Origin of the sequence: Arthrobacter sp. 2RAF6 (assembly GCF_052115205.1) — a bacterium.
Classification (GTDB): domain Bacteria; phylum Actinomycetota; class Actinomycetes; order Actinomycetales; family Micrococcaceae; genus Arthrobacter.
Genome location: NZ_JBFRGF010000031.1, coordinates 1 through 57671, shown reverse-complemented (window position 1 = coordinate 57671; position 57671 = coordinate 1). Strand labels below are relative to the sequence as shown.

Below are 57671 nucleotides of genomic sequence, written 5' to 3'. Positions count from 1 at the left end.
GATGCTGCTCCGTGGCCGCAACACGGTCGGGTACACGCCCTACCCCGAGGAAGTCACCGAGGCGTTCGTCAACGAGGCCGCGGCAACGGGCATCGACATCTTCCGCATCTTCGACGCCCTCAACGACGTCAACCAGATGGCTCCGGCCATCCGCGCTGTGCGGGCCACAGGCACCGCGGTAGCGGAGGTGGCACTCTGCTACACCGGCGACCTCCTCGACCCGAACGAGAACCTGTACACCCTCGACTACTACCTGGACCTCGCCCAGAAGATCGTCGACGCCGGTGCGCACATCCTCGCCATCAAGGACATGGCCGGCCTGCTTCGCCCGGCAGCCGCAGCCAAGCTTGTCAGCGCCTTGCGTGAACGCTTCGACCTTCCGGTCCACCTGCATACGCACGACACCGCAGGCGGCCAGCTGGCCACCCTGCTGGCAGCCGTGGAAGCCGGCGTAGACGCCGTCGACGTCGCGTCAGCGTCCCTGGCCGGTACGACGAGCCAGCCGTCGGCGTCGGCCCTTGTGGCCGCCTTGGCCCATACCCCGCGCGACACCGGGCTCAGCCTGGCCAGCGTCAGCTCCCTGGAGCCCTACTGGGAAGCGGTCCGCCGTGTCTACGCGCCGTTCGAGTCCGGGCTTCCCGGTCCCACCGGCCGGGTCTACCAGCACGAAATCCCGGGCGGCCAGCTGTCCAACCTGCGCCAGCAGGCCATCGCGCTGGGTCTTGGCGAGCGTTTCGAGGCCATTGAGGACATGTACACCGCCGCGGACCGTATCCTGGGCCGCTTGGTCAAGGTGACGCCATCGTCCAAGGTGGTCGGGGATCTCGCGCTGCACCTCGTGGGAATCCATGCGGATCCTGCGGACTTCAACGAGAACCCGCAGAACTACGACATCCCGGACTCCGTCATCGGCTTCCTGTCGGGTGAATTGGGAGATCCTCCCGGAGGATGGCCGGAGCCGTTCCGCACCAAGGCGCTCCAGGGCCGCAGCATCAAGGTCCGCGACGTCGAACTGAGCGCCGAAGACAGCGCAGCGCTCAAGGGCGATTCCAAGTCCCGCCAGAGGACACTGAACCGGTTGCTGTTCGAGGGCCCGACCAAGGACTACCTCAAGAGCGTGGACACCTACGGCAATCTGTCGGTGCTTGATACCCGCGACTACCTGTACGGACTCCAGCTCGGCGCGGAGCACGTCATGGAGCTCGAAAAGGGCGTGCGCCTGATCGCCTCCCTTGAAGCGGTCTCGGAGCCCGATGAAAAGGGCATGCGCACCGTCATGTGCAAGCTCAACGGCCAGGCCCGCCCCGTGGTGGTCCGCGACAAGTCGGTGGTCAGCAACGTGAAGGCCGCGGAGAAGGCGGATGCGGCCCAGCCCGGCCAGGTCGCAGCGCCGTTCGCCGGAGCCGTGACCCTGACCGTCAAAGCAGGCGACGCCGTCAAGGCCGGCGACACTGTCGCCACCATTGAGGCGATGAAGATGGAAGCATCCATCACGACGCCGGTGGCCGGCACGGTCTCGCGCCTCGCCATCAACAACGTGGAGCAGGTCCAAGGCGGCGATCTGTTGATCGTGGTCGAATAGCGGCTCGCTCCTCCGCGGGCGCACCAAAGAAGGAAGGTCCCGGGCTGTATGAACTGGTCAGTACAGCCCGGGACCTTCCTTCTTTGGTTTCCTAATGCGTCGGGGTGCGGCGGTTCAGGACGCCTTGGGCGCCGAATACATTTCCTCGATCACTGCATCGAAGTCCTTCATGACCTGGGCGCGCTTGACCTTCAAGGACGGCGTCAGGTGGCCGGATGCCTCGGTGAAGTCGGACGGCACAATCCGGAACGACTTGATCGCTTCCGCATGGGAGACGGACTGGTTGGCGTGGCTGATCAGGTCCTGGACGGCTGCCCGGACGAGGGCGTTGTCCGCGGCATCCGTCGTCGTAGTCGACGCGGGAAGGCCGTGGCGCTCCAACCAGCCCGGGAGGGCTTCCTCGTCGAGGGTGACCAGCGCGCCGATGAAGGGCCGGTTGTCGCCGATGACAAGGACCTGGGACACCAGGGCGTCTGCACGGATCTGGTCCTCCAGCAGGGCAGGCACGACGTTCTTGCCGCTGGCTGTGACGATGATTTCCTTCTTGCGGCCGGTGATCTTGAGGAAACCCTGTTCGTCCAGTTCGCCGATGTCACCTGTGCGGAACCACCCGTCCACGAAGGTTTCCGCGGCGAGGTCATCCCGTTTGAAGTAGCCCCTCATGACGCAGACGCCCTTGGCGAGGATCTCGCCGTCGTCGGCGATCTTGACCGCGTTGCCGGGGAGCGGGGCCCCCACCGTGCCGATCTTGATGAGGGACGGGGTGTTGACTGAAATGGGTGCCGTAGTCTCCGTGAGGCCGTAACCTTCCAGGATCTGCAAGCCGATGCCGTGGAAGAAATGGCCCAGCCGTTCGCCGAGCGGGCCGCCGCCGGAAACGGCGTGGCTGACGTGGCCACCCATGGCAGCACGAAGCTTCCCGTACACCAAATGGTCGAATACGGCGTGCTTGAGCCTCAGCACCAATCCGACGGATCCCGACTGCTGCGCCCTCGAGTAGGCGATTGCCGTGTCCACGGCCTTGTGGAAGATGGCACCCTTGCCACCGTCCTCCGCCTTCGTGAGGGCCGAGTTGAAGACCTTCTCGAAGACACGTGGAACAGCCAGGATGAAGGACGGCTGGAAGCTCTGCAGGTCTGCCAGCAGGTTCTTGATATCCGGCGTGTGTGCAACTTGGGCGCCGGCGGCGACGGCCAGGACTGAGATGAAACGGGCAAAGACGTGGGCGAGCGGGAGGAACATGATGGTCTTGGCGTTCTCGTTGACGACATCGCCGAGGGAGGCCAAAGCGTTCTCCGAGAGTTCCACGAAGTTGCCGTGCGTGAGTTCGCAACCCTTGGGGCGACCCGTGGTGCCGGAGGTGTAGATGATCGTGGCGACATCGGCCAGTTCCGCGTTGCTGCGGCGCGTCTCGAGTTCCTCGTCGCTGACACCGCTGCCGGCGCTGCGAAGCGCGTCAAGGCCGCCGCCTTCCAGCTGCCAGACATGGGCGACTGAGCCGAGGCCTTCGGCGGTCACCGCTTGGCGGATGACGTCCTCGTGGTGCGAAGACTCGGCGAATGCCGCGACTGCGCCGGAGTCGCCGAGGTTCCAGGCCACTTGGGACGGCGATGACGTTTCGTAGATCGGCACGGAAATGCCGCCTGCAAACCAGACGGCGAAGTCCACGAGGGACCATTCGTAGCGGGTCCTGGACATGATGCCCACGCGGTCGCCCACACCGACGCCGTTGGCGATCAGGCCTTTGGCCAGGGCCGATACGTCCTTGAGGAAGTCCTTTGCCCGGATGTCCTGCCATTGGCCGGCGCTGTTGAGCTTGGCAAACAGTGCCGGGTTGGATGGCTTGGCGGCCTGACGAACCACGAGGTCCGTGATGTTGGTTTCGGGGGCAACATTCACCAGGGGCGGAACACTGAATTCACGCACGATAGCTCCTTCGATATCAACAGACCATTGCGGGGCTGCTCTAACTCTATACGGCCAAGTAATGGGTGTGGCGCAATTCACCTTACTCAAGTTACTGATGAGTAACTTTACGTGAAGCGTGGGATTCCGCCAATGCAGCGGTGCAGGCGCTCCGTGCGCAGAGCCTGCATGTCAGTACATATGCGGCACTCGGAATAGGATGGCGACATGCCACTGAATTCATCCAACGACCAGAACCCGGCAAGAGTTCGGAAGATTTCCTGGTCCGGTTCGGCGTCAACCGGCCGGCGCCCCGGTTCTACGCACGGCGGCCTGCGCTGGGAGTCGGTGCCATGGGCCGCGCGTCGTTCCCATCTCGGCCGCAGGGGGCTGGCGATCGGGATCGACATCGGCGGCACGAAGGTGGCAGCGGGAGTTGTGGATCCCTCGGGCCGTGTTGTCGAGGAAGCGCGGCGCTCCACTCCGGGCAATGACGCCCGGGCAGTGGAGCGGGTGATCGTCGAGCTTGTCCAGGAATTGGGCAGAAGCCACCGGATTGCCTCTGTGGGGATCGGCGCGGCCGGTTGGATGGATCTCGACGGCGGCACGGTGCTGTTCAGCCCGCATCTCGCCTGGCGTAACGAGCCGCTCCGCGAAAACCTGCAGAGCCTGCTGAGGCGCCCGGTACTGGTCACCAACGACGCCGACGCTGCTGCCTGGGCTGAATGGCGCTTCGGCGCAGGGCAAGGGGAGAGCCGCCTCGTCTGCATCACGCTCGGCACCGGCATCGGTGGTGCCATGGTCATGGACGGACGAGTGGAGCGTGGGCGTTTCGGCGTAGCGGGGGAGTTCGGCCACCAGATCGTGGTGCCCGGCGGGCATCGCTGCGAATGCGGCAACCGCGGCTGCTGGGAGCAATATGCTTCCGGCAACGCGCTCGGCAGGGAAGCCCGGGAGCTGGCCTTGCGGAATTCACCGGTTGCCTACGAACTGCTCAAGGCGGCCGGCGGCTCGGCCGAGAACATCACGGGCGTTACCGTGACGGAGCGGGCAAAGGCCGGAGATTCCGCTTCGAGGGAGCTCTTGGAAGAAGTGGGGCACTGGCTCGGGCTTGGCCTGGCGAACCTGGCGGCTGCGCTCGATCCAGGGACGTTCGTTATCGGCGGTGGGCTGTGCGACGCCGGTGAGCTTCTTGTGGGCCCTGCGCGGACAGCATTCACTCGGAACCTCACCGGCCGCGGTTTCCGTCCCGCGGCCGCCATCAAGCTTGCGGCACTGGGACCGCGGGCGGGGATGATCGGCGCTGCCGATCTGTCCCGGGTCAGCGGCAGGGCGCGCGGCTAGTACGAGCTCCGCCGCGAGGGGATGCGCAGTGCGGCAGTCCGCCTAGACGCGGGCGCCGTCGTCGTTCTCGTCTTTTTCCTGGGGCAGCTTCATGATGAGGTAAACCACTGAGGCCAGAAAAGCCACCAGGATGCCCATCACTGCCAGGAGCGGCGCCGAGCGCCAGAACATCGCGGTGAACAACAGGGCAAGCGGGCCGCCCACGGCTCCGAGCCAGGCGAGCATGGTCAGTGGTTCGGTGCCGGCCAGGCTCGGCGGGTCCTCCGGCACGAACCCGTTTTCGTCCTCGACGTCGTAGTCACGCGGACCGGTGGTCCCGCTGTCCTCCCCACTGCTTGCAGGTTCTTCAGCGGCGCCTCTTTTTGACATTCCAGACAATCCAAGAGGGTCGAAGTCTTGGAAGGAACGGGATGATGAGCGGCCTGGAACGTCGTCCGGACCTGGCCCCGGCTCTGTTCCGGAATCCTTGGCGGGCTCCTCCGTCGTCGGCGCCTCGTCGAGGGCCGAGGAAGGCATCGACTCAAGCCGGGCCACCAAATCGAGCCAGACGGCGTCGTCGTCTTTGTTGGCGCTCTGGTCGGGGGAGTCAGGCCCTGGCCTATTCATGGGGTGAATCTCGAAGCTCGGCGGTGGACTGGCTGGCAGCGGCGGAACTGTGTGTCAGTCCTGCCATCGTTTTCCTGATGAACTCGGCCGAGCCCCGGAAAATCTCCATGGCATCGTTGTCCAGCGTGGCCACGTGGTAGCTGTTCTCCAAGGTGCTGAACTCCATCGAAGCCGTGACCCGCTCCTTCAACTGCCTGATGCTTCGATCCGAAACCACGTGGTCCACGGAGGAACGGAAGACGCGCACCGGTGCGGAAATCCGGGGGAGCAGGGTGACGGTGTCCCTGTACATCTTTTTCAACTCATGCGCGGCGGCGACCGGTGTCCTGGGATACGCTCCTTCGTCCATGCCGGGTTTGAGGATGTCGTTTGCAATCGCCGGGGTGGATTTCATGACGTGCTTGAGGAGGCCGACCACGGCGGCGCGGGGATCATCGATCACCAGTCCCGGATTGACGACGACGGTACCGGCCACGGGCCGGGTCGCCGCGATCCGGAGAGCCAATGTCCCTCCCATCGACAAGCCGGCGGCGAAGACGAAGTCGCACTCGGCCTGGAGCTTGAGATATGCCGCATCCACCGCATGGTGCCACTCCTGCCAGTGCCGCGTGGCCATGTCCTGCCACGTGGTCCCATGGCCGGGAAGCAGAGGGAGGCGGACGGCGTAGCCTTCGGCGGCCAGGTACTCGGCCCAGGGGCGCATGCTGTGCGGGCTGCCCGTGAAGCCGTGGCTCATCACGACGCCGATGCTGGGTCCACTGCCGGTGAAGTCGCTGGCGTACGGCGAGGGATCGGGGAGAGTGTTCATGATGACTCCGAGGCTACTCTGTTGGCGGCACTGCTTTCCGTGATGAGTCCATCGTGTCACTGTTCGGGACATTTCTCACTGGAGTATGGTGGCTTCTGAATGCGGGCCGGGACCGTCCGGACGCCTTGCAGACGCCGCCCCGGAGAGGAACCAAAGTGTTCTATTGGGTCATGAAGCGGATCTTTTTGGGTCCGCTTCTCAAATTGCTGTTCCGCCCCTGGGTCAAGGGCCTCGACAATGTTCCCCACGATGGCGCCGCGATTCTCGCTTCCAATCATTTGTCCTTTTCAGACTCGATCTTCATGCCGGTGATGGTGCCCCGGCGCGTCAGTTTCCTGGCCAAGTCCGAGTACTTCACGGGTACCGGGCTCAAAGGCAGGCTTACGGCCATGTTCTTCCGGCTTACCAACCAATTGCCGATGGACCGTTCGGGCGGGGCTGCGTCCGAGTTGTCCTTGCAGGCCGGCAGGGACGTCCTGGGCGCCGGCGGCCTGCTGGGGATCTACCCGGAAGGCACCCGCAGTCCCGATGCCAAGCTGTACCGGGGCAAAGTGGGGGTCGCCAAACTTGCGCTCCAAACCCGGGTGCCCGTTATTCCCGTAGCGATGATCGGCACGGAAAAGGTCCAGCCCATCGGCAAGCGTTTGCCCACCATCCGCCGGATCGGGATCATTTTCGGGCAACCGTTGGACTTCAGCCGGTACTACGGCCAAGAAGAAGACCACTCCGTTCAACGCGCCGTGACCGACGAAATCATGTACGAACTCATGCGGCTCTCGGGGCAGGAATACGTGGATGAATACGCCGCCGTCGTCAAGCAGCGACTGGCCGGACAGCTTCCGGAGCCCGCGGGCGGAAGCGAAGTGAACGCAGCCGACGCCGGTGAGGAGGGCAGGCGCCCGCCCGGCAACGGTTCAGAGCCGGACGGCCACGGTGCGGTGGCCGGGAAAGTGTGACGGCCGGCGGATAACGGTTACGGAAGCCGTGCCCCGAACAGCGGGCAAGGCAACTAGTCTTGGAGAGTGACTGAGCTATCCGCGAACCCCGCACCGTCCATGACCGGCCCCTTGACCAGTTCCCTGGGCAGCCCCCTGACCAGCACCGCGCAAAGTGGCGCGGCAAACTATCCCGGCTTGGACGATTGGCGCCAGCTGCCTATCTCGCAGCAACCCACCTGGACCGATAGGGGTGTCTTCGCCACCTCCGTCAAAGAACTCTCCGTGCTTCCGCCGCTGGTCTTCGCGGGCGAGGTCGACATATTGCGCGAGCGTTTGGCGGCCGCAGCCCAGGGCAAGGCATTCCTGCTTCAAGGTGGCGACTGCGCCGAGACCTTCGAGGACGCCACAGCTGACAAGATCAGTGCCCGGGTCCGCACCATCCTGCAGATGGCCGTTGTCCTCACCTACGGTGCGGCCATGCCCGTCATCAAGATGGGCCGCATGGCCGGCCAGTTCGCCAAGCCCCGGTCGTCGAACGAGGAAACCCGCGACGGCGTGACCTTGCCTGCGTACCGCGGCGACATAGTCAACGGCTACGATTTCACCCCGGAGTCCCGCGCCCACGACGCCAGCCGCATGCTGAAGGCCTACCACACCTCGGCTTCCACCCTGAACCTCATCCGCGCCTTCACGCAGGGCGGCTTTGCCGATCTCCGCCTGGTGCACCTCTGGAACAAGGGCTTCACCGAAAACCCCGCCCATGCCCGCTACGAGTCCTTGGCGAGGGACATCGACCGTGCCATCAAGTTCATGGCGTCCTGCGGTGCCGATTTCGAAGCCCTCAAGCGCGTGGAGTTCTTCGCGAGCCATGAGGCACTCCTCCTGGACTACGAGCGTGCCCTGACGCGCATCGACTCCCGCACGGGACTTCCCTACGACACCTCCGGGCACTTCCTCTGGATCGGTGAGCGCACGCGTGAACTCGACCATGCGCATGTGGACTTCCTGTCCCGCGTGCGCAACCCGATCGGCGTCAAGCTCGGTCCCGGGACCTCCGGAGACGACGCGTTGCGGCTCATTGACAAGCTGGACCCGAACCGCGAGCCCGGCCGCCTCACGTTCATCACCCGGATGGGTTCCAAGAACATCCGCGAGAAGCTGCCCGCCGTCGTCGAAAAGGTAACAGCCTCCGGCGCGCAGGTCCTTTGGGTCACGGACCCCATGCACGGGAACACGGTCACGTCGCCCAACGGGTACAAGACCCGCAACTTCGACGACGTCGTGGACGAAGTCCGCGGGTTCTTCGAAGTCCACCACGCCCTGGGCACGGTACCCGGTGGCCTGCACATGGAAATGACCGGCGACGACGTCGCGGAATGCCTTGGCGGCGCCGATCCCATTGACCAGGATGCCTTCCTGGACCGCTACGAGTCAGTGTGCGATCCCCGCCTGAACCACATGCAGTCCCTCGAGATGGCATTCCTCGTGGCTGGAGCCCTCACCAAGCGCTAGTCCGGCGAGTAGGCCATCCTGCGAGCAGGCCTGAATACGGGAAAGGCGATCCGGAACTCCGGATCGCCTTTCCCGTATGGGTAGGTCCTACACCACGGTCAAGGTGACGACCGAGCCCTCCGGCGCATCGCTGTCCACGGGGTTCTGGTCACGGACAGTGCCGAAGAAGCCCCCCAGGATGTTGTTGATCTTGACGTCGAATCCGAGCTGCTCCAAAGCTTTGCGGGCAGCGTCCGCCTGCTTGCCGATGAAGTTGGGGACGTGCACCATTTTCGGCCCCTTGGACAGGGTCAGCGTGACGGAGTCGCCGCGGATCAAGGTGCCGTTGGCAGGGGCCTGGCTGACCACGGCTCCCGCGGGGACCTTTTTGTCGTTGACGGGTTCCGGCGCAATTTTCGCGGCGAATCCGGCGTCGCTGATCGCTTTGACGGCTGCTTGCTGCGTCATGCCGCGGACATCTGGAACGGGAAGGGGCTGCGGTCCCTTGGAAACCACCAATGCCACCGGGGTGCCGTGGCGGACCGCGGTGTCCTGGGCCGGGGACTGGGAGATGACCGTGCCGGAAGGCACTTTGTCGTCAAACTGCTCGGTCACTTTGCCGAGGGTCATTCCCGCCACGCCAAGGGCATTCTTTGCCTGGTCGAGTGTCAAGCCCGACATCGCGGTAAGCGGAAACAACTGCGGACCCTTCGAGACGAAGAGCGACACGGCTTGGAACTTCCGGACCACCTGGCCGGACGCGGGTTCCGTTCCAACCGCCAACCCTGCTGTGACTTCGTCGTCGAACACGTCTTTTGGCTCGGATTGGAAGCCGGCGGTCCTCAGGAGCTGCTGTGCCTCCGCAACCGTCTTGTTCCTGGTGTCCGGTATGGTTCCGGGCGAGCCGGGCCCCATGCCGAAGAACCAGCCTGCCGCAGTGGCCAGGATCGCCAGGACAATCACGACGATCGTCCAGATCACTGCACGGCGGCGCGGGTTGCCTTCCCGCAAAGAGCGCGACGGCGTGGCCGCGGCCCGGGCGCGGTCCTTCTCTTCCTGGCGCTCCATCCGCTTGATGTCGCGTTTGCTCGGCGGCGCTTCGGCCGGGGCCTGGGGTTCCTGGTCCTGTGGGACGTCGAATGCCGCGGCGCCGGGGGAGAACCCCGACGGCGGAAGCACCGTGGTTGGATTGCGCTGGCTTGAGATAATCTCTGTCGGGCGGCCGATCCGTTCCAGCGGCTCCGTACGTTCGGAACGGAAAGGAGCGACTATCGCTGTTGCCCCGGCGGCTTCCTGTTGTCCTTCGGGCGTTGCTGCCCTGGCGGCCGGCGGGTTGATGTCCAGTTGCGCGTCGGTCAAGGTTGTGCGGATATGCCGCAGTTCGGACAAGAGCGCGGATCCGTCCACAGGACGCTCTTCAGGTTCCTTCGCCGTGCACCACTGGACGAGTTCGTCCACGTCCGCGGCAAGGCCGGGCACCGCGAGCGACGGCGGAGCGACGGCCGCGTTGACGTGCTGGTAGGCAACCTGGATGGGAACCTCGCCCGCATAGGGTTGCCCGCCGGTAAGCATTTCGTAAAGCATGATGCCGGTGGAGTAAATGTCGCTGCGGGCGTCCGCGGGTTTGCCGAGGACCAGTTCGGGAGCCAGATATGCGACAGTGCCGATCAGGGCGCCGGTGCTGGTTGTCGCAGTGACCGCCCGGGCCAGGCCGAAGTCGCCCACCTTGATGCGGCCGTCGTCGGCGATCAGGACGTTCTCGGGTTTCACGTCCCGGTGGATCAGGCCCGCCGCGTGGGCGGCCGCGAGGCCTTCGATGACGGGATCGATCAGCGCGAAGGCCAGCCGGGGCGGAAGCGCTGCCTTCTCGTTGAGGACGTCACGCAGCGTGTGGCCTTTGATGTACTCCATGACGATGTACGCAATGTGGCCGTCCTGTCCCTGGTCGAGGACACCTACGACGTGCGGGTGGGAAAGGCTCGCCGCGGCCCGGGCCTCGCGCTGGAGGCGGTCCAGGAAATTTTGGTCATTGGCCAGGTGCGGATGCAGCACTTTGAGCGCCACGTCGCGGTCGAGACGCTCGTCGGTGGCGAGATAGACGGTTGACATTCCGCCGTTCGCAAGGCGCGATCGCACCAGGTAGCGCCCGTCCACGAGGGATCCGAGGAGTTGGTCCGAAACTTGTTCCTGCACCCTACGATCCTAGTTGAGCAAAAACACGGGCCCGAATCGACATGCGATCCGGGCCCGTGTTGTGCGACGTGATTTAGCTGAAGTTCTTCTTGAGGGCCAGGATCGAGGCGACGTAGGCCTTGGTGTCGTCGTACATGCCGTGTTTGCTGACCGAGTACTGGCCCTGGTAGTAGCCAGCGATGGCCGTGTTCAGATCCTTGCTGGTGTTGACGAGGGCCCGGATGATGGCGACGCCGGCGGTCACGTTGTCATACGGGTCCAGGATGTTGAGCTTGCGTCCCACCAGTTGGGAAGCCCATTCACCGGAGGAGGGAATCACCTGCATCGTGCCGATGGCGTTGGCGGGAGAGACCGCACGCTGGTTGAAGCCGGATTCCTGGAAGGCGAAAGCCATGGCCAAGGACGGGTCCACCCCCATCCGACGCGCGGTATCGGCTACGATCCCCTTCATCTGGGCGGGGCTGGGAACCGGGGACGCATTGAGCAGGGCCTTGTTCGCGTTGGCTGAACTGACCACCGCCTCCGGGTAGGTGTAGCCCAGGAACGTGCTCGGAACCAAGGGGGTGCTGACCGGAGCCGGAGCCGAGGCCGCCGGAGCGCCCGGGATGGCGAGCTTTTGCCCCGGATAAATGATGGTGCTCATGGACAGCTTGTTGGCCGAGAGCAGCGATGACAAGGACACTGCAAGGCGGGACGCGATGCCGCCCAGGGTGTCACCCGACTTGATGGTGTACGAGCCGGTGTTGGCAAGTGCCGGTGTTGCCGGCGCCGCCGGCGCGGAAGCAGGGACCAGTGCAGCGGGAGCCGGTGCCGCCGGGGCCGGTGCGTTCGTTCCCGGGCCGACCTTGATCTTCTGGCCGGGGTAGATGATGGACCGGCCGTTGAGGCCGTTCCAATTGAAGACGTCGGACAGCGCCACGCCGTGGCGGGCGGCAATGCCGCTCAGGGTATCGCCGGACACGACTGTGTAGCTGGCAGCCGACGACGGGCTGGGTGCCGGGCTCGGCGCGGGTGCCGGGGCACTTGGCGCCGTTGCGGAACCTGACAACTTGATCTGCTGTCCCGGGTAGATGATGGTGTTGCCCGAGAGCCCGTTGAGCTGCAGGACGGTATTGGTGTCCAGCCCGTAGCGGGCCGCGATGCCGCTGATGGTATCGCCCCGGACGATGGTGTACATGGCCGGAGCCGCCGGTGCCATGGGCTGCATGGCGGCCGGGATAGTCGAGGCAACCGCGGAGGCGGGAATGAGGTTTGCGGACATGGCGGCGGCCTGGGCCTGGATGGCTGCAGTCAGCGATGCGGGGATCTTCTGGGTTTGTACTGCCGGAAGCGCTGTCGCCGCTTGGGCGAGCGCCAATGAAGAGAGCATGACGGCGGGCAGGGCCGCTGTGGTGGCCGCAATTATGGGCATGCTCGTTGTCTTCTTGGGCGAGCGGGGCGTCGTCATGGGAGCAATCCTCATCTCAGCAGCGGATGTTGGGAATGCCGCTGTTGCCAGTGTTACTAAAGTTAGTAGTGATGCAAATGTGATCAATGTGAATCTCTCACATTTTTCGATTCCGCACAAGAAATCCCGGCGCATTCGATTCTTGGGCAATTCGGGGCACAAATTCCGCCCGCACCGTCCGTCCGGCTAGGCGCAAAGCGCGCGGGCGTGGCAATCTTGATCCGTGAGTAATGTAGAAAGCCTCGTTTCCGATTGGCTGCCGCTGCCCGATGTGGCAGAGCTGCTGAACGTTTCAATCACCAAGGTCCACGGTCTTCTGGATGAGCGTGCAGTGGTGGCTGTGAGAGTGGGCGAACGCAATATCCGTTCGATTCCTGCCCTCTTTATCCAGGACGGTCATGTGGTGGACAGCCTGAAGGGCACCATCGCAGTGCTTGGCGATGCCGGGTACACGGATGAGGAGCTCATCGCGTGGCTTTTCACTCCGGATGAGTCGCTGCGGTGGCGATCAGCTTGCTKATCGCCACCACTGTATTTAAGGCAGGTATTCAGATTGCCCTCAACGAGGATTGATGCAGGAGTTCACGCGGCCCGGCTGACGGCGGCTTCGGCCAACTGCCTGAGCGCGGTAAGCGGGAGTTCAGCCAGGGGGAGGCGTTCCAAGGCCTCGAAAGCCTCGTTGCTGAGTTCCTCGATCATCGATTCCGTGGCTTCGAGCGCACCGCAATCCACGATGATCCGGCGGATCTCGGCAACCTCGGCCTCGCCAAGGTCCTGCCTCCCGAGCATGGTATCGATGTAGCTCGAATCAGTAGTCCCCGCCCGGTTGATGGCGAAGCCCACCAGCACGGTCCGTTTGCCTTCGCGGAGGTCATCTCCCGCAGGCTTGCCTGTCGTCCCCGGGTCTCCGAACACTCCCAGGACGTCGTCGCGCAACTGGAATGCTTCGCCAAGGGGCAACGCGAAGGCGGAATAGCCTTGCAGGAGTTCTTCGCTGGCACCGGCCAAGGCGCCCCCCAGGGCCAAGGGGTGTTCCGTTGAGTACTTCGCCGACTTGAAACGGATGATGGACTGGGCGCGGTGGACGGCACCCGCGCGGTCCCGCACCGGGCCCGCAACTTCCTCCAGGATGTCCAGGTATTGGCCAGCCATGACCTCGGCCCGCATCAGGTTGAAGATCCGCCGCGCAGTCGTGCCGGAAGCAGCCCTGCCACCAATCTCTGTGAACGCCTCCTCGCTGAAGGACAAGCACAGGTCTCCGGTGAGAATCGCGGCCGCATGCCCGAAGCGTTCGCTGTCGAGAGCCCAGCCTTCGCCCTCATGGAGCTGGCTGAACCGCTTGTGGACGCTTGGGCCGCCGCGCCGTGTATCAGAGCGGTCGATGATGTCATCGTGAATCAGGGCTGCAGCCTGGAAGAGTTCCAAAGCGCAGCCCGCAGTGATGATGTCGGGGTGTGCGGACTCGCCTCCGGCACCTCGCCACCCCCAATAGCACATCAGGGCCCGGAGCCGTTTGCCACCTGTCACGAGGCTTGTGATTGAGCCCATGAGCGGAGCGACATCGGGGGAGATGGTGGCCATGGTTTCTTGTTGTACCCCGAGGAAACCGTTAAGTTTGGCGGCGACCTCGGCCACAAAACGGCTCTGTTCCGAACCCAGGCTCTCCGCGGTCACTTGATTGACCCGGCGGCCACGTTGGCACCAATGGTGAACGTGGATTTGCCCGCGGTTTCCACCACCGAGATATTCACGGTTTCATTGTCGCCACGGAGGAAATCCTTTGATTTGATACTTCCGACGGTGCTGCCGGGAACTTCCTTAAAGCCCTGGGCCGTGAGCGCGGAGGTATAAAAGGCCACTACTGAGTCCGATGGGGACGCAATGGTACCGACCAAGGCCACCGACGCCGGGGAAGAGTTCTTGTCGAAACTGCTGGATTCCACAGCTGCCTTGGGCATCAATGGAATCAGTTGCTGCGGGAATCCCGGGACCAAGGCGCCGACCGCCGCCGAAGCTCCCGCGGCCACCGTGGAAGTAGTGGCCGGCGACGGACTTACCGAGGCAGTGGCCGCCCCGGACGAAGTTGGCGCAGTCCCTTGGGATGCCGTGCTTGCCGGCGACGACCCGCAAGCCGAGATAGTCAACGCGACGCCTGTGGCCAACAAGGCCAGGCTGACGGGTTGAGGCTTTCCAAAGAGCTTCACAGGGATTTCCTCCTGGGGACGACGCCGGATGCTGCCTCCAGTTTAGGGCGCCGGACGCAGCCACCAGTAACCAGTACCGCGGCATAGGATTTCATTGTGAGACCACAAGCAGAGAACAACGGGCGGGGCCCCGGACAAGAATTCGCCCCGGATCCCGCCGCTCTGCGGGAACTGAGGCGCACCAGCATCCTCCACGTGGACATGGATGCCTTCTTTGTCTCGGTGGAATTGCGGACCCGGCCGGAACTCAAGGGAAAACCCGTCATTGTGGGTTTCCCGGTGGATCGCTCGGTTGTATTGTCCGCCTCCTACGAAGCGCGCGCGTTGGGCGTGAAGTCTGCCATGCCCATGGCAAACGCCATGCGGATGTGCCCCAACGCGGTCATCATCGAGCCCCGCCACAGCCTCTACTACGAGGTGTCCGCGCAGTTGATGGGCATATTCGAATCGATAACGGACCTCGTGGAGCCCTTGAGCGTCGACGAGGCTTTCCTGGATGTCGGTGGCGCAATCAGGAGGCTTGGTCCGCCTCTCCAGATCGGTCATTTGATCCGGCGCCGTGTTGCGTCCGAGCTGGGAATCACTGCGTCTGTGGGAATAGCCGCCAACAAGTTCGTTGCCAAAATTGCTTCTACGCGCTGCAAACCCGACGGACTGCTCCTCATTGAGGAAGGGCAGACCGTAGCCTATTTGCACAGCCTGCCCGTGAACGCCCTGTGGGGAGTCGGGGCCAAGACCGCCGATGTCCTCGGCAGGCTGGGGATCCGTACCGTGGCTGATGTTGCGGCCACGCCGCTTTCTTCCTTGAAAAAGGTCCTTGGAGCTTCGGGCGAGCACGTCCACCGACTGTCGATGGGCTTGGATCCGCGGCCGGTCACGCCTACGCGCCTCGAAAAGAGCATTGGTTCCGAGGAAACGTTCGCCGTTGACACCCCGGATGACGCGCTCCTGCACCGCGAGTTGCTAAGGCTCTCCCACCGAACCGCTTCACGGCTGCGGACCGCCGGGATGCTGGCCCGGACCATCGCGCTGAAGCTGCGCTATGCGGATTTTTCGACGATCAGCCGCAGCAAGACAATGCATACGCCGGTGGACAGCGCCCAGATGATCTATCAGGTGGCGAGCCAGTTGCTGGCGGCCTTGGGGGAGCGCCCCATGAGCGTGCGCCTTGTGGGGGTCCGGGCGGAGCAGCTCGAACCGGCGGAACACACCTCGCTGCAGTTAAGCTTCGATCGCCGGGACGACAACTGGCGGGCGGCTGAACAGGCGCTTGATCGTGTCACCGAGCGATTCGGCAGCAAGACTGTCCTTCCGGCGACGCTTTTGGAGCCGCATGCGGAGCCGGACGGGCCGGGCTTTCCCTAGGCTTCGAAGAGCACTCGCATGCCCTCCGGCGTGTCTTTCAGAACAGCGGCCAACAAACTATCCTAGAGGTACACAGATTTAGACCGTCTGGATAAATTGCTATGTTGCGTCTGTTCCGTGAGACCGTGTTCACAAGACCCGGTCTTCGGGAACCCTTTTTTGGGTTCGTCCGTTCAAGGGAACAGAGGCAATGGCCGCGGCGTATCCAGACGCTGGCCGACTAAAGGAGGTCGCGATGCCCCTATCGGAGCACGAACAGAAGCTCCTCGAGCAGCTCGAGAAGCAACTGCATGAGGACGATCCGAAGTTTGCCAATTCAATGGGCTCTGACCCCATTCGCTCATGGTCGACCAGGCACATCGTTATTGGCGTTCTAGGCACTATCGCCGGGATTCTCTTGTTGTTGGTAGGTGTGTCCCTGCAGAACATCTTCCTTGGAGTGCTGGGCTTCATCGTGATGGGCGCCGGCGTTTACTTTGCCACCCTGAGAAGGGCAGCCGGCGGGAAGTCGAAGAGTGCCAAGCCGGGCAAGGCAAGGAACTCATTCATGAGCAACCTTGAGGAACGCTGGGACGAGCGCCGCCGCGGCGAGGAGAGCTGAGCGCTCCATCCAGGGGCTTGTCCTCCCGGCGGATGCGAGTCCTCCACATTGCACCACCAGGCTCCGGCCTGATTGCGAAAAGACCCGAGTATCGGGTCTTTTCGCATTTAACGCCACGTTCGCCGCACCTCGCGAGCCTGTAGTCGCGACTGGCGAAGCCGCCGTCGTGCGCCTCCCTGGAGCGCCGCTGCAAAGTTTCCTCCACTCCCAACCACTCCTGAGAGCCCCATGTTTTCGGGCTCCCGCATTCGAAAATGGGGCAGAAACACGCCGGATTGCGTTGACTGTGGGGGCTTGTGGAGTAAAGTGGGGCAAGTAAGAGGGTAGTGGCGGCGTGGGGCAGGTACGGGCACCTTTACGGATGGGGGCGGTGGGCCAGTGTTTCTTGGCACGCATTCTCCGCGTCTGGACGAAAAGGGCCGGATCATCCTCCCCGCCAAGTTCCGCGAGGAACTTGCTGACGGCTTGGTGCTCACAAGGGGCCAGGAACGTTGCATCTACGTCTTCAGCCAGCGGGAATTCGAACGTATTCACGAATCCATGCGGGAGGCCCCCATCTCCTCCAAGCAGTCACGTGACTACATCAGGGTTTTCCTGTCCGGAGCCTCTGACGAGGTACCTGACAAGCAGGGGCGCGTGACGATTCCGCCGGCGCTCCGGAGCTACGCAGGTCTCGAGCGGGAATTGGCGGTCATCGGCGCCGGAACCCGCGCAGAGATCTGGGATGCCCAGGCTTGGGACGAGTACCTGGCCGAGAAGGAAGCCGCCTTCTCGGAGACCGACGACGACAACCTTCCCGGGTTCATTTAGAAACCGGGACAGGAAGCAGCAATGCTTCTTGGACGGGATCTCCAGCCGCCCATCACATTGTTTTCCTGGCTCACCTTCCCCGGAGCCAGGCAGACGCTGCGATAGGCGCGGATGGGGATCCGGCTCAAGAAGCAGCCACCCCAACAAGAACCTGACAGACGAACAATTCAGCTCTGAGGAGGCCGCATGGAGGAGCACGACGCGCCAAAACCAACCTCGGAGCGACATGTACCGGTCTTGAAGGACCGGTGCATCAATTTGTTGGCACCAGGTTTTGAGGCCGCACGCAGCCGTGGCGAAACGCCCGTCGTCATCGACGCCACGTTGGGAATGGGTGGCCATTCCGAAGCGATGCTGCAACGGTTCCCCGATCTGCACCTTGTTGGCATAGACCGGGACGAAGAGGCCCTGGCCCTCGCGGGAGAGCGCCTGCAACCGTTCGTGGCCCGCACCGACCTGGTACATGCCGTCTATGACGAAATCGAAGATGTCCTTGCGGACCTTGGCATCCCGGAGGTGCACGGCATCCTCATGGATCTGGGCGTGTCTTCCCTCCAACTGGACGAGCGGGAGCGCGGCTTTGCCTACTCCTACGACGCGCCGCTGGACATGCGGATGGACACCAGCCGCGGCCAGACTGCCGCCGACGTAGTCAACAACTATTCCGAAGAAGACCTCGTGCGGATTATCCGCAAGTGGGGCGAAGAGAAGTTTGCCGGCAGGATCGCAAACCGCATCGTCACGGCGAGGGCCACCAAGCCATTCGCCACCACCGGGGAACTCGTTGAGCAGATCCGCGGCGTTGTTCCCGCGGCGGCTGCAAAGTCCGGCGGGCATCCGGCAAAGCGGACTTTCCAGGCCCTGCGGATTGAAGTCAACGAGGAACTCGATGTCCTGGAGAGGGCAGTGCCTGCCGCTCTCTCAGCCTCGGCAATGGGCGGACGAGTAGTGGTGATGTCGTACCACTCACTCGAAGACAAGATCGTCAAGTCGGTCTTCCAGTCCCGGTCCAAGTCCTCGGCCCCGCTCGGCTTCCCAGTGGAGTTGGAAGAACACAAGCCGGAATTCAAGACCCTGACCAGGGGCACGGAAGTGCCTACGCCTGAAGAAATCGCCGAAAACCCGCGTGCGGCATCTGCCCGCCTGCGGGCCGTGGAACGCATCAAAGCGAGGAGAATAGCATGAGCACCGCTGCCGCGAAGATCCTGCCGACCACGGTGGGGAACACCGCGCGTGCCCTGCCCGCCCGGGGACCGGAGCGCGACACGACCCGCAAGGTGCGGACGCCGCTCTCGCTCGTACAGAGTGTTCCGGGACGACGGCGGACTCCGTTCGTCGTCTTTTGCTTCGGCGTGCTTGCGGCCGCATTGTTGACTGTCCTGGTGCTCAACATCTCCGTTTCCACGGCCCAATACGACCTGGTGAAGCTCAGGAACGACGCTGCGTCCCTGAACAAGCAGAACCAGGACCTGACACAGCAGGTACAGAACTACCAAGCTCCTCAGAATCTTGCCGCCAAGGCCGCAGAATTGGGAATGGTAGCTTCCACTGCCACGGGTCAGATCGATCTGGACAATCTGACGGTCACAGGAAAAGCCACGCCGGCAACCAAGGGACAGAATCCCGGTGCCGTCATCGCTGCTCCTGCGGTTGCAGGCCAGTCCAGCGTCGCTCCTTCCGCACCCGCCAAGAATGATTCACTGGACAGCCGTAAGCCCAACGGGGCCGCAGACTCGACGCCGGCCAAACCGCAGGCGCCCGCGGTTCCTGCGGCACCCAAGCCGCCGGTTGTGGATCTCCACGGTGGTTCGGTCCCGGCTCCACAGCAGAAGGTACCGGGGCAGTAGCGTTCAGCCGACCTGATTTCAGGGGTAAACAGCAAGGCAAGCAGCAAGGAATCGACGTGGTGCAGAAAACCGGCAAATCGAAGAACAAGAGAACGCCGGCGGCGAAGAAGCGCTTGCGCATCGGCCTCGCGATCATGTTGGCGCTGTTGCTGGTGGTCGGGGGCAAGTTGTTCCTGGTCCAAGGACTGGACGTCGGAGGTCTGGCCGAGGCTGCCTACAACAACCGGCTGACAACAACCATCCTGCCGGCCGAACGCGGGAAGATCCTTGACTCCAACGGCACCGTGCTCGCTAGTAGCGTGATCCGCTACAACATCGTGGTGGACCAAACGGTCAACACAAACACGTCTGAGTTTTCGCGCTACAACACCCAGACCCAGGCCATCGATACGATCTCCAGGACACAAGGGATAGCAGAACTTTCCAGCGCCCTGGGGATGGACGTCAACCAGGTTACCCAGGCAGTGACCGGCGACAAGAAATACAACGTCGTGGCCAAGGAAGTGAAGCCCGATCTCGAAGACCGGATTTCCCAACTGCACATTCCGGGTGTCGTGTCGGAGGGCATCAGCAAGCGTGTCTATCCCAACGGCAGCGTCGCCGGTGGCGTTATCGGCTTCCTCAAGGACGGCACCACGGGCCAGGCCGGCCTAGAGCAGACCCAGGACGATCTCCTCCGCGGCAAGGATGGCAAGCGCGTCTTCGAGATCGGCGCCGACGGTCTTCGCATTCCCGTGGCAACCGACCTGCTGACCCCTGCCGTGAACGGCCAAGACGTCAAGCTGACCCTGAACACGGACATCCAGTACTTTGCGCAGCAGGCCATCCAGACCCAGGTCAACCAGCTCAATGCAGAGTGGGGATCGGTCGTCGTGGAGGACATCAAGACCGGGAACATCATCGCGATGGCGGACACGAACGCCCCGGATCCGAACGACCCCGGCAAGGTAGCGGCCGCGGACCGCGGCGTGCGGTCCGTGACGGCTGCCTACGAGCCCGGTTCGGTGGAGAAGATGATCACCGCGTCCGCTGCGATCAATGAAGGAAAGTCCAGCCCGTTGGACACCGTTACCATCCCCCCCGCCGTGACCATCGACGGCCAGACGTTCACCGATGCGTTCACACACGGTACCGAACAGAGGACCCTCGCCGGCATCCTAGGTTATTCAATGAACACGGGTACCGTGATGATCGGCAGCCGCCTGAGCAAGGAACAGCGCTACGACTATCTCCGGCGCTTCGGCATTGGCGAAGCGCCGGACATCGGTCTTCCCGCCGAAGCCACCGGTATTCTGGCCAAGCCCGATCAATGGGACGACCGGCAGCAGTACACAGTGCTGTTCGGCCAAGGTGTTTCCCAGTCCACGCTGCAGACCGTCCGGGCCTACCAAAGCGTGGCCAACGACGGCGTGATGCTGCAACCGCGGCTGATTGACGGCTACGTCGGAGCCGATGGGGTCGAGAACAAAGTGCCTGCCAAGGATCCCCGTCAGGTCGTCACGAAGGAGACGGCCCAACAGGTCCGGGACATCCTGGAGAGCAACGTCACCATGGGCGAAGTGAAAGATGCTGGCATCGACGGATACCGGGTCGGCGCCAAGACGGGTACCTCCGAGGCGCCGCGTGAAGACGGGCTGCCCGGCTTCGACGGTTTCACGGCTTCCATCATTGGAATGGCGCCTATGGAAAATCCACGGTTCATCGTCGAGGTTGTTGTCCAGCGCCCGAAAGGGAACATCTACGGCATCACCCAAGGGCCGATTTTCCGCTCGGTCATGGGTCAGGTCCTGCGCACCTACAACGTCCCGCCGTCCACGGGCACTCCGGCGCGGTTCCCCCAATACGCCAAATGAGGCCCGCTACTGCAAATAGGGCCCAATACGCCAAATAGGGCCGGTACGGTAAGTAGTTCAGTTTCGCCAAGTAAGCTTGTTGGGCATCTGTCCGGCCACATTACGATCCACCCATGCCGATTGCGGGAGCCTCCGGGTTCCCGCGCGGACAGTTTTACGAGTACCAACGGAGACCACCTTGTCAGAGCAGAATGATGCCGTATCGATCCCTACAGGGAACCCGTCGGCTACGGACAAACCCGGCTTCCGTCCAGCCGTCGTGGCGCCTGTTCCCCTTGCGGCCATCGCATCGTGCCTCGGAATCGCGCTGCCCGAGGCCTCCGGCGATACGTCGGTGACTGGTGTGTCCCTCAACTCGCGCACTGTCGAGCCGGGAGACTTGTACCTGGCCCTGCCCGGATCCACCCGCCATGGGGCCGACTTCGTCACCCAAGCGGTGGCGGCCGGTGCGGTGGCCGTCTTAAGCGATGAAGATGGCGCACGTCAATTGGCACTTGAGGACCTCGCTGTTCCCGTGCTGATCGTCGGCAATCCCCGTGCCGCCGTCGGGACCCTCGCTGCCCTCATTTATCGAAGCCAGCCCCTCGACGCCGTTTCGCCCACGCTTTTCGGGGTGACCGGTACGAACGGCAAAACAACCACGACGTATTTCATCAACTCCCTCCTCCGTGCCCTGGGCATGAATCCTGGCCTGATCGGGACGATTGAAATTCTTGCGGGGGGCGAAGCCATCCCGAGCCTGCTGACCACGCCGGAGTCAACGGATGTGCACGCCTTGCTCGCCCTCATGCGTGAACGTGGGCTGGAGGCGGCTTCCATGGAGGTCTCCTCCCATGCCCTGTCGTTCCACAGGGTCGACTCCGTGACGTTCGACGTTGCCGGCTTCACTAACCTGACACAGGACCACCTCGATCTCCACGGAAGCATGGACGAGTACTTCCGGACCAAGGCGGAGCTCTTCACCAGCGCGCGGGCACGGCGGGCTGTTGTGACCGTGGACGACCCGTGGGGGCGCTTGCTGGCCGGTGAGGCGGGAATTCCCGTGTCCACGCTGTCGGCCACGCCGGGGAGTGACGCTGACTGGACGGTGGAGTCAGCCAAGCCACGCGGGCTTGGAACGGACTTCGAATTGCGCCACCGCGATGGAACCGCCCTGCGCGTCCATACCGGATTGCCGGGGGACTTCAACGTCGCCAACGCGGCGCTGGCCACCATTATGGTGCTCGACTCCGGCATCGACCCGTCGGCACTCCAGACGGCGCTGGACACGCACGATCCCTTCACCGTTTCCGTACCCGGCCGGATGCAGCTGATCTCGGATGCCCCTGCCTCCGTTGTCGATTTCGCGCACAATCCGGATGCGCTGGCGAGGGCCCTGAAAGCCGTACGCCCGCAATCCCCAGGATCCCGCGTGATTGTCGTTTTCGGCGCTACAGGACAGCGCGACCAGGGCAAGCGGCCGACCATGGGCGCCATAGCCGCCCGGCTCGCCGACGTCGTGATTGTCAGCGACGACGATCCCCATGACGAAGACGCTGCGGCGATCCGTTCGGAAGTCATCGCCGGCGCCCGTGCCGCCCGCGAGTCAGAGGACCTGGACTGCGAGATCGTGGAAGCGTACCCGCGGGACGTCGCCATCCGCCAAGCCGTGGAACTGGCCACTGAGGAAGACACCATTCTGATCGCCGGCCGCGGCCATGAGGTCTGGCAGGAAGTGAAGGGCGTCAACCTTGCCCTCGACGACAGGGTGGAACTGCGGGCGGCCTTGACAGCCAGGGGATTCAAAGTTTCCACGGACGAGCGGATAGAGTCCTAGACCGAGATGATTGCACTTACTGCGGCGGAGATCGCCGATATTACCAATGGCCGATTGGCAGCGGACCCGGGCATTGTCCCGGCGTCCGTCGTTACCGACTCCCGTGAGGCGGCCGCTGGATCGTTGTACGTGGCCAAGCCAGGAGAGAACGCTGACGGCCATGCCTATGTAGGCGCCGCTTTTGAGCGCGGAGCTGTCCTGGCGCTGACCGAGCGCGACGTTTCCGACGACGACGGCCGGCCGTACCCCGCCGTCGTCGTCGATGACGTCGTGATCGCCATGGGTGCCCTGGCTGCAGAGTCCGTACGCCGCATCCGCGCCGCACGTGCGGCACAGGGGGAGCCCTTCACTGTCATCGGCATCACGGGCTCGGCGGGCAAGACCACAACCAAGGACTTGCTCGCGGGCATTCTTTCCCGGGCCGGCGCCACAGTGGCGCCGCAGGGTTCGTACAACGGGGAAGTCGGCGTGCCGCTCACCGTCTTCGGAGCCGATGCGGGCACCCGTTACCTCGTGATCGAAATGGGCGCCACCGGCGTCGGCCACATCAAATACCTCGCCGAGATGGTCCAACCGGACATCGGCGTCGTTCTTTGCGTCGGCACCGCCCACGCCGGCGAGTTCGGTGGCGTGGAGAACATAGCCAAGGCCAAGGGCGAACTCGTCGAGGCGCTGGGGCAGGACGGAACCGCCGTCATCAACCTCGACGACGCGCGGGTCGCGGCGATGGTCTCCCGCACCCGGGCCACAGTGCTCGGAACCTCCGCTACCGGCGTTTCCGGCTCCGCAGTCGAAGCCAGGAACGCAGATATCGACGAAGACGGCCACCCGGAGTTCGAACTCGTCCTCCCCGACGGCGGGGTTCCACATCCCGTCCACAGCAAGCTCATCGGTGCGCACCACATCACCAACCTGCTTGCCGCCGCGGCCGCGGCCTTCGCGGCAGGCCTCCCCGCGGCCGGGATCGCCGACTCGTTGAGCGAGCAATCGGCGGCGAGCCGGTGGCGAATGGAACGCACTGAGCGCGCGGACGGCGTCACCGTCATCAACGACGCGTACAACGCGAATCCGGAATCCATGCGGGCAGCCTTGCGTACCCTCGCCGACCTCGGCCAGGGACGCCGCACCTGGGCGGTCCTGGGCGCGATGCTGGAACTTGGCGAAGATTCCATCCGCGAACACACCGCAGTGGGGACGCAAGTGGTTCGCTTGAACATTTCCAGGCTCGTAGTGGTTGGCCGCGAAGCCCGGGCGCTGTACATTTCCGCGATCCAGGAAGGCTCCTGGGGCGACGAGTGCATTTTCACCGAGACGGCCGACGAGGCCTACGAACTGCTGCAGGCGGAGCTCAGACCAGGCGACTTGGTGCTTTTCAAGTCCTCGAACGGGGTCGGCCTAAGGCATTTAGGGGATCGGATAGCATTACCTCCACAGGCCGGTACGAGTGCGAACACCGCGGCTGCAACTGCCGCCAATGAAGGGAACGAGCTGCTGTGATTGCACTGTTGATCGGCGCGGGCGTCGCCCTCCTGGTGGCTTTGGTCGGAACGCCGCTCTTCATCCGGTTCCTCGTCACCAAGGGATACGGCCAGTTCATCCGCGACGACGGACCCACCTCCCACCACACCAAGCGTGGTACTCCTACCATGGGCGGGACAGTCGTGGTGGCCGCTGTGCTCATCAGCTATGGCTTGACCCACCTGATCATGTGGATGATGAACCCGCGATCACCGGGCCCATCAGCTTCGGGCCTGCTCCTGTTGTTCCTCATGGTCGGCATGGGATTCGTTGGTTTCCTCGACGATTTCATCAAGATCTCCAAGCAACGCAGCCTCGGACTCAATGCCAAAGCCAAGCTGATCCTTCAGGCGTTCGTCGGCATTGTCTTCGCAGTGCTCGTCCTGAACTTCCCCGACGCGCAGGGGATCACTCCGGCCTCCACCCATATTTCCCTTGTGCGGGACATTCCCTGGCTGAACCTGGCCTTCGGGGGCACCGTCCTCGGAGCCATCCTGTTTGTCATCTGGTCGAACCTGATCGTCACTGCGGCAACCAACGGCGTCAACCTGACGGACGGACTGGACGGCCTTGCCGCCGGGGCCTCCATCATGGTCTTCGGGGCTTACACACTCATGGGAATCTGGCAGAACAACCAGGCTTGCGGTTCACCCCGCGAGGCGGGCAGCGGCTGCTACTCGGTCCGTGACCCGCTCGATCTGGCGCTCCTGGCTGCTATTTGCAGTGCCGCGCTGGTGGGCTTCCTCTGGTGGAACACGTCCCCGGCGAAGATCTTCATGGGAGACACCGGTTCCCTGGCCATCGGCGGCGCGGTGGCCGGCTTTGCGATCCTCTCCCGCACCGAACTTCTCTTGGGCATCATCGGCGGGCTCTTCGTCCTCATCACGCTGTCGGTCATCATCCAGGTGGGCTACTTCAAGGTCACCAAGGGGAAACGGGTCTTCAAGATGGCCCCCCTTCAGCATCATTTCGAACTCAAGGGCTGGGCAGAGATCACGGTGGTTGTCCGATTCTGGATTCTTTGTGGCCTCTTCGTGGCCGCGGGCCTTGGGATTTTCTATGCTGAATGGGTGGTGCTGCTGTGAGCTCAAGTCCTCAAACCAAGCCTTCTGCCAACGACCGGCTCGAGAACCTCGTCAGTTGGGATTCCGACTGGAAGGGCCTGCGCGTCATCGTGACGGGCATCGGCGTCTCCGGTTTCGCGGCTGCCGACACCTTGATCGAACTTGGCGCGCGGGTGGTGGTTGTTGACGCTGCCACGAGTGCCAAAGCCCTTGCCCAGGCGGACACCTTGAAGATCGTCGGCGCAGCCGACGTCCTCCTCGGCCAGGACGCCGTCAAAACGCTGCCCCGCGTGGACGGCGAAAAAGCCGAACTCGTCGTGACTTCGCCGGGCTGGCGGCCGGACCAGTCCCTCCTGGCAGCTGCCAAACGGGCCCACGTGCCGGTGTGGGGCGACGTCGAACTCGCCTGGCGGGTGCGCGAACGCAAGGGCCGCAAGACGGCGGACTGGCTCACGATCACAGGTACCAACGGCAAAACCACCACGGTGGGCATGACTGAAGCCATGCTGCAGGCGGCGGGGCTCAAGGCAATCGCCGTGGGGAATGTAGGTACTCCCATCCTGGACGCACTCCGTGACCCAGTGGAGTACGACGCCTTCGCGGTTGAGCTTTCCAGCTTCCAATTGCATTGGATCGAGTCGCTCTCCCCGGTCGCAAGCGTCTGCCTCAATGTAGCCGAGGACCACGTCGACTGGCACGGCTCCTACGAGTCCTACCTCGCGGACAAGGCAAAAATCTTCGAGAATACCCAGAAGGCGTGTATCTACAACGCCGAGCAGATCGAGACCGAACGCATGGTGGAAAACGCCGACGTGGTCGAGGGTTGCCGGGCGATCGGCTTCACCACCTTGACTCCGGCCGTCAGCATGCTCGGTGTCGTCGAGGGGTTGCTCGTGGACCGTGCGTTCATTGAAGGGCGCAAGAGTTCAGCAGAGGAACTCGCGTCCCTGGCGGATCTGGGCCAGGCTGCGCCTCGACACATGGTCGCCAACGCGCTGGCCGCTGCCGCACTGGTGCGCGCTTACGGCGTCGAACCGGCTGCAGTGCGTGAGGGGCTCAGGAACTATCTCCCGGGAGACCACCGCATTCAGCCTGTGGCCAAGCAGAACGGCGTGCTCTGGGTCAACGACTCCAAGGCGACCAATCCGCACGCGGCTTCCGCAGCCCTGTCGGCGTTCGATAAGGTCGTCTGGATCGCCGGCGGTTTGTCCAAAGGCGTCAACTATGACGACTTGGTCAAGAGCAACGCGCACAGGCTCAAGGCTGTGGTGCTGATCGGCTCCGACACCGCGGACCTGGAAGCCTCCCTCAAGCGACACGCAGCGGATGTGCCCGTAATCGGGCAGCCCAAGAGCGACACTGAAAAGGTGCAGTCCGCCGATTCAGCTGGTACCGCCGCGGAACCGTCTCCGATCTTCGGCGACACCGTCATGGCCCATGCTGTCGAGTCGGCAGCAAGTATCGCCGAGCCTGGCGATACCGTGCTGATGGCCCCGGCGGCTGCCTCCATGGACCAGTTCTCTTCCTACGCTCACCGTGGCGATGCTTTCATCCGGGCAGTGCGCGAGCTTGTGGAAGGCCAGGCACAGACCACCGAGGAGTAACAATGGTCAGCACGCCCACGCGCAGCGGGCCCGGGCGGACCCGGGCCGGCAAGCCAGACCCCGCTGGACGCGCGGCAGGCGTTGCCCGAGCCTCGCTGCCGTCCCGCATTCGCTCGGGGATTTCCGGGTTTTGGTCAACTCTCGAGGGAAGCGGTAAATCGAGCGGCGGGTCAACCTACTACTTGATTCTTGGCGCTTCGCTGGCGCTCACGGCTATCGGGATCATCATGGTCCTGTCGGCGTCCAGCGTCGAGGCGATTGCGGCCGGCGAATCCCCGTACTCCATCGCCACCAAGCAAGGCATGTTCGCAGGCATCGGCATCGTTGCGATGCTGGTGCTTTCACGGGTCAACGTCGTTTGGCTGAAGAGATTCGCGTGGCCCTCGATCATTCTTGCCGGCGCCTTGCTGGTGCTGGTCCTGGTTATCGGCAAGCGTGTGCTGGGCAACCAGAACTGGATCGAGATCGGTGGCTTCACCTTCCAGCCATCGGAGTACGCCAAGTTCGCCCTGGTGCTCTGGATGGCCACGGTTCTTTCCGTCAAGGCAAAACTTCTCGACAAATGGACGCACGCGCTGATCCCTATCGTCCCGGTCTCCGGCGCCATCATTACCCTCATTGTCCTGGGGCATGACCTAGGCACCTCGTTGGTGGTCATGCTCATCATGGCTGCGGGCTTGTTTTTCGGCGGCGTCAACTTGAAGCTCTTCGCTGCGGCCGGTGGTGTTGCCGCCGCTGCCGCACTGATTCTGGCGTTGACGAGCGGAAACCGGATGTGCCGGATCACCTCGTGGATGGGACAGAGCTGCGCAGGGGCAAGCGACATCGGCTTCCAGAGCGAACAGGGGCTCAGCGCCCTTGCCTCGGGAGGTTGGCTTGGCGTCGGACTTGGCCAGAGCCGGCAAAAATACCAGTGGATTCCCGAAGCCCACAACGACTTCATCTTCGCTGTCATCGGGGAGGAACTCGGGCTTGTGGGGACCATCGTGGTCCTGGTCCTTTTTGCGCTGCTCGCCGTTGCCATCTACCGGGTCGTCAGCCACCAGGAAGACTTGTTCGCCCGGGTGCTCGGCGGATCGATCATGGCGTGGATGCTTGGACAGGCCGCGATCAACATGGCCATGGTGGCCGGCCTGCTTCCCGTGATCGGCGTTCCGCTGCCTTTCATTTCCTACGGCGGTTCAGCGTTGGTGATGTCGCTGTGCGGCGTGGGCGTAGTGTTGTCTTTGGCCCGCGCCCAAATGGCTCCTGCCAGCCGTTCCAAGCCGCGCTGGCGACTTGCGAAAACTGCACGAAAGCGTACATAGCACTCCATGAATTCCCAGCCCAAACCCCTCTCCGTGGTTCTCGCCGGCGGCGGGACCGCCGGACACATCAGCCCGTTGCTCGCCATTGCCGATGCCATCAAGTCACTGCGGCCGGATGCCAGGATCCTTGCCGTCGGCACACCCAACGGCATGGAAACGCGTCTGGTTCCGGCTGCAGGCTACGAGTTGGCCACCATCGACCGGGTTCCCTTTCCCCGGAAGCCTTCCGCGGATCTGCTCAAACTGCCCGGCCGGCTCGCTGCGGCCGTCAAACAAGCCGGGCGCATTCTGGACGACGCGCAGGCAGACGTCCTCCTCGGCGTCGGCGGCTATGTCTGCACTCCCATGTACATCGCGGCGTGGCGTCGCAGGATCCCCATCGTCATCCACGAGGCCAACACGCGCGCCGGGCTTGCCAACCGGGTAGGAGCGATGTTCACCAAGCATGTGGGGGTGGCCTTCCCCGAGACCCGGCTGAGGCACGCCCGCCATGTGGGGATGCCCATGCGCAAGGCCATTGCCGGTTTGGACCGGGCGGCTTGGCGGGCGGATGCCAGGCAGTCGCTCGGCCTGGACGCTGGACAACCCGCACTCATCGTGACGGGCGGTTCTTCCGGCGCCCTGAGCATCAACCGCACCATTGCCGGTGCTGTCGCCGCTTTGGCGGAAGCCGGTATCCAGACGCTGCACATCACTGGTCGCGGCAAGGCAGTGACGAACGACGACGGCGCCCCCCTGGCTGCCGACGGCTACCACCAGGTGGAATACGTGGACGGCATGGAGAAGGTCTATGCGGCGGCAGACGTTCTCCTTGCCCGATCCGGCGCGGCAACCGTCAGCGAGGTGGCCGCCGTCGGGCTCCCTGCGGTATTCGTTCCGCTGCCCATCGGAAACGGCGAGCAGGCAATGAACGCGTCCGCCCTGGTCAAGGCCGGGGCGGCGCTTTTGGTCGACGACCGTGCCTTGACCGCGGAATGGCTCAAAGCCGAGTTGATTCCTTTGCTCACGGATCAGGCCCGCCTCGATGATATGGCCAGCAAGGCAAAGGAACTTGGCATCAGAAATGCTGATCAGCGGATGGCTGATCTCGTCTTGGAAGCGGTAAGCGAATGACCCAGCCCCTCGCAGACATCGATTCCCTCGGCCGGGTCCACTTCATCGGCATCGGCGGCGTGGGCATGTCCGCCGTCGCACGCATCATGGTGGCCAGGGGCGTTCCGGTGAGCGGTTCGGACGCCAAGGACCTGCCCGTCATGCAGGACCTCCAGTCCGCCGGGGCGCGGATAGCCGTTGGCTACGCCGCGGAAAACCTTCGTGACGCGCAGACCGTCGTCGCGGGTTCGGCCATCAGGGCCGACAATCCGGAGCTGGAGGCGGCCCGGGCGGCCGGCCTTCCGGTGCTCCACCGCTCGGAGGCCCTCGCAGCAACCATGGGCACAGACCGTGTGGTGACCGTGGCCGGCACGCATGGCAAGTCCACCACCACTTCAATGGTTGCTGTGTTGCTCAAGGAAGCGGGACTGGACCCGTCGTTCGCCATCGGCGCCAACGTACCCGCTCTCGGTGTCAACGCGGCGCACGGCACCTCGGACATCTTCGTTGCCGAAGCCGATGAATCAGACGGTTCCTTCCTGAACTACCGGCCGCTCATTGCCGTCGTCACGAACGTCGAGGCGGACCACCTGGACTACTACGGCACGCCGGAGGCTGTCTACGCCTCCTTCGACAGCTTCGCGGCACTGCTGCCCGCCAATGGCGTTCTTTTTGCCTGCGCCGACGACGGCGGCGCCCGGGCCCTCGCGGAACGGACCCGCGCCGCGGGCAATACCCGGGTGCTGGGCTACGGGACGGCTGAGGACGCCGATATCCGCCTGCACGATGGGGGGCCCGGCGACGTCCGGGTGTCCATCGACGGACGGGGATACCAGCTTGAGCTCCAAGTACCCGGGCGGCACAACGCCTTGAACGCGGCGGCTGCGTTCGGCGTCGCAGTCGAGCTCGGCGTGGCGCCCCAGGCCGCCGCAGCTGCCCTCGGCCATTTCACCGGCGCATCGCGGCGATTCGAGTTCAAGGGGCAGGGGAGGGGCGTGCGTGTCTACGACGACTACGCCCACCACCCCACGGAGGTCCGGGCCGCCTTGTCCGCTGCCCGTTCCGTGGCAGGCGGCAACAAGGTGCATGTGCTCTTCCAGCCGCACCTGTTTTCGCGCACCCGCGAATTCGCGGAGCAGTTTGCGGAGGCGCTTGGCGAGGCGGATACGTCCCTCGTCCTGGACATCTACCCTGCCCGCGAGGATCCCATCCCCGGGGTCACGAGTGCCTTGATCACGGGGCGCCTCAAGAACGGCAGGCTCGTGGCCGGCGGCCAGGAAGCGCTGGACGCGGTTCTCTCCGCGGCCAGCGAGGGCGACATCGTGCTGACGGTCGGAGCCGGCGACGTGACGGCCTACGGACCCAGGATCGTGGAGCTGTTGGGTGGCTGATACCCGGAAGCCCACTTTCAAGCCGCGGGGCGGCGCCCGGCCGGGAGTCGTCAGTGCTGAACGCAGCCTCGACTATCCCGTCAGTGGTCCTTCAGGGGCCGCCAGCGGCAAGGACAGCAATGTGCTGGCCTTTCCGGAGCCCAAGGGACGCAAGCGGCGGCGGACGGTGCTCACGGCATTGGCCATCGTCGTCGCCCTGGTCGCCGGAATTATCGTTGCGGCGATCTACTCGCCGGTGTTCGCTGTGCGCACGGTGACGGTTGACGGCACCAAGCTGCTCCAAGCGGGGAGCGTCCAGAAGGCCCTCGAACCGGTGAAGGGAAAACCCCTTCCGCAAATCAACGACGCCGAGATCGCCGCGCTGCTCAAGCCTCTCGTCCAGGTGCGTTCCGTCAGTACCGAAGCCCGCCCGCCGTCGGAACTTTTGGTCCACGTCGTGGAGCGGGTGCCCGTAGCGCTGGTCAAGAGCGGTGACAACTATTCACTGGTCGACGTCGACGGCGTCCAGCTTGGATCAACCGCCGATCCCGCATCGGTTGCCTTGCCCCTCATCGATGGGCTAGGAGCCAACCAGAATCTCTTCAGGGCGATCACGGCCGTTCTTGCGACGCTGCCGGCGGATGTCCTGGCGAAGATGGCCAGCGCGTCGGCCTCGTCGCCTGACGCCGTCGAGCTCAAGCTCACGGACGGCAAGATCGTTGTGTGGGGGAATGCGGACGAGAAGGAGCTGAAGGCACGGGTCCTCGAGGCGTTGCTTAAGGCTCCCGCCAATCCAAAAGTTCCGGTGAATGTCTACGATGTCAGCGCACCGAGGCACCCATTTACCAAATAGGCCATTACACGAAGTAACTCCGCCGACGTATGGGGCTATTTTTCGGACTTTCACACGACACGCGGAGGCGGTCATTGAATGTCGGATTCATAGCCCATACCGTCACTTAAGAGTTACTTGACATAACTATAACCTTCAACTAGAGGGTTAAGGTCCAAGGATTCAAGTTGGACTCGATCTGTTTCGCTATAGGACACAAGCAAGGGGCACGAAACGTGGCAGCACCGCAGAATTACTTGGCCGTCATCAAGGTCGTCGGCATCGGCGGCGGTGGCGTGAATGCAGTTAACCGAATGATCGAAGTCGGCCTTCGCGGCGTCGAGTTCATCGCCATCAACACCGATGCCCAGGCTCTCCTCATGAGCGACGCAGACGTCAAGCTTGACGTCGGACGCGAGCTCACTCGCGGCCTCGGAGCCGGCGCCAACCCCGACGTCGGACGCCAGGCCGCCGAGGACCACGCCGATGAGATCGAAGAGGTTATCCGCGGAGCCGACATGGTCTTCGTCACCGCTGGCGAAGGCGGCGGCACCGGAACCGGCGGCGCCCCCGTCGTGGCCCGGATCGCTCGCTCGCTCGGCGCCCTGACCATCGGTGTCGTCACGCGGCCCTTCACCTTCGAAGGCCGCCGGCGCGCCGGTTCGGCCGAAGCCGGAATCGACGCCCTGCGCGACGAAGTAGATACCCTCATCGTCATCCCCAACGACCGCCTCCTCTCCATCAGCGACCGTAACGTCTCCGTCCTGGACGCTTTCCGTTCCGCTGACCAAGTTCTCCTCTCCGGTGTCCAGGGCATCACGGACCTCATTACGACCCCCGGCCTGATCAACCTGGACTTCGCCGACGTCAAGTCGGTCATGCAGGGTGCGGGCTCCGCGCTGATGGGTATCGGCTCGGCGCGCGGCGAGGACCGCGCCGTCAAGGCCGCAGAGCTCGCCATCGCTTCACCGCTTCTGGAAGCGTCGATCGATGGTGCCCACGGCGTCCTGCTCTCCATCCAGGGCGGCTCGGACCTTGGTCTGTTCGAAATCAACGAAGCTGCAAGGCTCGTGCAGGAAGTGGCCCACCCCGAAGCCAACATCATCTTCGGTGCCGTCATTGACGACGCCCTGGGTGACGAAGCACGCGTTACAGTCATCGCCGCTGGATTTGACGACGTCAAGGCCACGTCACCGTCGATGAACCAGTCGGTTTCCCAGCAGCCAGGCCAGCACCAGGCTCCCGCGGCCCCGGACCGTCCCGTCGCGCCTTCAGGTGCCCCGGCCTACTCCGCGCCGCAGCACGTTTCCGCTGGCGTCGGCGCTTCCGGCTTGAGCAACTGGGGCCAGCAGCGCCCATCGGCACTGCCGGCCGACTCCGGCTTCGACGTCGACCTTCCCGCCGTCGTCGAACCGGACCTTTCGGGAAGCCGCACCGACGACCTCGATGTTCCGGACTTCCTGAAGTAGCCGTTCCGTCCAGACCCACCCAGGAGAGTTAGCCAGTAGTGTTTTGGTGGCAAAAAGAAGTGCGACCCGGAATTTCGGTCGCCTTCTCCGATGACTGTGCGGGCAACCTTGCACTGCACGTGGCGGACAATCCTGACGATGTCATGGCGCGCCGGGCCCGGCTGGAAGCAGCAGCGGGGCTCGGCGGACGGCATTTCCAATACATGAACCAGGTCCACGGAAAAGCCGTTGAATTCATCGCCACGCACGGCGACGGGCCAACAGCTGACGCCATGGTGTCGAGGGGACAGCCTCTCGCCGTCATGGTGGCCGATTGCGTCCCGATCGTGCTGTTGGGCGAAGTGCCGCAGGAAATCGATCCGGTCCTTGCGGTGGTCCACGCAGGCCGGCCCGGAGTTGCTGCCGACATCGTTTCGGCCACTGTGGCGAACGTGCGAAACCGCGGTGCGGCGACCATCAGCGCCTGGGTGGGCCCTTCCATCTGCGGAGAATGCTACGAAGTTCCCGAACAGTTGCGGACGGACGTAGCTGCCGCGGTCCCGGAAACCTGGTCCACAACCTCGTGGGGTACGCCCGCGCTGGATCTGCCCGCCGGAGTGCGCGCCCAGCTGAAAGCACTCGACGTCACGGTCGAATACTCGGGGGAGTGCACGCGGGAGACCGCCCGGCTCTACTCCTACAGGCGCAATCAGAACACAGGCCGCTTTGCTGGTTTGGTGTGGACGCATGAGTGAGAATTTTCCAACAGCGGAAAGCGCTGCAGGCGATCCACGGACCGCCGAGCTGAGCGAACGGCTCGCCGCGGTCCGCCAGCGGATTTCGGCGGCGACGGTGGCGGCGGGGCGAAGCGAAGAGCCGCAACTGATAGTCGTCAGCAAGTTCCATCCCGCAGCGGATGTCGCCCGGTTGGAGGCACTTGGCGTGACGGACGTCGGTGAAAACCGCGACCAGGAAGCGGCCGCGAAGTCTGCTGAGCTCGCCGGACTCCCGGTGCGTTGGCACTTCATCGGTCAACTGCAAAGCAACAAGGCCAAGTCCGTGGCGAAGTACGCGTTTTCCGTGCAATCGATCGACCGTCCGCAACTCGCCGAGGCCCTTGCCAAGGCTGTTGCGCGGCAACAGTCCGAGTCCGGCAGACAGGACCTTGACTGCTACATCCAGGTCAGTCTTGAGGACGACGCCGGCGCCCACCGCGGCGGTGCCGCTCCGTCCGACGTCGACCGCCTCGCCGAATCCATCGCTTCCGCCACCGGACTGCGCCTGGCTGGTGTGATGGCTGTCGCGCCGCTCGGCGCGCCCCCGGAGGAGGCATTCGAGAGGCTCGCCGCCATTTCACAGGATCTGCGACGACTGCATCCGGATGCCGCGGGGATATCCGCGGGGATGAGCCAGGACCTCGAAGCCGCCGTTCAATTTGGTGCGACACACCTGCGAATTGGCTCGGATATTCTCGGTTCGCGTCCGCGGGTGGGGTAGCGTCAAAGTATTGGAAGCGACGGGCCGGGATTTCAGCGATGTCAAGTCATGGGCGGCCCGCCTACTGCAGACACGATAGGAGTCCAGCATGGCTGGCGCACTGCGCAAGACAATGGTTTATCTTGGGCTCGCCGATGGCGATGAACACTACGAGTCTGAGCAGCACGTGCAGCACACGGACGAGGACCGGTCTGTCGACCACAATCGTGAAGAGCGCCGCGCCCCCGCACCTGTACGTGAAGTAGTTCGTGAAGTCCCCACTGTCGCCGAAGAGGAATACCGCGCACCCGTGACACCTATCAAGCGTGCGGCATCCAGCCGCGAAGACGCCTCCGGACTGAGGCAGATCACCACCGTCCATCCCCGCTCCTACAATGACGCCAAGGTCATCGGCGAAAGTTTCCGGGACGGTATCCCCGTAATCATGAACGTCACCGACATGGGTGAGGGAGATGCCAAGCGGCTCGTCGACTTTTCCGCCGGGTTGGTCTTTGGACTCCATGGCAGCATTGAGCGCGTCACCAGCAAGGTTTTCCTGTTGTCGCCGTCGTACGTCGAAGTTCTTGGCGACGACAAGAAGGTCAGCGAAGCCCAGGCAACGTTCTTCAACCAGAGCTAGCACAGTCATCACGGATGCCAGGCAGAGCGATCTGCCTGGCATCTGTGTTGCAATAGAGGGACTGACCGAGAAAAGTGGCGAACTAGGAGATCTGAGCTAACCCGTGGGCATAGTTTTCGGCCTTTTGTACATTGCATTGCTGCTGTTCCTGGTCACCCTCATCATCAGGCTCGTCTTTGATCTGGTGCAGATGTTTGCGCGCCAGTGGCGCCCCCGTGGCGCTGCCCTGGTGGCCGCGCACGTGGTCTATTCTGTGACTGATCCGCCCTTGAAAAGGATCCGCCGGCTGATTCCACCACTGCAGCTTGGCGGGGTGTCCCTTGACCTGGCATTTCTGATCGTGTTTATTGTCGTCAGCATCGCGATGGGATTCGTCTACACGCTGGCGTAGCTTTTCCGCAGGCCATTTGCCGTCGATCTGTTTTCTTCGGCCAGTGGACTGCAATCCTCCGACCCAACACGATGGTGTTGAATTGGGGGAATCAGATGATATTTAGGTACCGTAGTTTTGAACGGCCGGAAGGCCTACTGACTAACTAGACCAACGAGGTGACCAGATGGCTTTGACGCCAGAAGACGTTGTCAACAAGCGCTTTCAGCCGACCAAGTTCCGCGAAGGCTACGACCAGGACGAGGTCGACGACTTTCTCGACGAAATCGTCGTCGAGCTGAGGCGCTTGAACCAAGAGAACGACGAGCTCCGCAAGAAGCTTGCCGAAGGCGGAAACCCGGTCCCTGCCAGCGCAGCATCGGCACCCGTGGTCGAGAAGGTGCCCGCTCCGGTGAAGGTCGACAAGGACGCGCAGGCCAAGGCAGAAGCCGAAGCGAAGGCTGCCGAAGCCGAGAAGAAGAAGGAGCCGGCCGTTGCCGCCGCTCCGGCCCCGGCCGCACCTTCGGCCGGCTCTCCTTCCGCCGAGTCCGCAGCCGGCCTGCTCGCCATGGCTCAGCAGATGCACGACAAGCACGTGGCCGATGGTGAGCAGCAGAAGGAAAAGATTATTGCCGAGGCACAGATCGAAGCCTCCAGCCTCGTCAACGACGCGCAGGACAAGTCCCGCAAGATCCTCGGTGCCCTTGAGCAGCAGCGCAGCGTTCTCGAACGCAAGGTGGAGCAGCTCCGCGGCTTCGAGCGCGACTACCGCTCCCGCCTGAAGGCCTACATCGAAGGCCAGCTGCGTGACCTGGATGCCCGCGGCTCAGTTGCGGCTCCTGAGGTCGGCGAAGCCGCCGCAGAGGTCTAGCAAGTATTCTGAAAGCCGGTGGCTGGGGATTCCTCGGCCACCGGCTTTCGCCTGTTAAGGCGCCAGAAGCCACGGTTACCGAATGAAAGTACTATGAGCGACGAACAAACTGACGGCACCACGGAGCCGGTCCGCATCAAAGCCCACACGTGGCGTCCTGCACTGCTTTGGGTCTTTGCAGGCTTCGCCGTGTTCGCGTACGCCTTCGACCAACTGACCAAACTCTGGGTCACCAGCACTATGGTCGAAGGCGAGCGGATCCCTGTCCTTCCTCCGCTCCTGCATTGGTACTACATCCGAAACTCGGGCGCTGCGTTCTCCATCGGTGAAAACGTCACATGGGTCTTCACGATCGTCATGGCGGCCGTTTCAGTGGTGATCCTGTTCCAAGTGCGTCGATTGGGGTCAGTCTGGTGGTCGCTGGCACTCGGCCTGCTGCTGGGCGGCGCACTCGGAAACCTCACGGACCGCCTTTTCCGCGAGCCTTCCTTTGCCATGGGCCACGTGGTGGACTTCATCCAGTTGCCCAACTTCGCTATTTTCAATATCGCCGACTCGGCGGTGGTTTCGAGCGTCGTGATCATCTGCCTGCTGACCTTGCGGGGGGTCGGCCTCGACGGCACCCGCCACCACTCCGCCGGTTCCACACCGGCCAAGGCCGGCACGCCGGAGGATGAGGATCCGGGCGATGTCTGAGCAATTCGTGGTGCCCGAAGAGCTGGGCGGGGCCAGGGCCGACGCGGGCTTGGCGAAGCTGATGGACATCTCCCGCTCGGCCGCCGCCTTGCTGATCGCCGAGGGCAACGTCACCATCTCCGCGAACCCAGTGGGTAAATCGGCGAAACTCGTTGCCGGGTCCGTGCTGGAAGTCACCGTTCCCGAACGCAGGGATCCCTTGGAAGTCGTGGAGGAAGTCGTGGAAGGCTTGAATATCCTGTTGGATGATGACGACTTTGTCGTCATCGACAAGCCTGTCGGCGTCGCGGCGCACCCGTCACCGGGTTGGGTCGGCCCTACCGTGGTGGGCGGCCTTGCCGGTGCTGGATACCGGATCTCAACGTCCGGCGCGCCTGAACGTGCCGGCATCGTCCATCGTCTCGACGTCGGAACCTCCGGCGTCATGGTCGTGGCCAAGAGCGAACAGGCTTATACGGTGCTCAAGCGGGCCTTCAAGGAACGCACGGTAGACAAGGTGTACCACGCAGTGGTCCAGGGCCTGCCGGATCCATTGGAGGGCACCATAGACGCGCCCATCGGGCGCCACCCGGGGCATGATTGGCGTTTCGCGGTGATCGAGGATGGCCGTCCCTCTGTGACGCATTACGAAGTCCTCGAGGCCTATGGCAAGGCGACCCTCGTGGAAATTCACCTTGAGACAGGCAGGACACACCAGATCCGGGTTCATTTCTCGGCCCTCAGGCACCCCTGCGCGGGCGATCTCACGTATGGGGCCGACCCGCGTTTGGCTGCCAACCTGGGACTGACCCGGCAGTGGCTGCACGCGCGGCGGCTTGGCTTCAACCACCCCCGGACCGGCGAATGGGTGGAAGTCACCAGCCAGTACCCGGCGGACCTGCAGTACGCGCTGGAACTTCTTGAAAGCGGAAACGCGTAGCGGGATTCACCCTTCCAGCGCGCCACTCCAACTGCGCGAGCCCTGCCGGTAGACTGTCGTGGTGACTTCCAGCAATGACTCGTTCGTCCATCTGCACACCCACACCGAATACTCCATGCTGGATGGTGCGGCCCGTCTCACCGAGTTGTTCGACGAGACCGAGCGGCTGGGCATGCCTGCGCTGGCCACCACGGACCACGGATACCTGTTCGGTGCCTTCGATTTCTGGAAGAAGGCGACGGACAAAGGCATCAAGCCGATCATCGGCGTCGAGGCCTATGTCACGCCGGGCACGGCGCGCGGCGACAAGGAGCGCGTCCGATGGGGCGAGGAGAGCCAGCGCAAGGACGACGTCTCCGGTGGTGGTTCGTATACCCACATGACGTTGTTGAGCTACAACAACGTGGGCATGCGCAATCTGTTCCGGGCATCCTCGATTGCTTCCCTTGACTCAGTCTTCGGCAAATGGCCCCGCCTGGACCGGGAGTTGCTGAACACTTATTCCGAAGGCCTGATCGCCACCACCGGCTGCCCTTCCGGTGAAGTCCAGACCCGTCTTCGGCTGGGGCAGTACCGCGAGGCGCTGGCTGCGGCTTCCGAGTTCCGCGACATCTTCGGCGCGGAAAACTACTTCTGCGAACTCATGGACCATGGCCTCGACATCGAGCGGCGGGTCACCGGCGACCTGCTGCGTTTGGCCAAGGAGCTGAAGCTTCCGCTCGTGGCCACCAATGACCTCCACTACACGCATGAGCATGACGCGAAGGCCCATGAGGCCCTTTTGGCGATCCAGTCGGGCTCCACGCTGCTCGAGCCCACCTATGACAACGGCGGCTCCCGATTCGCGTTCTCCGGCAGCGGCTACTACCTGAAATCCCCGCAGGAGATGCGCGAGCTGTTCCGCGACCATCCCGAAGCCTGCGACAACACCCTGCTGATCGCAGAGCGTTGCGAAGTGTCCTTCAACACCGGCGCGAACTACATGCCGCGGTTCCCTTGCCCTCCCGGCGAGGACGAGACCTCCTGGCTCGTCAAGGAAGTAGCCACGGGACTCGATTACCGCTACCCGAACGGCGTCCCGGACAAGGTGCGCAAGCAAGCCGACTACGAGCTTGACGTCATCACGTCCATGGGCTTCCCGGGATACTTCCTGGTGGTGGCCGACTTCATCAACTGGGCCAAGAACAACGGAATCAGGGTGGGCCCGGGCCGTGGTTCGGGTGCGGGCTCCATGGTGGCGTACGCCATGCGAATCACCGACCTCGATCCGCTGGAACACGGCCTGATTTTCGAGCGCTTCCTCAACCCGGACCGCGTGTCCATGCCCGACTTCGACGTCGACTTCGATGATCGTCGGCGCTCCGAAGTGATCGACTACGTCACCCGGAAGTACGGCGACGAGCGCGTGGCCATGATCGTCACTTACGGCACCATCAAGACCAAGCAGGCGCTCAAGGACTCCTCCCGCGTGCTCGGCTACCCGTTCAGCATGGGTGAACAGCTCACCAAGGCCCTGCCCCCGGCCGTGATGGCCAAGGACATCCCGCTGGCGGACATCCAGAACCCGGAAGCCAAGCGCTATGGTGAGGCCGGAGACTTCCGCCAGCTGATCAGTACGGACCCGGAGGCCGCCAAGGTCTTCGAGACCGCGCTGGGCATTGAGGGGCTGAAGCGGCAATGGGGCGTGCATGCCGCGGGTGTCATCATGTCTTCGGACCCCATCATCGACGTCATTCCTGTCATGCGCCGCATCCAGGACGGCCAGGTCATCACGCAGTTCGACTACCCGACGTCCGAAGGCCTTGGCCTGATCAAGATGGACTTCCTCGGCCTGAGGAACCTGACGATCATTTCCGACGCCCTGGAAAACATCAAGATGAACCGAGGCGTCGACCTCGATCTCGAGCACCTGGCCTTGGACGACCCGGCGTCGTACGAGTTGCTGGCGCGCGGCGACACCTTGGGCGTCTTCCAGCTCGACGGCGGGCCCATGCGGTCGCTGCTCAAGCTCATGAAGCCTGACAACTTCGAAGACATCTCCGCCGTGTTGGCGCTGTACCGGCCGGGTCCCATGGGCGCCAACGCGCACACGGACTACGCGCTCCGCAAGAACAAGATCCAAGAGGTCATCCCGATCCATCCGGAGCTCGAGGAACCGCTCGCCGAAATCCTCGGCGGAACGTACGGCCTGATCGTGTACCAGGAGCAGGTCATGGCCGTGGCCCAGAAGCTGGCCGGCTACTCGCTGGGTCAAGCCGACATCCTGCGCCGAGCCATGGGCAAGAAGAAGAAATCAGAACTGGACAAGCAGTTCGCCGGCTTCTCCCAAGGCATGCAGGACAACGGCTACTCCATGGATGCCGTCAAGACCTTGTGGGACATCCTGCTCCCGTTCTCCGACTATGCCTTCAACAAGGCGCACTCCGCCGCGTACGGGGTCATCTCCTACTGGACTGCGTACCTCAAGGCCCACTACGCTCCCGAATACATGGCCGCCCTGCTCACGTCCGTGGGCGACGACAAGGACAAATCGGCCATCTACCTCAATGAATGCCGGCGCATGGGCATTACTGTCCTGCCGCCGGACGTCAACGAGTCAAGCCTCAACTTCACCCCTGTTGGAACCGATATCCGCTTCGGTATGGGGGCCATCCGCAACGTCGGCGTCAACGTGGTGGAAGCCATGGTGGCGGCCCGCGCGAGCGAGGGCGCCTACACCTCCTTCAAGGACTTCCTCATGAAGGTTCCGGCGGTCGTCTGCAACAAGCGCACCATCGAGTCCCTCATCAAGGCAGGCGCGTTCGACTCCCTCGGCCATCACCGCCGAGCGTTGGCCATGGTCCACGAAGAAGCGATCGACTCCGTCATCACGCTCAAACGCAACGAGGCGATCGGCCAGTTCGATCTCTTCGCCGGATTCGAGGACCAGGAGCCGCAGGCCTCCCTGAGCACGGAGATCCCGGACCTGCCGGAATGGGAGAAGAAAGACAAGCTCGCCTTCGAGCGGGACATGCTTGGGCTCTACGTCTCGGACCACCCCCTGCAAGGGCTTGAGGGCGTGCTGAGCCAGCATGCCGAGCAGTCGATCACCTCGATTCTCGGAGAGGACGGACCGCACGACGGCGCCATCGTCACCATTGCGGGCATGATCACCTCGCTCAGCCGCAGGATCGCCAAGGCAAGCGGCAACGCCTACGCTCGCGCTGAGATCGAAGACCTCGGCGCTTCCATCGAAGTCATGTTCTTCGGCCAGGTCTACGGCCCCATCGCTTCGGTCCTCGCGGAGGACCTGATCGTGGTGGTCAAGGGCCGCCTGCAGCGGCGCGACGACGGTGCGGTCACCTTGAACTGCATGGAGCTCTCGGTTCCGGACTTGAGCGAAAGCACCAACGGTCCCCTCATCATCACTATGCCCACCTACAAGGCAACCGAGGCCGTCGTCACTGACCTTCGCGATGTTTTGACCACCCACCGGGGGAACTCCGAGGTCAGGCTCCACTTGCAGGGTGACTCCAAGGTCGAGGTCATGGGCCTGCCTGTGCACATGCGGGTGAATCCCACCCCGTCACTATTCGGTGACCTCAAGGTACTTCTTGGCCCGACCTGCCTGGACAGTTAACTAGATCTCATAGTCGAGCGGAACCGGCTGGCCGTAGGAACCCGAATGGTAAAGCAGGGGAGTATCGTCCTCGCCGACCAGTCCGTCGACAACCTCCACCACTACGATCGCGTTGTTTTCGAAGGACAGGCGCATCTGGATCTTGCCGATCAACCAGCCGGCGACGTTCTTCAGGATGGGGACATCGAAGGGTCCCGGTTCCCAGTGATCGCCTTCAAACCGTTCCTGAGTGCGGGCGAAGCGGTCTGCGAGGGCCTGGTTCTCAAGGCCGAGCATGTGCAGGCCGATATATGTCGAATTCGCCACCGCGGGCCAGGAACTGGAACTACGGGACATGTTGAACGTGAAGCGTGGCGGCTCGGCGGACAGCGAAGCCACGGAGGTCGCGGTGAATCCGAAAGGCTTGCCGTGGAGGTCGGCGGTGATGATGGCCACCCCGGCGGCATGCCGGCGGAACATTTGCTTGAATGTTGCTTCAAAAGCCGAATTGTCCGAAGCCACTTTGCCGGTCTCCTGCGTGAGCTATTGGTAATAACGCTGGTGGATTCAGCGTATTCCGCTGCTCGCCGGGACGCTTGCTTGTTGAGCGTCCAGAAACGTTTGTTAATGTTTGTGTCATGACCAAGCCAACATCGAACCTTCTCGACTCCGGTCCCACGAGGGACACGGACCCGGACACGGGCACGGACACGCAAGACCGCAAATGGTGGCTGTGGCTCGCCGTGCCTGCCGCCTCGGGCATCGGGCTTGGTCTCGCATGGTGGTTGTTGGCTCCGGGCGGCCTCAACGTGATCTCCGGAAATCCTGCCCTCGCCGATCCGACGGCCTCGGCCGGTCGGCTTCCGAGGGACTTGGTCCTGGCCGGGCTTCTGTTGCTTTCCGGCTGCTTCACGGCGGTCCTGCTGGATAGCAAGGTCCGGAAGCCGGGACACGGCCTCCGCACGTTCCTGGCAGTCCTAGGTGGCGCGGCAGGGGCTTTGGTGGCTTGGCAGGTGGGGTTGCTGGCCGCACAGTGGTGGGGTCCCGCCGCAAACGGAAGTGAAGGCTTCACATTGCGGGCGGCGACGGCACTCTTGCTGTGGCCAGGGGCGACGGCCCTTGTGACTTTCCTCCTGACTCTTTTCAGCTTGATGGGAAAGCAGCCGGAGGCACCGCCGCTCGCCCCGTAAAATGATCTGGTGACCATTTCTCCGGAGAATCCTGCCGAAACCGCCGCCCAGTCCCTGGACTTCCGCCGCATTGACTTGCGCGGACGGTCCCTGACCTTGGCGGAACTGCGCGCCGTGGTGCCCCGGGCGAAGCATCAGACCATGGCGGACGCCGAGCAAAAAGTCCTGGACATCATTGCGGCCGTCCGTTCGCGCGGCTTCGAGGCGCTCGGGGAGTTCGCGTTGGCGTTCGACGGCGTGGAACAGTCCCACCCCCGAGTGCCGGCCGCCGCCCTTGCTGAAGCCCTTGAAAACCTGGACCCGTCAGTCCGCGCGGCCCTGGAGGAATCCATCAGTCGTGCCCGGCGCTTTGCGGATGGCCAACGGCCCGCGAACGTCGATGTGGAACTGGGGGACGGCGCCGTCGTGAGCCAGAACTGGGTACCGGTGGGCCGCGTGGGACTGTATGTACCCGGCGGCCTCGCCGTCTACCCGTCCTCGGTGATCATGAACGTTGTTCCGGCGCTGGCTGCCGGGGTCGCATCGATCGCTTTGGCTTCCCCGCCCCAGAAGGACTTCGGAGGCTTGCCCCACCCCACCATCCTGGCCGCAGCCGCCTTGCTCGGGATTGACGAGGTTTATGCCATCGGAGGTGCCCAGGCGATTGTTTCCTTTGCCTACGGCATCCCCGGGGCCGGCGATGATCAGCCCATCGAGCCCGTGGACGTTGTGACCGGCCCCGGAAACATCTTCGTGGCCACCGCCAAGCGGCTTGTGAAAGGCGTCGTGGGGATCGACTCCGAGGCCGGCACCACCGAGATCGCCATCTTGGCGGATGCTTCCGCCCGTCCTGCGCTCGTGGCCGCGGACCTCATCAGCCAGGCCGAGCACGACCCCAAGGCGGCGTCTGTCCTGATCACCGACTCCGAGGAACTCGCCTCGGCCGTGCAGCGGGAACTCGCGGTGCAGGCAGGAACCACGAAGCACGGCGAACGGGTCACTACGGCGTTGTCGGGCCCGCAATCAGGCGTGGTGCTGGTAGACGATATCGAGCAGGGCATCGCGGTCTGCGATGCATACGCGGCAGAGCACTTGGAAATCATGACGGAGGGCGCAGCCGCGGTGGCCGCAAGGATCCGCAACGCGGGTGCGATTTTCGTAGGGGACTACAGCCCGGTCAGCCTCGGAGACTACTGTGCAGGCTCCAACCACGTTTTGCCCACGAGCGGTACTGCAGCCTTCTCTTCCGGACTGAACGTGACAACATTCCTGCGCGCCGTCCAGGTGATCAACTACAACAAGGCTGCCTTGGAACAGGTCAGCAGGCACATCGTGAGCCTCGCCGATGCCGAAGACCTTCCCGGCCACGGAGACGCCGTCAAGATTCGTTTCGCGGGGGCCTGAACCACTACATATATGGGTGACAACCACTACATATAGTAATTACAGTCTTGTCATTAGGCCTTATATAGCCGTAAACTGGTGCCGGAAGTCAAACTTCCGGCACCTTTTGCGTTCCCGGCCGAAGCCGCCGCGAGGATAGGGGTCGGAACCGAACAGGGGAGGCCCAGCGTGTATTGTCCGTTCTGCCGAAACCCCGACTCACGCGTTGTGGACAGTCGGATGGCCGACGACGGCTCGGCCATCCGCCGTCGGCGCCAGTGCCCCGAGTGTGGACGCCGTTTCACCACCGTGGAGACCACCAGTCTTTCCGTCATCAAGCGTTCAGGCGTGGGAGAACCCTTCAGCCGGATCAAGATCATCAACGGCGTTCGCAAGGCCTGCCAGGGGCGTCCCGTCACTGAAGACGACCTTGCGATGCTGGCCCAGGAAGTCGAGGAAAATATCCGCTCCTCAGGTGCGGCGGAAATCGACGCCCACGAGGTCGGCCTGGCCATCCTTGGGCCACTCCAGAAACTGGACGAAGTCGCCTACTTGCGATTTGCCAGCGTTTATCAGGCCTTCGAATCGCTTGAGGACTTCGAGTCGGCCATTTCGCTGCTTCGCCACGAGGCCGAAAGCGCAGCGGCCGAGAATGCAGTGAAGGGCGCCAAGGGCAAGAGCTCCGAGAAGAGCCCAATCTAGCTCCGGTGGTGGCAGCGGAGGGGAAGCCGCAGCCACCACCGGCACCATTTCCACCGTCCGCCGGAGCAGTTGACGACGACGGCGTACCCCGCCGCGATTGCCGTTGAGCAATCGCGACGTCGGGCACGCCGTCGTCCATCCGGAAGGTTGCCGTGCTACTTGGCGAGCTTGTGGTGGAGGGCGACGTCCAGCGCGGCCCCCACGATTCCGGCGTCGTTCTTCAGTTCAGCGGTGACGATGCGGGTCCGTAGATTCAGATGGGGGAAGTACTCGTCCGAACGCTTTGAAATACCTCCACCGATGATGAAGAGTTCGGGGGAGAACAGGAACTCGACGTGGGAGAGATAGCGCTGCAGCAGCACGCTGTACTCTTCCCAGCTCAAGCCGTCGCGTTCACGCGCGACGGCGGATGCCTTCGTTTCGGCGTCGTGGCCGTCCACTTCGAGGTGGCCGAGCTCGGCGTTGGGCACGAGGTGCCCGTTGAAGATGAAGGCTGAGCCGATGCCTGTGCCGAGCGTGATGACCAGGACCGTGCCGTCGACGCCTTCGCCTGCGCCGTAGCGGGCTTCAGCGAGACCGGCTGCGTCGGCGTCGTTGATGACCTCGACGGGCCGGTCCAGGCGCTTGGTGAGCAGCGTATCAATGTCGGTGTCGAGCCAGGACTTGTCCACATTGGCGGCAGAGCGGACCACGCCGTGCTGGATGATTCCGGGGAAGGTAACTCCCACGGGCGAACCCTTGGCCGGAGCATCCTCGCGGGCCGACAATTCCTCGACGATCTGTGCGATCACTTCGGCGACGGCTTCGGGGGTGGCGGGCTGCGGCGTGGGGATACGGAGGCGGTCCCCGAGCAGCTTGCCCTTCTTGAGATCGACGATGCCGCCCTTGATACCGGTGCCACCGACGTCGATGCCGATCAGCGGGCCGTTCTTGTGGATCTTCTCATCCTTCTTGGTCAATGCGTTTCCGTTCATGGCAGGAGGGGTGGGCATGTCGCAGCACGAACGGCTGCAGGTGACCTTCCGGAGAGCTTAAGGAAGAGTCAGGATTTCGGCGCCGGTCTCGGTGACCAACAGGGTGTGTTCGAATTGTGCGGTCCGCTTGTGGTCGCGGGTGACGACGGTCCATTCATCGGGCCACATGTCCCACTCGATCGTTCCGAGGGTGAGCATGGGTTCAATCGTAAAGACCATGCCTGCTTCGATCACGGTGTTGTAGGCCGGCGCGGCGTCGTAGTGGGGGATGATCAAGCCCGTGTGGAAGGCCTCGCCGACGCCGTGGCCGGTGAAGTCGCGGACCACGCCGTAGCCGAAGCGTTTCGCGTAGGACTGGATGGCCCGGCCGATCACGTTGATTTCGCGGCCCGGCGCTACGGCCTTGATGGCCCGGTTGAGCGACTCCTGGGTACGTTCAACCAGGAGCCGGGACTCGTCGTCGACGTCTCCCACCAGGAAGGTGTAGTTCGTGTCGCCGTGGACGCCGTTGATGTAGGCCGTGATGTCGATGTTCAGGATGTCGCCGTCCAGTACGACGGTGCTGTCCGGAATGCCGTGGCAGATGACCTCGTTGAGCGAGGAACACAGGGATTTGGGGAAGCCCCGGTAGCCAAGCGTTGACGGGTAGGCGTGGTGGTCCAGAATGAACTCGTGGCCGATCCGGTCCAACTGGTCCGTCGTAACGCCAGGCTCGATGTGCTTGCCGACTTCGACGATCGCCTCGGCAGCAATTTTGCTGGCGATGCGGATTTTCTCGATGGTTTCCGCCGATTTGACCTCTGAACCGGTGAACTTCGCGGGTCCCGGCTTGCCGACATACTCCGGGCGCGGGATGGACGCCGGTACAGGCAGCTGCGGGCTGACGGTTCCACGGGTGAGCGTGCCGATGGGTGCGGTCAGAGCGGGAGAAGGCATAGATTGATCATATAAGGGACGCGCGAGACGCAAGTAACTAAGTAGCTAAATATCGGCCCGGACGAAGGGCAACCGGCCCCGCCGAGGTTACGGCGGGATTCGCAAAGGAGTAACCGTGGCGGAGTTCTGGTACAACGTTCAGACACACCAAATCGAAGAGGACGCGTTGTCCGACTGGTCCCAGCTGATCGGTCCTTACAAGACCCGCGAAGAAGCGGAGCATGCCCTCGAAAAGGTCAAGGCCCGCAACGAAGCGTGGGACAAGGACGACGAGGACTGAAGCTGTGTCCTCCTAGAAGGAGTGTTCCGGGCCGGGGAACTGACCGGACCTGACGTCGTCGGCGTACGCTTTCGCTGCTTCCCCCAGGGTGGTGCGCAGATCCGCATACTGCTTCACGAATTTGGCCATCTTGCCGCCGCGCAGTCCGGCCATGTCCTGCCATACCAGGACCTGTCCCGTGGTTGCGTTGCCCGCGCCGATTCCGATGGTCGGCACGTCAATGGCTGCGTCGACGGCGGCTGCGGTTTCCGCGGGAACCATCTCCATGAGCACACAGAAGGCTCCGGCATTTGCGAGGGCAATGGCGTCTTCGACCAGGCGCGCGGCGTCATCGCCCCGGCCCTGGACGCGGTAGCCGCCCAGCGAGTGTTCGCTCTGGGGCGTGAAGCCGATGTGCGCCATGACGGGTATGCCTGCCTGGACCATGGCCCGGACAGTTCCCGCATAGAACGCGCCGCCTTCGATCTTGACGGCGTGCGCCAGGCCTTCCTTCAGGAAGCGAACACCTGTTGCCACTGCCTGCTCCGGCGACACTTCGTAGCTGCCAAAGGGAAGATCTGCCACTACCAAGGCACGCTTGGCGGATCGGGCCACCGCGCGGCACAAGGGGAGGAGTTCGTCGACGGTCACAGGGAGGCTGGTTTCGTTGCCGAAGACGTTGTTGGAGGCCGAGTCGCCTATCAGCAGGACCTCGATGCCGGCCTGGTCGAAGATTTCAGCCGTGTATTGCTCGTAGGCAGTCAACATTGCAAAGCGCTCACCCCTGGCCTTGGCCTGCTGAAGGTGATGGGTGCGGATCCTGGCGGCGGGCTTCGGCGCTGAAGCGTCCGCTGAAGCCCCGGAACCTGCATCGGCAGGTCCGGTTCCGTAAGGCGCAGGAACTTCGGCGGGCATGCTGGAATCGGAACTGTTGCTTGGGGCCATGAATAGAGCGTATGCGGTACCGGCCGTCCTAGCCACCGGCGCATGGGCAGCCTCACATTTGTAAACGCTGTGTTACGCGAACTGGGGGTGCAGCCATTCCGGGCCAATGCTTAGTAGAGTGAATGCTGAGTTGTCGTCGGCTTCGACCCCCGAACCCGCGGCATGGACGTTGACCCGGAAATGAGGCCCCATGGACCGCCAGCAAGAGTTCGTTCTGCGGACTATCGAAGAGCGTGATGTGCGCTTCGTACGCTTGTGGTTTACCGACGTCGTCGGTTCCCTGAAATCGGTGGCACTTGCGCCGGCAGAAGTGGAAGGCGCCTTCGAGGAGGGCCTTGGTTTCGACGGCTCGGCGATCGAGGGCCTCGCCAGGGTTTTCGAATCCGACATGCTGGCCCAGCCGGACCCCTCCACGTTCCAGATCCTTCCGTGGCGTGGTGAAACCGAGCAGACCTCCAGGATGTTCTGCGACATCCTGACCCCCGACGGCGAGCCGTCGGCTGCCGATCCCCGGAACGTGCTCAAGCGCACCCTGGCCAAGGCCGCGGACATGGGCTTCACGTGCTACACGCATCCTGAGATCGAGTTCTACCTCCTCAAGTCCCAGGACCTCGACGCCAACGGCGTTCCTGTTCCCGTTGACGAGGGCGGCTACTTCGACCACGTGCCCGGCGGTGTGGCACAGGACTTCCGCCGCACGGCCGTCACCATGCTTGAATCCGTGGGCATCTCCGTGGAGTTCAGCCACCACGAGGGCGGACCCGGCCAGAACGAGATCGATCTCCGCTATGCTGACGCCCTCCAGACGGCGGACAACATCATGACCTTCCGCACGGTCATCAAGGAAGTGGCCCTGCAGCAGGGCACCTACGCCACGTTCATGCCCAAGCCGTTCACGGACCACCCGGGTTCAGGCATGCACACGCACTTCTCGCTGTTCGAGGGCGACACCAATGCCTTCTACGAGGCCGGCGCCGAATTCCAGTTGTCCAAGACCGCGCGCCAGTTCATCGCCGGTATCCTGCACCACGCGCCGGAATTCACCGCCGTGACCAACCAGTTCGTCAATTCGTACAAGCGTCTCTGGGGCGGCGGCGAAGCGCCGAGCTACCTGAGTTGGGGCCACAACAACCGTTCCGCCCTGGTTCGTGTGCCGCTCTACAAGCCGGGCAAGGGCCAGTCCGCACGGATCGAATACCGCGGGATTGACTCCGCCACCAACCCGTACCTCGCCTACGCCGTGTTGCTGGGTGCCGGGCTCAAGGGCATCGAGGAAGGCTACGACCTTCCGGCTGCGGCGGAAGACGACGTCTGGTCGCTGACCACGGCCGAGCGCAAGGCGATGGGTCACACGCCACTGCCGGCCAGCCTCCACGATGCCATCCGCGCCATGGAGGATTCGGAACTCGTGGCGGACATCCTCGGCGAACAGGTCTTTGACCACTTCCTGCGCAACAAGCGTGCTGAGTGGCAGGACTACCGGCTCCAGGTCACGCCCTACGAGCTCAAGCGCAATCTCGGCATTCTCTAGGCTGTGAGTGTGAGCCTGGCCCGTCGGCTCATCTCGGCCGGTTTCAGCGATCTTGAAAAGGGTGAACGGTTCCTTGCCGCGCGTGAACTCGACGGCATCGACCAGGACACGATCTTTGCCGGTCTGCACCTGAGCGCCAATCCGGACACCGCGCTGCAGTCGCTCGTCCGTCTGATTGAGAAGCATCCCTCGCTCAGGCAGCTCGCGGGGGAGCACCCGGATCGCAGCGAACCGCTTTACCGCCTGCTGGGGGCATCCGAGGCCTTGGGGGAGTTCCTGATCAGGCATCCGGAACACCTGGACGTCTTCGATGTCCGCGTCAGCCCGGAACCCTTGTCCGCCGACGCCGGCGAGCTGCGGACGAAGCTGCTCCGATCGGTCAAGGCAGACCCCAACTCTCCCCGGCCCGTCGCGGCGATGACGGGAGCCAGCGCCTACACCTCCCTCCGGACGGCTTACCGGCGCGGGCTGACCGAACTGGCCATCAAGGACCTCTGCGCCGCCAGTCCCCAGGACTTCATGCCCGCCGTCGGCGCCGAACTGGCCGACCTCGCCGGTGCGGCGATAGAAGCGGCCCTGGCGGTTGCCAGGGCAGAAGCCGCAGCGACTTTCGATCCCGCCGATATTGCCGGCGTCGGGCTGGCCGTCATCGGCATGGGCAAATGCGGGGCCCGTGAGCTCAACTACATTTCCGACGTCGACGTCATCTACGTGATCGAGGCGCCGGACCTCGAGGACGCCGAGGCTGCGACCATCGGTACGGCCTTGGCCGCCGGGATCTCCCGGGCCATTTCGTCCACGGGATCCGAACCCGGGCTGTGGGAGGTCGACGCGAACCTGCGGCCCGAGGGGAAATCGGGTCCCCTGGTCAGGACGTTGCCCTCTCACTTGAGCTACTACGCGAAGTGGGCTGAAAGCTGGGAGTTCCAAGCGCTCCTCAAGGCCCGGACGATCGCAGGGGACAGGGATCTGGGCTCACGTTACGAACAGGCCGTGCAGCCGCTCGTGTGGGCTTCGGCCGGCCGGGAAGGATTCGTGGAATCGGTGCAGGCGATGCGCCGCAGGGTGACGAACAACATCGCCCCGGCGGAAGAACAGCGCCAGATCAAGCTCGGTCCCGGCGGGCTGCGCGATGTCGAGTTCACGGTGCAGCTCCTGCAACTCGTCCACGGAAAGTCCGATGAAACGCTCCGTTGCCGGGATACAACGTCGGCAATATCCGCGCTGTCCGCCGGTGGCTACATCGGCCGGGTGGACGCCGCGGCCTTCGACGCCGCCTACCGCTATCTGCGGGTTCTTGAGCACCGCATCCAGTTGTTCCAGATGCGCCGCACCCACCTGATGCCTACGAGCCAGGAGTCCTTGCGTTTCCTCGCAAAGGCCGTCCTGGGGCCCTTTTCCACAGGGAGGCCTCATCCTGACGCCCTGATCGAAACCTGGCAGAAGACCAAACGGTCCGTTCGCGAACTGCACGATCGGATCTTCTACCGGCCGCTGCTCAACACGGCCGCGAAGCTGAGCACCGAAGACGCCCGGCTCACTCCGGAAGCCGCCCAAGGCCGGCTCGCAGCACTTGGTTACCGCGACCCGCAAGGCGCCATGCGCCACATCGAGGCCCTCACGGCAGGGGTCAGCCGCCGCGCCGCCCTGCAGCGGCAACTGCTCCCCATCCTTCTCGGCTGGCTCGCCGAAGGTGTGGATCCCGACGCCGGACTGCTCGCCTTCCGCCGCGTCAGCGAGGCCCTCGGAACCACCCATTGGTATCTCGGGATGCTCCGGGACTCCCAAGCGGCGGCCGAGCGGCTTTGCCACGTGCTCTCCAACTCACGGCTGATCGCTGATCTCCTGGAGGTTTCCCCCGAATCCGTTGCGTGGCTTGGTGCCGACAAGGAACTTATGCCGCTTAGCTTCGAAGCGCAGTGGCAGGAAATCCAGTCCAAGATGTCGCGCCACGCCGATCCAGCGAACGCGATGCGGCTCATCCGGCTCATCAGGCGCCGGGAAATCCTCCGTATCGCCATCGCGGACAGTTCCGGCCTCCTGGAACAGGACGCAGTGGGCGCGGCATTGGCCGATGCCGACCGGGCCGCGGTTCTGGGCGCCTTGCACGTCGCCGAGGCCATCGTGGCTGCTGAGGGGCCGCTCACGACGCAAGTACTGGTGGTTGCCATGGGCAGGCAAGGCGGACGCGAGATCGGCTACGGCTCGGACGCCGACGTCATCTACGTCCACCGCGCTCTCCCCGGCGCGAGTGAATCCGAAGCCCAGCAACAAGCCCTTGCCATTGTGGGACACATTTCCACGTTGCTGACCCAACCCCTCAAACCGGCCATCCTGGCGGAGCGGGTCCTCAGCGTCGACGCCGATCTTCGCCCGGAGGGGAAGAACGGGGCCATGGTCCGTTCCCTCGAGTCATACGCGGAGTATTACCGGCGGTGGTCCCTCATCTGGGAAGCCCAGGCGCTGCTGCGGGCCCAGCCAATGGCCGGCAACGACGATTTGGCCGCCGAGTTCCTCCGGCTCATCAACTCGATCCGCTACCCGGAATCACTCGCAGAAACAGATGTGCGCGAGATCCGACGCGTCAAGGCACGGGTCGAGTCGGAACGGCTCCCGAGAGGCGCCGATCCCGCCAGGCACGTAAAGCTCGGCAGGGGCGGACTCAGCGACGTCGAATGGCTTGTGCAGCTGCTGCAGCTCCAACACGCAGGGAAGCATCCGCAACTCCGGACGACTTCCACCCTGCGGGCCCTTGACGCGATTGAGTCGTTGGGCTTGATCGACAGGAGTGACATCGTGTTGCTACGCGAAGCCTGGCGGCTCGCGAGCCGTATCCGATCGGCGAATGTGATCTGCACCGGGCGTGCATCCGATCTCCTCCCGGCATCCCGCAGGGATCTGGAGGCCGTTGCCAGGTGGTGTGGTTACGCTCCCGGGCAAGCCGCGGTGTTCGAGGAGGATTATCTGCGCCTGAGCCGGCGGACCCGGGCCGTGTTTGAGAAGGACTTCTACGGCCAGTGAGCTCCCGCTCCAGCCGCCCCGCGCAGTGCGGAGGCGGCTAAGCTCGAAGGATGCTGGAAACCGTGTGGCTCATTCCCTTGAAGGATCTCGACGACGATGCCCGCGCCATCAAGCTCGGCGACGTCGCGGCGATGGAATTGGCCGCGGGGCAGGAAGACTTCGTCGGGGATCCGTTCAAGATGATGCTCATGGGCCTCGAAGACGAAAGCCGCCTGCCGTACGTGATCGAAGCGGCCGGTGCCGCCGTCGGAGTCTTCACCTTGCAGGCCGGTGCCGCGACCTTGGCTGGATGGCCCGACGACGATTCCGCGTGGCTCCTGCGCGGGTTCCTGATCGACCAGACGCGCCAGGGGAGGGGCCTAGGCTCCCTGTCGGCTGTAGCTGCGGCCCGGGAAGCGCAGAAGCTGACAGCGAGGCTGGGCGGCGGGCAGGACGGCGTCGTACTTTCGGTTAACGAACGCAATCCCGCCGCCCAGGCTACATACGCAAAAGCGGGTTTTCTCCAGACGGGCAGGTACCTGGGTGGTTCCTCCGGTCCGCAATGGACTATGTACCGGGGTTTCGGCGGCTAGGCCGTATCTAGGACTCGACGAGCGTCACGATCGTTTCCGGGCGCACGCCGTCGAATTTCATGGCCTCGGCCGCGACTTCGGACTCCATCATCCGCTGGAATGTTTCCATGTCCGGGACTTCGACGATTAAACCAACACGGTTGGTTTTTCCGGGGTCGACGAAGGTTCGAACTGTGAAGCCCAGGGGCCCGAAGATTTCTTCCCGTTTCGGTGAGCTGAGCCAGTGCTCAACGTCGTCGACCTCATGGAAGATCATCAAGGTTGTCATCGTATGCCTCCGCTTTCAGAAGTTGCGTCAGGAGCCGGAAGGGATGAGGACTCTCTTGAGCATCCTGATCAGGCTGAACGTACCACGACGTCCACGGCGGCGACAGGGTCTTCGGACTGGCAGAACTGAGCACATATGCCCGGTCTGGTCGGAAATGCGGAAATGCGGAAATGCGCCACTGTCGCGGCGCCGCGGCGCAGGCCGGACGCTCGCTCACTTGTGTGGGGTTTTGGCCGGACGCTCGCTCACGCGTGTGGGTGTTTGGCCGGACGCTCGCTCACTTAGGCCGTCCATCTGGGCAACGCTCCTGCAGCTATGACCTCAAGGTGGACATGTTCTTCAATTTAGGTGAGCGGTGGTTTGGGGGAAGGGGGTCATTGGTGAGGGAGCGTCCCGGGAAAGAGCAACATACGTGAGCGAGCGTCAGACGGGCTGGGCTTCGCTCAACTCGGGACGGCTCCGGTATTCCACGGCCCTATTGCTGATGGGTCAACGAAGCGGATGGCTCGGGCCAGCAACTGCAGCGGCTTGGAGTAGTCGTCCGGGGCCTTGTCAGGTGAGCGAAGGTTTGGCGGGGAGGTGGTGTTGGCGGATTGGAATAATAAGCATGCTTACAGTAAGGTTGCTGAGGTTTGCACAGCGATAAAGGCAATCATCAGAATGTTTACGACTGAAACGGAAGGTACATCATGAATGTCATCCTCGGAATCGTCGCGGTCATCGCGATCCTTTTCTTTATCATTGGCGGAACTGTCAAGGCCCTGGGATTCCTTCTCTGGATCGCCCCGATACTGATCGTCTTGGCGATTGTCGTCTTCCTCTTCAGGTTGATTGGCGGGCGCCGGCGGGTGTAGGAAAAATTGGGGGTCCGGCCCCGGCGATCCGGGGCCTTTACAAAAGGACGGCTGTGTCTTAACGGACACGGCCGTTCTTTTTTGTGGGCTTGCGCCTGTCGACGCTTTTAGCGTCTGTGGACGTTAAAAGGAAAAGGGCCACAGTTCACAAAATGAACCGTGGCCCTCCATGTGCCTCTTGCGGTGTTACTAGACGCCGTAGTAGAGCTCGAACTCGTACGGGTTCGGGCGCAGCGACAGCGGACGGATCTCGTACTCGTACTTGTACTCGATCCAGGTGTCGATCAGGTCCTGGGTGAAGACACCGCCGGCCTGCAGGAACTCGTTGTCCTCGCGCAGGGCCTCGAGTGCTTCCTCAAGCGAGCCCGGAGCCTTCGGGATGTCCTTGGCTTCCTCGGCAGGCAGTTCGTACAGGTCCTTGTCGATCGGAGCCGGGGGCTCGATGCGGTTGCGGATGCCGTCGATACCGGCCATGAGCTGGGCGGCGAACGCGAGGTACGGGTTGGAGGCGGCGTCCGGAGCGCGGAACTCGATGCGCTTGGCCTTCGGGTTGGAGCCCGTGATCGGGATGCGGATGCCGGCGGAGCGGTTGCCCTGCGAGTAGACCATGTTGACCGGAGCTTCGAAGCCCTTGACCAGTCGGCGGTAGGAGTTGACCGTCGGGTTGGTGAAGGCGAGCACAGCGGAGGAGTGCTTCAGCAGGCCGCCGATGTACCAACGTGCGGTGTCGGACAGGCCGGCGTAGCCCTTCTCGTCGTAGAACAGCGGGTCACCGTTGCTCCAGAGGGACTGGTGGCAGTGCATACCCGAGCCGTTGTCACCGAAAATCGGCTTCGGCATGAAGGTTACGGACTTGCCGTACTCCCACGCGGTGTTCTTGATGACGTACTTGAACTTCTGCAGGTCGTCAGCAGCGTGCACCAGCGTGGTGAACTTGTAGTTGATCTCAGCCTGACCTGCGGCGCCGACTTCGTGGTGCGAGCGCTCGACTTCGAGGCCTGCTTCGTCCAGGGCGAGGCACATGGCGTCGCGGAGGTCAGCCTGGTGGTCAACCGGGGAAACCGGGAAGTAGCCGCCCTTGAAGGGGGTCTTGTAACCGAGGTTTCCGCCTTCTTCTTCGCGGCTCGTGTTCCACGGGGCTTCAATCGAGTCGACCTTGTAGAAGGAACCCTGCGGGGAGGATTCGAACTGGACGTTGTCGAAGACGTAGAACTCAGCTTCGGGAGCAAAGAATGCCGTGTCCGCAATGCCGGTGGAGGCCAGGTAAGCTTCGGCCTTTTCGGCCACGCCGCGCGGGTCGCGGTGGTAGGGGTCTCCCGTGCGGGGGTTCACGATGGAGAAGTTCAGCGCGAGGGTCTTTTCGATGCGGAAGGCATCGATGAAGGCCGTGGTTACGTCCGGAATGAGCTGCATGTCGGACTCGGCGATGCCCTGGAAACCGCGGATGGAAGATCCGTCAAAGAGCTGGCCGTTGACAAAAAAGTCAGCGTCAACGCTCTTGGCCGGCACATTGAAGTGCTGCTGGACGCCCGGAAGATCGGTGAAGCGGATATCGACGAATTTAACGTCTTCGTCTTTGATGAACTTGAGGACTTCGTCCGCAGTCTTGAACATCTATGCTCCTAACGCATAACAGGTAACAGGCCCTGGGGCCGTCTGGTCCAGCGCAAACCGAAAGCAGGGAAACAAAAAAGTATCCCTGATGCGGCGGCTAGCAACTTCTCCAACCATAGGGAAATGGGATTTCCCCGGAGTGTCAGTATTGTTTCGGGCAGGTTACAGAACTGCCTGCCGTGTAAACGCTACTGGTCTACTGCAGTGCCAGTCTATGTCTTACGCCTGTGTGTCTGTTTCCTTGCGAACACTGTGAACGTTCCACCACCTGCGACCACCACCGCCAACCATCCGATGGTGAAGCCGTAAGCTTGAAGCGTGGTTGATCGTAAAGATATTGGTTCATGGCTCACAGGGCCGGACACGTCCGGAATCTCCAAGTACCCGGGAGCGCGGCTCGGCCTGCCCGAGTCCGGCCCCGGCTCCATGGCCCGGGCCGGCCGTCGCATCCTGGCAATCTGCATCGACTGGGTCATTGCCTTGGTGATCAGCAACTTTGCCTTCGGTGGCAACCAGTGGGCGACACTCGCCGTCTTCGCGGTGGAACAGATCCTTCTCATCGGCACGCTGGGCTACAGCATCGGACACCGGGTTGCCGGTATCCACGTGGTACGGCTCGGAGGAACACAGGCAGGACCCTTGGCTGCCCTGGTCAGGACGATCCTCCTGTGCCTGGTGATTCCTGCGGTTGTTTTCGATCCCGACCAGCGTGGCCTCCACGACAGGGCCATGAACACAATCCTCATTCGGATGTAACATTTACGCGGACAAAAAAGCCGCCCGTTCCTGGAGATTCCAGGAACGGGCGGCTGTCGTCTTGGTTAGCGTCCGCGTGCTGCCTTGCGGTCAGGGCGTGCCTTGTAGGGATCGATGCCCTTGGGGATCGGCAGGCGGTTGCCTAGCGAAGAGATCCGCTTGCTGACCGCGCCGACCTCAACCTTGGTGAGCTCGTTCTTGTATTTGTTCATGGTCTTTGCGATTTGGCTGATGGGCACTTGGCCTTCGCCGCGACCGCTTTCGATCACGTGAATGGTGACGTTCGGCAGGATACGGGCGAGCTTCTTGCGCTCCGCGTCAACCAGCGGCTTGACGCGGTGCGACGGTCCTTCGCTGACCAGCACGACGCCGGGACGGCCGATGGCGCGGAAGACAGCGTCCTGGGTACGCGGGTTGACGGCGACTGGCTGGTCCTCAGTGATCCAGCCGCGGCGCAGGGTCCCCAAAGCCGCACCGGAAGCTCCGGGCTGGTTCTCGATCTGCGCGAAGGCAGCCCGTTCCGCGCGGCGCGAGAGGATGAAGACAGCTGCCAGCAGGCCCAAGGGGATGCCGATGATCAGGCCTGTGACCCAGTTGCTCAGGAGGAGCCCGACGACGAGGCTGACAGCAACGACGCCAAGGAACGCCAGCAGCATGAGCCACACGACGATGGGGTCGTTGCGGCGGGTCATCTTGAAGACCTCGCCGATCTGCTTCAGCTGGCTCGGCTTCTTGGCCTTGGCTTCCTTGGGCTTGCGGGAAAACAAGCCGCGCTTGGGAGCGTCGGCAGCCGATGTTGTCGAGTTGCTGGAATCAGGGGATTTCGCCATAGTGCCTTAATTCTACGTGATTTATGCCAAAGGACCGGACGCCGGATTTGTCCCGGGTCCGGTCCTTTGACCGTGCTTTAGCCGACGTGCTATGCGTGGTGTGCGAGGAGGGTGCGGGCTTCCTGGCGGGTGGTGCCGGAGTCCTGGATGCCTTCGGCGATGTGGGCCAGGTGGGCGGGGATTTCGCGGCCTTTCTTGCGCATCGCGGTGGCCCAGAGGCGTCCGGCGCGGTAGGAGGAGCG

Annotated in this window: 51 protein-coding genes and 3 pseudogenes (1 of these 54 running past the window's edge); 38 read left to right on the top strand and 16 right to left on the bottom strand. The window is 63.4% G+C overall.

The genetic code is table 11. The features are described from left to right. Positions 1-1582 carry the end of a pyruvate carboxylase gene (locus AB4Z38_RS19040; RefSeq protein ID WP_441431152.1) on the top strand. 1814 nt of this gene lie to the left of the window's left edge, so only the last 1582 of its 3396 coding nucleotides appear in the window; its start codon lies off the left edge, out of view; its stop codon occupies positions 1580-1582. Between the two features lie 114 nt (positions 1583-1696). Here AB4Z38_RS19040 and AB4Z38_RS19035 read toward each other — a convergent pair whose 3' ends face one another. Continuing rightward, positions 1697-3508 carry an AMP-dependent synthetase/ligase gene (locus AB4Z38_RS19035; RefSeq protein WP_441431151.1) on the bottom strand — a complete coding sequence of 604 codons (1812 nt, stop codon included), beginning with the start codon at positions 3506-3508 and terminating at the stop codon, positions 1697-1699. A 207-nt stretch (positions 3509-3715) separates the two neighbouring features. On the opposite strand from AB4Z38_RS19035, the gene AB4Z38_RS19030 reads away from it, so the two are divergent. Beyond that, a complete protein-coding gene (locus AB4Z38_RS19030) occupies positions 3716-4831 on the top strand; it encodes an ROK family glucokinase (RefSeq protein WP_265979070.1) in 1116 nt (371 codons plus the stop codon). Positions 4832-4873: 42 nt separating this feature from the next. On the opposite strand, the gene AB4Z38_RS19025 is transcribed toward AB4Z38_RS19030, so the two are convergent. Together AB4Z38_RS19025 and AB4Z38_RS19020 are read right to left on the bottom strand one after the other, a co-directional pair. Then, positions 4874-5437 (bottom strand): hypothetical protein, encoded by a 564-nt coding sequence (locus tag AB4Z38_RS19025; RefSeq protein ID WP_441431150.1) that lies wholly within the window; start codon positions 5435-5437, stop codon positions 4874-4876. Next, the gene (locus AB4Z38_RS19020; protein WP_441431149.1) at positions 5430-6245 is read right to left on the bottom strand and encodes an alpha/beta hydrolase; all 816 of its coding nucleotides are present in this window, start codon (positions 6243-6245) and stop codon (positions 5430-5432) included. The genes AB4Z38_RS19025 and AB4Z38_RS19020 overlap by 8 nt, the downstream gene beginning before the upstream one ends. A gap of 155 nt (positions 6246-6400) precedes the next feature. On the opposite strand from AB4Z38_RS19020, the gene AB4Z38_RS19015 reads away from it, so the two are divergent. Both AB4Z38_RS19015 and AB4Z38_RS19010 read left to right on the top strand, forming a co-directional pair. After that, positions 6401-7201, top strand: a complete 801-nt coding sequence (locus tag AB4Z38_RS19015) for a lysophospholipid acyltransferase family protein (protein ID WP_441431148.1) — start codon at positions 6401-6403, stop codon at positions 7199-7201. A 66-nt stretch (positions 7202-7267) separates the two neighbouring features. After that, positions 7268-8695 (top strand): class II 3-deoxy-7-phosphoheptulonate synthase, encoded by a 1428-nt coding sequence (locus AB4Z38_RS19010; RefSeq protein WP_441431147.1) that lies wholly within the window; start codon positions 7268-7270, stop codon positions 8693-8695. 87 nt (positions 8696-8782) lie between these two features. Here the strand turns inward: AB4Z38_RS19010 and pknB are convergent, their stop codons facing one another. Together pknB and AB4Z38_RS19000 are read right to left on the bottom strand one after the other, a co-directional pair. Continuing rightward, complete coding sequence (gene pknB / locus AB4Z38_RS19005) at positions 8783-10867, bottom strand: Stk1 family PASTA domain-containing Ser/Thr kinase (RefSeq protein WP_441431146.1); 2085 nt, start codon at positions 10865-10867, stop codon at positions 8783-8785. Positions 10868-10940: 73 nt separating this feature from the next. Beyond that, complete coding sequence (locus AB4Z38_RS19000; RefSeq protein WP_441431145.1) at positions 10941-12314, bottom strand: LysM peptidoglycan-binding domain-containing protein; 1374 nt, start codon at positions 12312-12314, stop codon at positions 10941-10943. Between the two features lie 223 nt (positions 12315-12537). On the opposite strand from AB4Z38_RS19000, the pseudogene AB4Z38_RS18995 reads away from it, so the two are divergent. Beyond that, positions 12538-12822, top strand: a pseudogene (locus tag AB4Z38_RS18995) (Rv2175c family DNA-binding protein); the annotation flags it as partial. Positions 12823-12896: 74 nt separating this feature from the next. Here AB4Z38_RS18995 and AB4Z38_RS18990 read toward each other — a convergent pair. Next, complete coding sequence (locus AB4Z38_RS18990) at positions 12897-13988, bottom strand: polyprenyl synthetase family protein (protein WP_441431144.1); 1092 nt, start codon at positions 13986-13988, stop codon at positions 12897-12899. Next, positions 13985-14173 carry a hypothetical protein gene (locus AB4Z38_RS18985; protein ID WP_308193892.1) on the bottom strand — a complete coding sequence of 63 codons (189 nt, stop codon included), beginning with the start codon at positions 14171-14173 and terminating at the stop codon, positions 13985-13987. Before AB4Z38_RS18985 ends, AB4Z38_RS18990 begins: the two co-directional genes overlap by 4 nt. 22 nt (positions 14174-14195) lie before the next feature. On the opposite strand from AB4Z38_RS18985, the gene AB4Z38_RS18980 reads away from it, so the two are divergent. From AB4Z38_RS18980 to dnaE, 24 genes are all read left to right on the top strand, one after another. Then, positions 14196-14498: a hypothetical protein gene (locus tag AB4Z38_RS18980; protein ID WP_441431143.1), complete on the top strand. Its 303-nt coding sequence runs from the start codon at positions 14196-14198 to the stop codon at positions 14496-14498. 182 nt (positions 14499-14680) lie between these two features. Next, the gene (gene dinB, locus AB4Z38_RS18975; RefSeq protein ID WP_441431184.1) at positions 14681-15883 is read left to right on the top strand and encodes a DNA polymerase IV; all 1203 of its coding nucleotides are present in this window, start codon (positions 14681-14683) and stop codon (positions 15881-15883) included. 235 nt (positions 15884-16118) lie between these two features. Then, positions 16119-16484: a DUF3040 domain-containing protein gene (locus tag AB4Z38_RS18970; protein ID WP_284983844.1), complete on the top strand. Its 366-nt coding sequence runs from the start codon at positions 16119-16121 to the stop codon at positions 16482-16484. 378 nt (positions 16485-16862) lie between these two features. Continuing rightward, positions 16863-17294 (top strand): division/cell wall cluster transcriptional repressor MraZ, encoded by a 432-nt coding sequence (mraZ, locus tag AB4Z38_RS18965; protein WP_059389147.1) that lies wholly within the window; start codon positions 16863-16865, stop codon positions 17292-17294. A 186-nt stretch (positions 17295-17480) separates the two neighbouring features. Then, positions 17481-18479, top strand: a complete 999-nt coding sequence (rsmH, locus tag AB4Z38_RS18960) for a 16S rRNA (cytosine(1402)-N(4))-methyltransferase RsmH (protein ID WP_441431142.1) — start codon at positions 17481-17483, stop codon at positions 18477-18479. Continuing rightward, the gene (locus AB4Z38_RS18955) at positions 18476-19141 is read left to right on the top strand and encodes a hypothetical protein (protein ID WP_441431141.1); all 666 of its coding nucleotides are present in this window, start codon (positions 18476-18478) and stop codon (positions 19139-19141) included. Before rsmH ends, AB4Z38_RS18955 begins: the two co-directional genes overlap by 4 nt. Before the next feature lie 56 nt (positions 19142-19197). After that, positions 19198-20994: a peptidoglycan D,D-transpeptidase FtsI family protein gene (locus AB4Z38_RS18950; protein WP_441431140.1), complete on the top strand. Its 1797-nt coding sequence runs from the start codon at positions 19198-19200 to the stop codon at positions 20992-20994. A 178-nt stretch (positions 20995-21172) separates the two neighbouring features. Next, positions 21173-22810, top strand: coding sequence for a UDP-N-acetylmuramoyl-L-alanyl-D-glutamate--2,6-diaminopimelate ligase (locus AB4Z38_RS18945; RefSeq protein ID WP_441431139.1), 1638 nt, complete (start codon positions 21173-21175; stop codon positions 22808-22810). Positions 22811-22816: 6 nt separating this feature from the next. Beyond that, positions 22817-24307, top strand: a complete 1491-nt coding sequence (locus tag AB4Z38_RS18940) for a UDP-N-acetylmuramoyl-tripeptide--D-alanyl-D-alanine ligase (RefSeq protein WP_441431138.1) — start codon at positions 22817-22819, stop codon at positions 24305-24307. Continuing rightward, complete coding sequence (gene mraY / locus AB4Z38_RS18935; RefSeq protein WP_234753829.1) at positions 24304-25413, top strand: phospho-N-acetylmuramoyl-pentapeptide-transferase; 1110 nt, start codon at positions 24304-24306, stop codon at positions 25411-25413. The genes AB4Z38_RS18940 and mraY overlap by 4 nt, the downstream gene beginning before the upstream one ends. Continuing rightward, positions 25395-26996 (top strand): UDP-N-acetylmuramoyl-L-alanine--D-glutamate ligase, encoded by a 1602-nt coding sequence (murD, locus tag AB4Z38_RS18930; protein WP_441431137.1) that lies wholly within the window; start codon positions 25395-25397, stop codon positions 26994-26996. The genes mraY and murD overlap by 19 nt, the downstream gene beginning before the upstream one ends. A 2-nt stretch (positions 26997-26998) precedes the next feature. After that, positions 26999-28303 carry a putative lipid II flippase FtsW gene (gene ftsW, locus AB4Z38_RS18925; protein WP_441431136.1) on the top strand — a complete coding sequence of 435 codons (1305 nt, stop codon included), beginning with the start codon at positions 26999-27001 and terminating at the stop codon, positions 28301-28303. A gap of 6 nt (positions 28304-28309) precedes the next feature. Continuing rightward, entirely contained in the window at positions 28310-29416 is a 1107-nt protein-coding gene (gene murG, locus AB4Z38_RS18920; protein ID WP_441431135.1) for an undecaprenyldiphospho-muramoylpentapeptide beta-N-acetylglucosaminyltransferase, read from the top strand. Beyond that, on the top strand, positions 29413-30786 hold the full coding sequence (murC, locus tag AB4Z38_RS18915) for a UDP-N-acetylmuramate--L-alanine ligase (RefSeq protein ID WP_441431134.1): 1374 nt from the start codon (positions 29413-29415) through the stop codon (positions 30784-30786). The genes murG and murC overlap by 4 nt, the downstream gene beginning before the upstream one ends. After that, on the top strand, positions 30779-31618 hold the full coding sequence (locus tag AB4Z38_RS18910) for a cell division protein FtsQ/DivIB (protein WP_441431133.1): 840 nt from the start codon (positions 30779-30781) through the stop codon (positions 31616-31618). Before murC ends, AB4Z38_RS18910 begins: the two co-directional genes overlap by 8 nt. A gap of 215 nt (positions 31619-31833) precedes the next feature. After that, positions 31834-33066 carry a cell division protein FtsZ gene (ftsZ, locus tag AB4Z38_RS18905; protein ID WP_441431132.1) on the top strand — a complete coding sequence of 411 codons (1233 nt, stop codon included), beginning with the start codon at positions 31834-31836 and terminating at the stop codon, positions 33064-33066. Between the two features lie 38 nt (positions 33067-33104). Next, positions 33105-33800 (top strand): polyphenol oxidase family protein, encoded by a 696-nt coding sequence (locus AB4Z38_RS18900; protein ID WP_441431131.1) that lies wholly within the window; start codon positions 33105-33107, stop codon positions 33798-33800. Beyond that, positions 33793-34542, top strand: a complete 750-nt coding sequence (locus AB4Z38_RS18895) for a YggS family pyridoxal phosphate-dependent enzyme (RefSeq protein WP_441431130.1) — start codon at positions 33793-33795, stop codon at positions 34540-34542. Before AB4Z38_RS18900 ends, AB4Z38_RS18895 begins: the two co-directional genes overlap by 8 nt. Positions 34543-34630: 88 nt before the next feature. Beyond that, complete coding sequence (locus tag AB4Z38_RS18890) at positions 34631-35161, top strand: cell division protein SepF (RefSeq protein WP_441431129.1); 531 nt, start codon at positions 34631-34633, stop codon at positions 35159-35161. A gap of 103 nt (positions 35162-35264) precedes the next feature. Then, on the top strand, positions 35265-35552 hold the full coding sequence (locus AB4Z38_RS18885) for a YggT family protein (protein ID WP_284983860.1): 288 nt from the start codon (positions 35265-35267) through the stop codon (positions 35550-35552). Between the two features lie 166 nt (positions 35553-35718). After that, a complete protein-coding gene (locus AB4Z38_RS18880) occupies positions 35719-36402 on the top strand; it encodes a DivIVA domain-containing protein (RefSeq protein ID WP_441431128.1) in 684 nt (227 codons plus the stop codon). Positions 36403-36495: 93 nt separating this feature from the next. Next, positions 36496-37098 carry a signal peptidase II gene (gene lspA, locus AB4Z38_RS18875; RefSeq protein WP_441431127.1) on the top strand — a complete coding sequence of 201 codons (603 nt, stop codon included), beginning with the start codon at positions 36496-36498 and terminating at the stop codon, positions 37096-37098. Next, on the top strand, positions 37091-38017 hold the full coding sequence (locus AB4Z38_RS18870; protein WP_441431126.1) for an RluA family pseudouridine synthase: 927 nt from the start codon (positions 37091-37093) through the stop codon (positions 38015-38017). The genes lspA and AB4Z38_RS18870 overlap by 8 nt, the downstream gene beginning before the upstream one ends. Positions 38018-38078: 61 nt before the next feature. Further along, positions 38079-41636 carry a DNA polymerase III subunit alpha gene (gene dnaE / locus AB4Z38_RS18865; protein WP_441431125.1) on the top strand — a complete coding sequence of 1186 codons (3558 nt, stop codon included), beginning with the start codon at positions 38079-38081 and terminating at the stop codon, positions 41634-41636. On the opposite strand, the gene AB4Z38_RS18860 is transcribed toward dnaE, so the two are convergent. Continuing rightward, positions 41637-42095 (bottom strand): flavin reductase family protein, encoded by a 459-nt coding sequence (locus AB4Z38_RS18860; protein WP_441431183.1) that lies wholly within the window; start codon positions 42093-42095, stop codon positions 41637-41639. 158 nt (positions 42096-42253) lie between these two features. On the opposite strand from AB4Z38_RS18860, the gene AB4Z38_RS18855 reads away from it, so the two are divergent. The 3 genes from AB4Z38_RS18855 to nrdR all read left to right on the top strand — a co-directional run bounded on the left by AB4Z38_RS18855 (position 42254) and on the right by nrdR (position 44869). After that, complete coding sequence (locus AB4Z38_RS18855) at positions 42254-42805, top strand: hypothetical protein (RefSeq protein WP_441431124.1); 552 nt, start codon at positions 42254-42256, stop codon at positions 42803-42805. Between the two features lie 9 nt (positions 42806-42814). Next, the gene (gene hisD, locus AB4Z38_RS18850) at positions 42815-44188 is read left to right on the top strand and encodes a histidinol dehydrogenase (protein WP_441431123.1); all 1374 of its coding nucleotides are present in this window, start codon (positions 42815-42817) and stop codon (positions 44186-44188) included. A gap of 168 nt (positions 44189-44356) precedes the next feature. Beyond that, entirely contained in the window at positions 44357-44869 is a 513-nt protein-coding gene (gene nrdR / locus AB4Z38_RS18845) for a transcriptional regulator NrdR (protein WP_441431182.1), read from the top strand. Between the two features lie 155 nt (positions 44870-45024). Here nrdR and ppgK read toward each other — a convergent pair whose 3' ends face one another. Then, on the bottom strand, positions 45025-45828 hold the full coding sequence (gene ppgK, locus AB4Z38_RS18840; protein ID WP_284983882.1) for a polyphosphate--glucose phosphotransferase: 804 nt from the start codon (positions 45826-45828) through the stop codon (positions 45025-45027). Positions 45829-45900: 72 nt separating this feature from the next. Further along, positions 45901-46779, bottom strand: a complete 879-nt coding sequence (gene map, locus AB4Z38_RS18835) for a type I methionyl aminopeptidase (RefSeq protein ID WP_441431122.1) — start codon at positions 46777-46779, stop codon at positions 45901-45903. Positions 46780-46894: 115 nt separating this feature from the next. On the opposite strand from map, the gene AB4Z38_RS18830 reads away from it, so the two are divergent. Next, on the top strand, positions 46895-47059 hold the full coding sequence (locus AB4Z38_RS18830; RefSeq protein ID WP_234753867.1) for an SPOR domain-containing protein: 165 nt from the start codon (positions 46895-46897) through the stop codon (positions 47057-47059). Between the two features lie 12 nt (positions 47060-47071). Here the strand turns inward: AB4Z38_RS18830 and panB are convergent, their stop codons facing one another. After that, on the bottom strand, positions 47072-47983 hold the full coding sequence (gene panB, locus AB4Z38_RS18825; protein ID WP_441431121.1) for a 3-methyl-2-oxobutanoate hydroxymethyltransferase: 912 nt from the start codon (positions 47981-47983) through the stop codon (positions 47072-47074). A 190-nt stretch (positions 47984-48173) separates the two neighbouring features. Here panB and AB4Z38_RS18820 point away from each other — a divergent pair, with 190 nt between their 5' ends. From AB4Z38_RS18820 to AB4Z38_RS18810, 3 genes are read left to right on the top strand one after another with little or no spacing between them, the layout of a single operon-like run. Continuing rightward, the gene (locus AB4Z38_RS18820) at positions 48174-49514 is read left to right on the top strand and encodes a glutamine synthetase family protein (protein WP_234753871.1); all 1341 of its coding nucleotides are present in this window, start codon (positions 48174-48176) and stop codon (positions 49512-49514) included. A gap of 9 nt (positions 49515-49523) precedes the next feature. Further along, positions 49524-52535: a bifunctional [glutamine synthetase] adenylyltransferase/[glutamine synthetase]-adenylyl-L-tyrosine phosphorylase gene (locus tag AB4Z38_RS18815; RefSeq protein WP_441431120.1), complete on the top strand. Its 3012-nt coding sequence runs from the start codon at positions 49524-49526 to the stop codon at positions 52533-52535. 50 nt (positions 52536-52585) lie between these two features. Next, positions 52586-53107, top strand: coding sequence for a GNAT family N-acetyltransferase (locus AB4Z38_RS18810; protein ID WP_441431119.1), 522 nt, complete (start codon positions 52586-52588; stop codon positions 53105-53107). Positions 53108-53114: 7 nt separating this feature from the next. Here AB4Z38_RS18810 and AB4Z38_RS18805 read toward each other — a convergent pair whose 3' ends face one another. Next, positions 53115-53375, bottom strand: coding sequence for a hypothetical protein (locus tag AB4Z38_RS18805; protein WP_441431118.1), 261 nt, complete (start codon positions 53373-53375; stop codon positions 53115-53117). Positions 53376-53798: 423 nt separating this feature from the next. Further along, a pseudogene (locus AB4Z38_RS18800) lies at positions 53799-53929 on the bottom strand (pseudouridine synthase); the annotation flags it as partial. 135 nt (positions 53930-54064) lie between these two features. Between AB4Z38_RS18800 and AB4Z38_RS18795 the strand changes: the two are divergent. After that, the gene (locus AB4Z38_RS18795; RefSeq protein WP_441431117.1) at positions 54065-54229 is read left to right on the top strand and encodes a hypothetical protein; all 165 of its coding nucleotides are present in this window, start codon (positions 54065-54067) and stop codon (positions 54227-54229) included. Between the two features lie 189 nt (positions 54230-54418). Here AB4Z38_RS18795 and glnA read toward each other — a convergent pair whose 3' ends face one another. Next, a complete protein-coding gene (gene glnA, locus AB4Z38_RS18790; RefSeq protein ID WP_441431116.1) occupies positions 54419-55843 on the bottom strand; it encodes a type I glutamate--ammonia ligase in 1425 nt (474 codons plus the stop codon). Positions 55844-56161: 318 nt separating this feature from the next. Here glnA and AB4Z38_RS18785 point away from each other — a divergent pair, with 318 nt between their 5' ends. Beyond that, positions 56162-56599: an RDD family protein gene (locus AB4Z38_RS18785; protein ID WP_441431115.1), complete on the top strand. Its 438-nt coding sequence runs from the start codon at positions 56162-56164 to the stop codon at positions 56597-56599. Between the two features lie 65 nt (positions 56600-56664). Here the strand turns inward: AB4Z38_RS18785 and AB4Z38_RS18780 are convergent, their stop codons facing one another. Together AB4Z38_RS18780 and AB4Z38_RS18775 are read right to left on the bottom strand one after the other, a co-directional pair. After that, positions 56665-57429 carry a DUF4191 domain-containing protein gene (locus AB4Z38_RS18780; RefSeq protein ID WP_441431114.1) on the bottom strand — a complete coding sequence of 255 codons (765 nt, stop codon included), beginning with the start codon at positions 57427-57429 and terminating at the stop codon, positions 56665-56667. An 89-nt stretch (positions 57430-57518) separates the two neighbouring features. Beyond that, positions 57519-57671, bottom strand: a pseudogene (locus AB4Z38_RS18775) (lipoyl synthase); the annotation flags it as partial.

Excerpts from the sequence above, each read along its gene's own strand:
- AB4Z38_RS19030 (WP_265979070.1), top strand. The coding sequence starts at position 3,716 with ATGCCACTGAATTCATCCAACGACCAGAACCCGGCAAGAGTTCGGAAG.
- AB4Z38_RS19025 (WP_441431150.1), bottom strand. The coding sequence starts at position 5,437 with ATGAATAGGCCAGGGCCTGACTCCCCCGACCAGAGCGCCAACAAAGAC.
- AB4Z38_RS19020 (WP_441431149.1), bottom strand. The coding sequence starts at position 6,245 with ATGAACACTCTCCCCGATCCCTCGCCGTACGCCAGCGACTTCACCGGC.
- AB4Z38_RS19000 (WP_441431145.1), bottom strand. The coding sequence starts at position 12,314 with ATGACGACGCCCCGCTCGCCCAAGAAGACAACGAGCATGCCCATAATT.
- AB4Z38_RS18980 (WP_441431143.1), top strand. The coding sequence starts at position 14,196 with ATGGTACCGACCAAGGCCACCGACGCCGGGGAAGAGTTCTTGTCGAAA.
- AB4Z38_RS18970 (WP_284983844.1), top strand. The coding sequence starts at position 16,119 with ATGCCCCTATCGGAGCACGAACAGAAGCTCCTCGAGCAGCTCGAGAAG.
- rsmH (WP_441431142.1), top strand. The coding sequence starts at position 17,481 with ATGGAGGAGCACGACGCGCCAAAACCAACCTCGGAGCGACATGTACCG.
- AB4Z38_RS18955 (WP_441431141.1), top strand. The coding sequence starts at position 18,476 with ATGAGCACCGCTGCCGCGAAGATCCTGCCGACCACGGTGGGGAACACC.
- AB4Z38_RS18940 (WP_441431138.1), top strand. The coding sequence starts at position 22,817 with ATGATTGCACTTACTGCGGCGGAGATCGCCGATATTACCAATGGCCGA.
- murD (WP_441431137.1), top strand. The coding sequence starts at position 25,395 with ATGGGTGGTGCTGCTGTGAGCTCAAGTCCTCAAACCAAGCCTTCTGCC.
- ftsW (WP_441431136.1), top strand. The coding sequence starts at position 26,999 with ATGGTCAGCACGCCCACGCGCAGCGGGCCCGGGCGGACCCGGGCCGGC.
- murG (WP_441431135.1), top strand. The coding sequence starts at position 28,310 with ATGAATTCCCAGCCCAAACCCCTCTCCGTGGTTCTCGCCGGCGGCGGG.
- murC (WP_441431134.1), top strand. The coding sequence starts at position 29,413 with ATGACCCAGCCCCTCGCAGACATCGATTCCCTCGGCCGGGTCCACTTC.
- AB4Z38_RS18895 (WP_441431130.1), top strand. The coding sequence starts at position 33,793 with ATGAGTGAGAATTTTCCAACAGCGGAAAGCGCTGCAGGCGATCCACGG.
- AB4Z38_RS18890 (WP_441431129.1), top strand. The coding sequence starts at position 34,631 with ATGGCTGGCGCACTGCGCAAGACAATGGTTTATCTTGGGCTCGCCGAT.
- AB4Z38_RS18880 (WP_441431128.1), top strand. The coding sequence starts at position 35,719 with ATGGCTTTGACGCCAGAAGACGTTGTCAACAAGCGCTTTCAGCCGACC.
- lspA (WP_441431127.1), top strand. The coding sequence starts at position 36,496 with ATGAGCGACGAACAAACTGACGGCACCACGGAGCCGGTCCGCATCAAA.
- AB4Z38_RS18870 (WP_441431126.1), top strand. The coding sequence starts at position 37,091 with ATGTCTGAGCAATTCGTGGTGCCCGAAGAGCTGGGCGGGGCCAGGGCC.
- AB4Z38_RS18860 (WP_441431183.1), bottom strand. The coding sequence starts at position 42,095 with ATGTTCCGCCGGCATGCCGCCGGGGTGGCCATCATCACCGCCGACCTC.
- AB4Z38_RS18855 (WP_441431124.1), top strand. The coding sequence starts at position 42,254 with ATGACCAAGCCAACATCGAACCTTCTCGACTCCGGTCCCACGAGGGAC.
- map (WP_441431122.1), bottom strand. The coding sequence starts at position 46,779 with ATGCCTTCTCCCGCTCTGACCGCACCCATCGGCACGCTCACCCGTGGA.
- panB (WP_441431121.1), bottom strand. The coding sequence starts at position 47,983 with ATGGCCCCAAGCAACAGTTCCGATTCCAGCATGCCCGCCGAAGTTCCT.
- AB4Z38_RS18820 (WP_234753871.1), top strand. The coding sequence starts at position 48,174 with ATGGACCGCCAGCAAGAGTTCGTTCTGCGGACTATCGAAGAGCGTGAT.
- AB4Z38_RS18810 (WP_441431119.1), top strand. The coding sequence starts at position 52,586 with ATGCTGGAAACCGTGTGGCTCATTCCCTTGAAGGATCTCGACGACGAT.
- AB4Z38_RS18805 (WP_441431118.1), bottom strand. The coding sequence starts at position 53,375 with ATGACAACCTTGATGATCTTCCATGAGGTCGACGACGTTGAGCACTGG.
- AB4Z38_RS18795 (WP_441431117.1), top strand. The coding sequence starts at position 54,065 with ATGAATGTCATCCTCGGAATCGTCGCGGTCATCGCGATCCTTTTCTTT.
- glnA (WP_441431116.1), bottom strand. The coding sequence starts at position 55,843 with ATGTTCAAGACTGCGGACGAAGTCCTCAAGTTCATCAAAGACGAAGAC.
- AB4Z38_RS18780 (WP_441431114.1), bottom strand. The coding sequence starts at position 57,429 with ATGGCGAAATCCCCTGATTCCAGCAACTCGACAACATCGGCTGCCGAC.